Consider the following 56,662-nt stretch of genomic DNA (forward strand, 5'->3'; position numbering starts at 1 on the left):
ACACATAGCGGCGCGGGTGCGTAACGTTTTTAGCGGTATTTTCAGCGGCTGCGCCGCCGCCGGCCGCCGGGGCGTCCACCCGGACAGTTTTCAGCGTGCCCACCTCGTACAGCGTGAAAGTACTGCTGCCCACGATTGCACGGCCGGGCTCGATGGAAATCCGGGGTGCAGTGATCCCAAGTTCGGAGCACTTGGAACGTACGACGGCGGCCATCGCCTGCGCGATGTCGGCTGCGGGCCGGGGCGTGTCCACCGGCGTGTAGGCAATGCCGTAGCCGCCGCCGAGGTCAAGCTCGTGAAGGGTGATGGAATATTTGGCCTGCACGGCAGCCAGGAAGGTCAGGAGTTTCTGGGCGGCCAGCGCAAAGCCGTCCGGCTCGAAGATCTGCGAACCGATGTGGCAGTGCAGGCCCAGCAGCTCGACGCTGTCGTAGGACGTTGCCGCGGCAACGGCTTCCTCGGCGGCTGACAGGCCTGCCTCGTCGGTCGTATCCTCCGCCATGGAGAGGCCGAATTTCTGGTCCTCGTGGGCGGTGGCGATGAACTCGTGGGTGTGGGCGTGCACGCCTGGCGTCAGCCGCAGCATGACCTTGGCGGTCTCGCCGCGGCCGGAGGCGATCTTGGCCACGCGCTCCAGCTCGTCAAGGCTGTCCACAACGATGCGGCCAAGGTTCATGTCCAGCGCCCGGTTGATCTCGGCGTCGGATTTGTTGTTGCCGTGCAGCGAAAGGTGCGCACCGTCGATGCCGGCGCGTGCGGCGACGGCAAGTTCGCCGCCGGAACAGGTGTCCAGCCGCAGGCCTTCTTCGGCCACCCACGCCGCCACTGCGGTGCAAAGGAAGGACTTGCCGGCGTAATAGACATCCACTCCCCCGCAGATGTCGGCGAAAGCGTCGTCGAAGGCATCCTTGAAGGCGCGGGCGCGCGCCCGGAAGTCCGATTCGCTCATGACGAAAAGGGGCGTGCCGAACTGTTCCTTGAGGGTGCTGACCGGAATGCCGTCAACGGCAAGTTCGCCGCCGGCGTTCCGCTCCACGCCGCCGGCCCACACGGGGGTATGGAGGGCGTTGAGGTCCGCGGGGACAGCCAGCCACTCCGGTGCCAGCGGCGAGGCAGCACTGCTGTTGCTGGTTTCCTGCACGTCGATCACATCCGTTCCGGCGCCGAAACGCCCAGCAGTTCGAGTCCGTTGGCCAGCACCTGGCTGGTGGCGTCATTGAGCCACAGCCTGGTGCGGTTGGTGTCCGTGACGGGTTCGTCGCCCATGGGCGCCACCCGGCAGGCGTCATACCAGCGGTGGTAGGCGCCGGCGATGACCTCGAGGTGCCGGGCCACGCGGTGCGGCTCGCGCAGTTCGGCTGCCTTGGCGACGATGGAGGGGTAGCTGCCCAGGTAGGACAGCAGTTCGTTCTCCGTGGCGTGGTCCAGCAGCGAGGCGTCGAAGGCGCTCCGGTCCACTCCGGCAGCCACGGCGTTGCGCGCGGTGCCGCGGGAGCGGGCGTGTGCGTACTGCACGTAGAACACCGGGTTCTCGTTGGAGTGCTTCTTCAGCAGCTCGGGGTCCAGCGTGAGCGGCGAGTCGGCCGGGAAGCGTGCCAGCGAGTAGCGGACCGCGTCCGTTCCCAGCCAGGAGATCAGGTCCTTGAGCTCAATGATGTTGCCTGCACGCTTGGAAAGCTTGGCACCGTTGACGGAGACCAGCTGGCCGATCAGGACCTCGATGTTGACCTCGGGATCGTCGCCGGCCGCGGCGGCGATGGCCTTGAGCCGGTTGATGTAGCCGTGGTGGTCGGCTCCCAGGAGGTAGATCTTTTCCGTGTAGCCGCGGTCCTTCTTGGACAGGTAGTACGCGGCATCAGCGGCGAAGTAGGTCGGTTCGCCGTTGGCGCGGATCATGACACGGTCCTTGTCATCACCGAAGTCGGTGGTGCGCAACCAGACGGCACCGCCGTCGTCGAACACGTGGCCCTGCTCGCGAAGGCGGGCAACGGCACTTTCGATCGCACCGGCGTCGTGAAGTTCCTGCTCGGAGAAGAACACGTCGAAAGCGACCCCAAAGTCGGCCAGGGTGTCCTTGATGTCCTTGAGCTGCGCCTCGTAGGCCGCGGCCCGGATCACGGGCAACGCCGCGGCATCCGTCAGTTCGCGGATGTCCGGGTGCCGGGTCAGGACATCGTGGCCCAGGTCGCGGATGTATTCGCCCGGGTAGCCGCCCTCAGGCACGTCGCGGCCATGCAGGCGGGACAGCACCGAGTTGGCGAAGACGTTCATCTGGGAGCCCGCGTCGTTGATGTAGTACTCGGCGGTGACATCTGCACCGGAGGCGCGAAGCACCCTGGCGATCGAGTCACCCAGCGCAGCCCAGCGCGTGTGGCCGATGTGCAGCGGCCCGGTGGGGTTGGCGGAGACAAACTCCATGTTGACGGTGTGGCCGGCAAGCGCGGCGTTGGTGCCGTACTCGCTGCCCGCTTCGACGATGGCCTTGGCCAGCGCTCCGGCGGCGGCAGCGTCAACCGTGATGTTAAGGAAGCCGGGACCGGCGATTTCCACACCGTCGACGCCGTTGATGTCCTTGAGCCGCGCGCTGAGCAGCGTGGCGAATTCGCGCGGGTTGGTTCCGGCCTTCTTTGCCAGCTGCAGGGCGATGTTGGTGGCCCAGTCGCCGTGCTCCCGGTTCTTCGGTCGCTCCACCAGGACGGAGTCCGGTATCGCCGCCTCGGCAAGGGCGATGTCGCCGGCGGCGACGGCGTCTTTCAGGCAGGCGGATATTGCGAGGGAGAGTTCTTCGGGAGTCACACTCCTAGACTACCGGGGAGCCCGTCGTGGCGCGGAATCCGGCGGGGGCCCGCACGGCTCCCCGGCGTCACAGCAAATAGTAGGGAAATTCACAGGAAAACCCCTTAGCCTTTACTGACCGAAGCAATTGTTGAAACATCAACACTAGAGATCAACACTGTCAGCGCTGTCCCTAAAGTGCCCGCACCACGAAAAGAGACCCCGTGAAGCCTTCAATCCGTAAGACTGTTTTCGCCGGCGTGGCCGGCCTGTCCCTCGCCGGAACGGTGGCCGGTTGCGCGCCGTCGGCCCAGCAGCCTGCCGCGCAGGAGACCGAGCCCCCGGCGGCGTCCGCTTCCGCGGCAGCCGGTTCCTCGGCGGGCGCCGCAGCCGGCTACAAGGACGGGACGTACAGCGCGGACGGCAACTACAAGTCCCCCAACGGCACCGAGACCGTGGGCGTTCAGCTGACGCTGGCCGGCGGGACCGTGTCCGCGGTGGAGATCACTGAGCACCCGTCCAATCCCAATACCCGGAAGTTCCAGGGCCAGTTCGCCGGCGGCATTGCTGACCAGGTGGTGGGCAAGAGCCTGGACGAGATCAAGGTCTCCAAGGTGGCCGGCTCCTCCCTGACCAGCGGCGGCTTCAACCAGGCGGTTGAAGCGATCAAGGCGCAGGCTCTGTAGGCGGCTGCCATGCCGCATCCGGGCTGGCAGAGCTTCCGTTTTGACGGCATCGGCACCAGCTGGGAAATCTCCACTCCCGCCCCGTTGCCCCCGGGGCTGCGCAGTTTAGTGCTGGCCGAAGTAGAGCGCTACGACTTTACGTGGTCCAGGTTCCGCGAGGACTCCCTGGTGACCCGGATCGCCGCGGCGCCCGGACAATTCGAGTTGCCGCCCGAGGCCGCCGGCCTGGCCGCGCTCTACCGGCAGCTTTACACGCTCAGCGGCGGGGGGATGACGCCCCTCATCGGGGAAAGCCTTGAGCGGCTGGGCTACGATCCGCGCTATTCGCTGCAGCCCCGCGGGGAAGCTGCACCTCCCCCTGCCTGGGACGCCGTTATGGAGTGGCACGGGACGTCGCTGCGCACCACTGCCCCGGTGGTGCTGGATATCGGCGCGGCAGGCAAGGGCCAACTCGTGGACCTTCTGGCCGAACAGTTAAGGGGTCACGGTGTTCCGGACTTCTTCATTGACGCCAGCGGGGACCTGCTGAACGGCAGCAATGAGAACGGCAGTCAGGAACCGGTGCAGGTGGCGCTGGAGCATCCCTATGACGCTGCGAAGGCGATAGGAACTGTGCCGCTGGGATCCGGCGCCCTCTGTGCTTCGGCGTCGAACCGGCGGGCCTGGGGAGACGGGCTCCATCATGTCCTGGACGGCACCACCGGGGCGCCCGTCAGGACGGTGGTGGCCACATGGGCCCGGGCGGACACGGCCATGGAGGCTGACGCCCTCGCCACTGCCCTGTTCCTGGTTCCGGCCGAGGACCTGGAACGGCATTTCCGTTTCTCCTGGCTCAAGGTATTTTCCAACGGCAGCGCGGAGTACTCCGCGGAATTCGAAGGAAGGCTGTTCACATGAGTTCAACCACCTCCCTACAGCAGGCCTCACCCGGCACCGCCCTGGACGCGTACCTGGGCCGGTTCACGATGTACAGGCTGGTGTTGCTGGTGCTTGCCGTGCTGGCTGCCTACAGCCTCCTGCTCGACGCCCTCGGCTGGCTGACCTTCGGTATTCCGAACATGCTCGCCCACCTGGCCCTCTGCCTGGGGCTGACGTACATTTCCAACCGCGCCCTGGCCGTGCTGTTCAAGGTTCAGCCGCACGGGGAATCCTCGCTGATTACGGGGCTCCTGCTTTACTTCCTGTTCTGGCCAACCCAGCTCGGCCCGGCCTTTGCGCCGATGGACCTGGCCGGGGTGGCCCTGGCCTGCGTCCTGGCGTCAGCCTCCAAGTACGCCCTCGCCTGGCGCGGCCGCCACGTATTCAACCCCGCAGCGGCCGCAGCCTTCATCACCGGGCTGACTGGCCTCAACATCGCCACGTGGTGGGCCGGCACACCTGCCATGCTCTGGCTTCTGGTCCCGGGCGTCCTGCTGGTGCTCTACCGGACCCGCAAAACGCTCATGGCTGCAGTCTTTGTCCTAGTGGCAACGGGCGTCGTGGCCGCGGTGCAAATGCCTTCCGGCGTCGACCTCGGAAGTGCCGTGTGGCAAACCATGGCGCAGGGCCCCGTGCTGTTTTTTGCCGGATTCATGCTCACCGAGCCGCTCACCCTGCCGCCCCGGCGCTGGCAGCAGCTGGCGATCGCCGCCGTCGTCGGAATCCTGCTGGCTACTCCCTTCAACCTCGGCTACCTGGCCAACTCCCCCGAACTGGCGCTGCTGGCGGGCAACCTGCTGGCGTTCCTGGTGGGCCAGCGCGGCAGCGTCCGGCTGCTGTTCAGCCACTCCCGCAGCCTTACGCCGACGACGACGGAATTTGTGTTCCGCCCCCAGCGCCCGCTCCGCCACTCATCCGGCCAGTACCTGGAACTGGATCTTCCGCACCCCAAGCCGGACGGACGAGGAAGGCGCCGCGTCTTCAGCCTGACCAGCCCGCCCGACGCAAAGCATGTGACAATCGGGGTCGGCACTGCTGACCCGGTCTCCGCTGCCAAGCGTAAGCTGTTGTCCCTCAAACCCGGCGAGGAGCTCATGGCCACCACCGTGGCGGGTGACTTCGTCCTGCCCAAGGGTTCGGACCCGGTGCTGCTCATTGCCGCCGGCATCGGTATCACGCCGTATCTGGCGCACTTGTCCGGCGGGGTGGCCCGCGAGCGCGACACCGTGCTTCTGTACCTCGCCCGGAGCGCGTCGGAACTCGCCTACGCAGCCGAACTGGAGGATTGCGGCGCCCGCGTCGTTGCCCGGCTCGCCGACGGATCGGCGCCGCCGGACTTCATCGAGGACGCCGGCGCGCTGCTTGCCCCGGGCGCGCGGCTTGACGGCCACGCACTGCAGCGGCTGGTGCCGGACATCGGCCAGCGAAGGGTTTTCATCTCGGGTTCACCGGCCAGCGTCGGCTCGCTGCGGCGCGCCGCGCGGCACGCCGGCTCACGCCGTATCCACGTGGATTCATTCGCGGGATACTGATGTAGGGCACGGAAACGGGTTTCGTTTTCCGTTCCGGCCCACCTTCCTGCTAAGCTCTAGGACGTCCGGCCGGGAACGGCAGGATCCCTGGATGCCCTCGTAGCTCAGGGGATAGAGCGTCTGCCTCCGGAGCAGAAGGCCGTAGGTTCGAATCCTATCGAGGGCACAGAAGAAACCCCCGCCGCTTACTGAAAGCGGCGGGGGTTTCTGCGTCTCCAGTGCGCCTGACGCAGAATGTCAGAGGCCGTTCGTAGTGTGAGTGGCATGTTCTGTTCAATTGTTCCGCCGTACATCCTGCGCCGCCTGGCCGCCCAGAGGTCACCCCGGTTCACGGCCGTTGCCCGCGCCGCCAAGGAAGCCCTCCTTCACGTCGGGGCCGTGCATGCGGGCCGCGCGGCGGCCCCCTCGGCCCCTGCCGGCATCAGGCAACTGGAGCCCGGCCCGGTCAACAGGTCCGTCTTCGACGCGAAGTCCGGCGAGTCGCTGCCCGGGCAGGTTGTCCGGAAAGAGGGCGACGCTGCCACGGGCGACCCCGCCGTCGACGAGGCCTACGATGGCCTGGGCCGTACGCACATCCTCTACGCGGACGCCTTCGGGCGGAACTCCATCGACGGCCTGGGAATGCCGCTGAACGCCACGGTCCACTTCGGCAGGATGTACGACAACGCGTTTTGGGACGGCCAGCAGATGGTATTCGGCGACGGCGACGGGGAGGTCTTCGAGCGGTTCACGAGATCGCTCAGCGTGATTGGCCACGAGCTGGCCCACGGTGTGACGCAGTTTTCGGCCGGGCTCGCCTACCGCAACCAGGCCGGGGCCATCAACGAGTCCGTGTCCGACGTTTTCGGCGCACTCGTGGAGCAGTACTTCCGGAAGCAGACCACCGCCGAAGCGTCCTGGCTGATCGGGGAAGGGCTGTTCACCCAGCAGGTTGAAGGGTCCGCTCTGCGCTCCATGAAGGCACCGGGAACCGCGTACGACGACGACGTCCTCGGCAAGGACCCACAGCCGGACTCCATGGACGCCTACGTCCGCACGAGGGCGGACAACGGCGGGGTCCACATTAACTCCGGCATCCCGAACCGGGCGTTCTGCGTCGTCGCCCAGACCCTGGGCGGGAACGCCTGGGAAGCGCCGGGCCAGATCTGGTATGAGACCCTGACAAGCGGCTCGCTGAGCCCGACCAGCACCTTCACAGCCTTCGCCAAAGCCACCACGGCCACGGCGAAGGAACTGTTCGGCGAGGAGTCGGCAGAGCATGACGCCGTGCGCGGGGCGTGGGAGACTGTGAAGGTAAAGCTCTAACCGACGCCGGGACTGTGACATTCCGCTTCCCGGCGGCCGCGGAAACCCGGGAACCTCGCCATGAAAATCACAGTCGAGCGCAGCGGCGGGATAGCCGCCCTCACCCGTGTCTGGACAGTGCTGGCCGTCACGACCAGTGACAAGAGCCGCTGGCAGCCGCTCGTGGAAGCGTGCCCGTGGGACGCCATCGACGACCCACGCCAGGCAGTGGACGGGCAGCCGGACCGCTTCATGTACTCCATCCGTGCCGGCCAACGCCGCGCCACCCTGCCGGAGACGGCTGTGACCGGTCCCTGGCGGGTGCTGGTGGAGTCCACCCGGGCAGCAGCTGAAGAATCGGCCTAGCCGGCCGGGGCCATCTGGCCGCGGAAGGCCCGGCGGTAGGACTGCGGACTGGTGTCCAGCACCTTGGCGAAGTGGTGCCGAAGCAGCACGGGATGGCCGAAGCCTGACTGCCGCGCCACCTCGTCAATGTTCAGTTCCGTGGACTCCAGGAGCTCCTGGGCGCGCAGGACCCGCTGGGAATTGAGCCACGCAGCCGGGGTGGCTCCAGTTTCAGCACGGAACCGCCGGGCAAAGGTGCGCGGCGACATGTGCACGCGGGCGGCCAGCTCCTGGACGGGATGCTCCTCGTCGAGGTTCGCCACCATCCACCGGAGGAGTTCCTCCATGGGCTGGGAGCCGCACTCGGGCATCGGCCGGTCGATGAACTGGGCCTGGCCACCGTCGCGGTGCGGCGGAACCACCATGTCCCTGGCAATGGCGGCAGCCACGGCGGCCCCAAACTCGATCCTCACCAGATGCAGGCAGGCGTCGATGCCCGCCGCGGTACCGGCGCTGGAGATGATCCGCCCGTCCTGGACGTAGAGGACGTTCTCGTCCACCAGGACTTTGGGGTACTGGGCGGCCAGCTCTTCCGAGTAATGCCAGTGCGTGGTGCACCGGCGTCCGTCGAGGATCCCGGCCCGCGCCAGCGCAAACGCGCCGGAGCAGATCGACATCACCCAGGCACCCCGGCTGTGCGCCGCCCGGAGGGCATCGAGCACGGATTCCGGAACATCTTCCTCCCGGCCGTAGGGCGCCATGATCACCAGGTCGGCATCGGCGGCGGCTTCCAGACCGAGGCCGACGTTCATGGTGAGGCCGGATTTCAGCGGAACTTCCCCGGGCACCGGAGTGCAGACGCGGAAGTCGAACTGCGGCACGCCTGTTCCCCGGTCCGAACGGTCGATGCCAAACACCTCAAAAGCGGTACCGAACTCGAAGATCGAGAAGTTGGGAACCGCGATGATTGCCACTGATTTGAGCATGTTTCCAGTATGGCAGAAATTTGTACTTTTTAGGCATTTCTGCCACTTCTTTCGCTACTTCCAGGGGAGAACCATGGAGACATGGAAATCTTCGGAATCGCCCTTCTTGTCCTGGTCCTCGTTGCAGCTGCCGCCACGGTCGGCGCCATTCTGCGGGACGGGCGCGGCCATACCCCTCCCGAACACTCAGTCCGGGACTGGTCCGCACTGGACCTGCCCAGCAGCAACTACACCATGCGCATCTTCTAGCGGCGCATGGCCCCCCGTTCCCTGGCCGCCCACAACTTCCTTCCACACGAAAACATCGCCCACCCAGAACCACAGTCCCCACCAACACCAAGGACCCGGCGTACGCCGGGTCCTTTTACGCGGCAGTAGACTTGTGGGAGCCATGACTTTTCACATCTCCTACCCCGCCGAGCTGCCGGTTTCCGAGCGCCGCGAGGACCTGATGGCCGCGATTGCCGCCAACCAGGTGACCATCATTGCCGGTGAGACCGGCTCCGGAAAGACCACCCAGATTCCCAAGATGTGCTTGGAGCTGGGCCTGGGTGACAACGGCCTGATCGGCCACACCCAGCCGCGGCGGCTGGCAGCCCGCACGGTGGCCGAGCGCATCGCCTCCGAACTCGGCGTCGACATCGGGCAGGAAGTGGGCTTCCAAGTCCGCTTCACCGGCGAGGTGAGCAGGTCCACCAAGGTCAAACTGATGACCGACGGCATCCTGCTGGCCGAAATCCAGCGCGACAAGCTTCTCCGCAAGTACAACGCGATCATCATCGACGAGGCGCACGAACGAAGCCTGAACATCGACTTCATCCTCGGCTACCTCAAGCGGATCCTGCCGCAGCGCCCGGACCTGAAGGTGATCATCACCTCCGCAACCATCGACCCCGAACGCTTTGCGAAGCACTTCGGCTCTGACGAGGAACCGGCACCGATCGTTGAGGTCTCCGGGAGGACGTTCCCGGTGGAGATCCGTTACCGGCCGCTCTCCCAGCCGGCGGGCGGCCCGTCGGGCGACGACGAAGACAACTCGTCCGACGATGAACTCGAGGAAGACCGGGATCCGCTGGACGCGGTGTGCGACGCCGTCGACGAACTCGCCCTCGAAGCCCCGGGCGACATCCTCATCTTCTTCTCCGGCGAGCGCGAGATCCGGGACGCCGCGGACGCCCTGAACGCCAGAATCCAGTCCAACCGGCGGCTGGCCGGCACCGAAGTGCTGCCGCTGTTCGCACGGCTGAGCCTGCAGGAACAGCACCGGGTGTTCAATCCGGGCAGCAAGCGGAGGATCGTGCTGGCCACCAACGTGGCCGAGACCTCCCTCACCGTTCCCGGCATCAAGTACGTCATCGACACCGGCACCGCGCGCATCTCGCGCTATTCGCACCGCACCAAGGTGCAGCGGCTGCCCATCGAACGGGTGTCCCAGGCGTCGGCCAACCAGCGCTCGGGACGCTGTGGCCGCGTGTCGGACGGCATCGCCATCCGGCTCTACTCCGAGGAGGACTTCGAGTCCCGGCCGCTCTACACCGATCCGGAAATCCTGCGCACCAACCTGGCCGCGGTCATCCTGCAGATGACTGCCATGGGTGTCGCCCGCGGGCCCAAGGACATTGAAAACTTCCCGTTCGTGGAGCCGCCGGACTCGCGCGCCATTAACGACGGCGTGACCCTCCTTCGGGAGCTCGGCGCCTTGAGTGCGCCGCAGGCAGCAACTAGTGCGCCGCAGGCAGCCACTGGCGCTCCCCCGGCGGTCAACGCCGAAAACGGCAAAGGTGGCGGCCGCAACGGCGGCGGCGGGCTTACCGCCGTCGGACATAAGCTTGCCCAGCTTCCGGTGGATCCGCGGCTCGGACGCATGATTGTTGAGGCCGGCCAGCGCGGCTGCGTCCGCGAAGTCATGATCCTGGCGGCGGCGCTCACCATTCAGGACCCCCGCGAGCGTCCAACGGACAAGCAGCAGCTGGCGGCCGAGAAGCACGCCCGCTTCCGCGACGAGAACTCAGACTTCACCGGGTACCTGAACCTCTGGAACTACATCCACGAGAAGCAGCAGGAGCTGTCCTCCACCCAGTTCCGCCGCTTGTGCCGCAACGAATTCATCAACTACCTGCGCGTGCGCGAGTGGCAGGACCTGTTTACGCAGCTCCGGCAACTGGCCCGGCCGCTGGGCATCAGCCTGGACAATAGGCGCCAGGCCGATGCTGTGGGCAACCACGAGGGCATCCACATCAGCCTTCTCTCCGGCCTGCTAAGCCATATCGGCATCCTCGACGAACGCAAGCGGGAATATGCCGGCGCCCGCGGAACCCGCTTTGCCATCTTCCCCGGCTCGGCGCTGTTCAAGAAGTCGCCTACGTTTGTCATGGCCGCCGAGCTCGTGGAAACAAGCCGGCTGTGGGCCCGGGTGGCCGCAAAATTCGAGCCGGTGTGGGCCGAGCAGGTGGCGCCGCACCTGATCAAGCGCAGCTACAGCGAACCCCACTGGTCCACCAAGATGGGCGCCGTGATGGCGTATGAAAAGGTCACCCTCTACGGTGTACCCATCATCGCCCAGCGCCGGATCAACTTCGGCAGGGTCGATCCCGTCCTTGCCCGTGAGCTGTTCATCAGGCATGCGCTGGTCCAGGGCGAATGGAAGACACACCACAAGTTCCTCCACCGCAACCGGGCCCTGCTGCAGGAAGTGGAGGAACTCGAAGCGCGGATGCGCCGCCGGGACCTCCTGGTGGACGACGAAACGCTCTTCGAGTTCTATGACGCGCGGGTTGGCAAGGACGTCGTCTCGGAACGGCACTTCGACAAGTGGTGGAAGGACGCCCGGCAGCAGAATCACACGCTTCTGGACTTCGACGAGGCCCTGCTTCTGAGCGAGGACGCCGAGGCGCTGGACGAGTCCGCGTACCCGAAGACGTGGCTGCACAAGGGGTTCGAACTGCCCCTGAGTTATGAATTCCATCCCGTGGCGCCCGGCTCGACGCCCAACCCGTCCGACGGCGTTACGGCGGAAGTTCCGGTCCTCTTCCTGAACCAGCTGGAAGACGCACCCTTCCGCTGGCTGATCCCCGGCCAGCGCGTGGAACTGGTGACTGCGCTGATCAAATCGCTGCCGAAGCAGGTCCGCAAGAGTTTCGTCCCTGCCCCCGACGTCGCCCGGCAGGCAGTGGCGGCGCTGGAAGCCGATTTCGACCCCGCCGAGGACGAGTTGGAGAGCTCGCTTGAGCTTGTCCTGCGCCGCCTCAAGGGACAGGTCATCCCGCCCGGGTCCTGGAACTGGGAGGCCGTTCCGCCGCACCTGCGGGTGAGCTTCAAGGTGGTGGACACCCGCGGCAAAGTCCTGGACGAGGGCAAGGACCTGGAAGCGCTGCAGGAGCGGCTGGCGCCGGCCACCCGCCGGGCCATCGCGGAGTCCCTAGGCGCAACTCCGGCCACCGCCGGCCCGCGGTCCGCGAAGAAGGGCCAGCAGCAGGGGGCCGCGCAGGACGCGCGGGCACAGGACACACGGGCACAGGGCGGCCGTCCGCAGGCGCACGCCGGGTTCACGGAGCAGTCCGGCCTGACCGAGTGGCGGTTCGGCGCCATTCAGCGGGAAGCCAGCGTCACCGTCAAAGGCCATACCGTCACCGGATTTCCCGCGCTGGTGGATGAAGGAAAGTCCGTGGGCCTGCGCGTCTTCCAGACAGCCTCGGAGCAGCAGGAAGCCATGCGGGGCGGTGTCATCCGACTCCTCGCACTGCGCGTGCCAGCGCCTGACCGCTATGTCCTGGAGCACCTGAACAACACCGAGAAGCTGACGTTCAGCCAAAACCCGCACGGGTCCGTCTCGGCCCTGATCGCGGACTGCGTCCTGGCTGCGGTGGACAAGCTGACCCCCGCGGAACTCCCCTGGGACCAGGCAGCGTTCGACGCCCTGTTTGAGCACGTCCGGGCGGAGCTGATAGACACCGTCTTCAGTGTTACCGCTGTGGTGGAGCGCATCCTCGCGAGCACGCGCCGGATCCAAAAGCAGCTCAAGGGCACCACGAGCCTGGCGCTCATCAGCGCACTCAACGATGTCCGCAGCCAGCTTGAACAGCTTGTCTTCCCCGGCTTCGTAGCCCGCACGGGCTACGCCCAGCTGAGCCAGCTCCCCCGCTACCTCACCGCCATCGAAAAACGCCTCGAAAAGCTGCCCGGCAACGTGCAGCGCGATGCGCTCAACATGGCGGCGGTCCAGCAGCTGGAGGACGATTACGACGACGCCGTGTCGGCTCTGCTGCCCGGCCGCCGGGCAGGTGCCGAGCTGACACAGGTGCGCTGGATGATCGAGGAGCTTCGGGTGAGCCTCTTCGCCGTCGAACTCGGCACAGCCTATTCCGTGTCCGAGAAGCGGATCCGGACGGCGTTGAACAAGGTGCTCGCGGCATAGCGTCAGCGGGGTACACCAGCCAGGAATTTCCCGTTCGACGGCGCTGCTGCCGCGGCTTGGGTTGTCCGCTCGCCCCGGCACCCAACTGGGTAGCACTTCAGGGCGTTCCCAAGGCCGGGAACGCCCTGAAGTGCTACCCAGTTTTGTTCTCAGGCATAGCCGAAAAACTGTTTGGATCCCGCCCGCATCCGGCCCCCTATCGGCCCTTTATTGTCGGTCCCCCTTGGCAGACTGTGTCCATGGAAGGGTTCGGGAATTCAGCACTGACAGCAGCGGCGCCGCGCGTCGACGAGCTGCATGCTGCCGCGGTTCCTGACGCCTTTATTGCAGACGCCGTTTCCTCCTGCCCCGTTTCCCTCCCGACGAGGACGTCTTTGACGACCGCTTTTTGGACGACGGCGTTTCTAGGCACAGCGTTCCCTCGAGCGCTGCTGCATCCTCGGGCCGGTTTATCCCGGCAGCTAACCTCACCGCCGACAATGCCGGGCTGATCGACCAAGTCCGAGCCTACGAGAACGTCAAGTGCTGGGCCGCCGGGCAACAGGCACGGCTTTCTGTGACCTTCGAGGCCCGGCTCTGCCAGGAATCCACCGACCGGCCGCCACTGGCCGCCGAGGACCTGGGCAAGGACCGCGGCAAAGACCAGGGCCTGGGCGCGGCCGAGCAGATCGCGCTGGCCCGGGGCGAATCCCCAAACCGCGGGCACCGACTGCTCGGCACCGCAAAAGCCCTGACACAGATGCCCCACGCCCTGGCCGCGCTGGACACCGGGCAGCTGAACGAAGAGCGGGTCATGCACGTCGCGAAAGAGACCGCCTGTCTGAGTCCGGCGGACCGGTCTGCCGTCGACGAGGAACTAGCCGCCGACACCGGCACCTTCGTCGGTGCCGGCACCCGGACCGTCATCGCCGCGGTCCGGACCGCCGCCATCCGCAGGGACCCCCGCTCCGTCGCCCAACGGGCAAGCCATGCCGCCTCGGAGCGCAGGGTCAGCCTGCGCTCCGAGGCGGCATGACGTATCTGACGGCGCTGCTGCCGGTCCACGAGGGCGTCACGGTCCTCGCGGCGCTGACCCGGCACGCCGACTCTCTCCACGCCGCCGGAGACCCGCGCTCCCGCGACCAGATCAAAGCCGACACCCTGGTCGAGTGGACCACCGGCACGCCCGGAGGCATCACCGGCATCCAGCTTAACGTCGTCATGACCGACCACACCCTCTTGCAGGGCGACAGCGAACCCGCCCGGATTCCCGGCTACGGCACCGTTCCCGGAGACTGGGCCCGGAACCTGGTGACCACCGAACAGCCCAAGGGAGTTGAGGAGCTCAAGACCTGGGTCCGGCGGCTCTACACCGCGCCCGGGACCGGCGACCTCGTCGCCATGGACTCGCGGGGGCGTCTCTTCCCGGCACCACTGCGCCGCTTCATCCAAATCCACGACGACACCTGCCGCACACCCTACTGCGACGCCCCAATCCGCCACCACGACCACATCATCCCCTGGCACGACGACGGCCCCACCTCCTTGAGTAACGGCGCCGGACTATGCGAAGCCTGCAACCACACCAAAGAACTCACCGCTGGAAAGCCCAACCTAGACCAGGGCCGCGGCACACGATCGAAATCACCACGTCCACCGGACACAGCTACCAGTCCACGGCACCGCCGCTGCCGGGATCAAGACTGACCCGAGCCGACTTGCGTGAAACGCACGAGTCCGGACATCCCGGCCCGGCCCCGTAACCCGCTGGGCCGGGCGGGCAGGCCATGCCGCAGCTTAGGCCTCCGGCACGAACTCCCCGTAGCCGGCGTCACGCAGGCCTGCGCGCAGCTTCTCGGCGTTCGCGTCCAGCCGCGCCGGATCGGGGTTGTGCTCGGCGGTGGCGAAGTTGTACTCGGCCATGCTGTTGGACGGCCACACGTGCACGTGCATGTGGTTGATCTCGTAACCGGCCACGATGAGTCCTGCCCGGGCTGCCCCGAACGTGTCCACCTGCACCGCGCCGATGCGCCGCGCCACCTCCATGACCCTGGCCAGGGTCTCCGGCGAGGCGTCCGTCCAGCGGTCCACTTCCTCGGTCGGCACAACCAGCGTGTGCCCGTCAGCAAGCGGACCCATGGTCAGGAACGCGGAGACCTCCGGTTCGCGCCAGACAAACCGGCCAGGGATCTCCCCGTTGAGAATCTTGGTGAACAGCGTGCTCATGCGTCAGCCCTTTCCGACGGTTCCTGCAGTGTGGATGCATCAAGGACAAAACGGTACTTCACATCTCCCGCGACCATCCGGTCATAGGCGTCGTTGAGTTGCTCGGCACCGACCAGTTCGATGTCCGCGACCACTCCGTGCTCGGCGCAGAAGTCGAGCATCTCCTGCGTCTCGGCGATGCCCCCGATCAGGGAACCGGCGTACGAGACCCGCCGCCGGATCAGCGCCCCGGGATTGACAGGCGGCATGGCTTCGGAGGGCAGACCGAGCTGGAACAGGGCCCCGTCCCGGCGCAGGGCCCGGAAGAACGGGTTGAGGTCGTGCGGTGCTGCCACCGTATCGATGATGACGTCGATGCTCCGGTTCTCAGCGGCCATCGCTTCCTCATCGCGGGAAAGCACTACGGCGTCAGCGCCGAGTTCCAGCGCCGCCGACACCTTGGATTCAGAGGTGGTGAAGACCTTGACCTCGGCTCCCATCGCTTTGGCCAGCTTGACGGCCATGTGGCCCAGACCGCCCAGGCCCACGACGCCGACCACATGGCCCGCCCGGACACCGAAGCGGCGCAGCGGCGAGAACGTGGTGATCCCTGCACAGAGCAGCGGGGCAGCCGCTGCAGGGTCCAGGCTTTCCGGCACCCGCAGGACGTACCGGCGGTCCACCACCATCGATGTGGAGTAACCGCCCTGGGTGATCGCGTCCCCGTTCCTGGCGTCTTTGGCTCCGTACGTCCCGGTCAGGCCGCGTTCGCAGTACTGCTCCAGCCCTTCGAGGCAGCTCCCGCATTCCCGGCAGGAGTCCACCATGCAGCCCACGCCCACGCGGTCTCCCGGCTGAAAGTCCAACACGCCAGAACCGACGCGGCTGACCCTGCCCACAATCTCGTGGCCGGGAACGAGCGGGTAGTTCTGGGAGCCCCACTCTCCACGGGTGGCGTGAACGTCCGAGTGGCACAGCCCGCAGAACTCGATCGCAATTTCGACGTCGTCGGCATTGGGCGCCCGCCGGGCAACGGTCAGCCCGACCAGGCCGCTGGTGGCGGATGACGCGCCGCGGGCGGCAGCAAGGCGTCCCTCAAGGGGTTCGGCGGCGGTATCTTCCAGCGGAATTCGCAGGTTCAGCGGCGGGGGCACGGGGCGTCCAGGAGTCATAGGGCGACGCTACCGCGGCTCCCCGGCGAGTTCCAATTACCGGTGCACTCCGTATCCGGGCGGGCCCCGATACTCACTTTCCCGGATCGGCGCCCGTCGCCACCTGGCGGGAGGCGTCGTTGGACCATTCTGAGAAGGAACCGGGGAATAGCACGGCACTGAATCCGGCGATTTCCAGGGCCGCTATCTCGTGCGAGGCCGTCACGCCGCTGCCGCAATAGACGGCGGTGGCCGTCTTTGCGTCGACCCCAAGGCCCGCGAAGCGCTGCCGCAGCGTCTCCGCCGGGAGGAAGCGGCCGTCGTCGTCGAGGTTCCCGGTGGTGGGTGCGCTGACTGCGCCGGGAATATGGCCGGCCCGGGGGTCCACCGGTTCGACTTCCCCGCGATACCGTTCCCCGGCGCGCGCATCCAGCAGCACGCCTCCCGCTGCCCAGTCTGCGGCTCCGTCGGCGTCGGTCACCGGCATGCTGCCGTCGGCGAGCGCTACGTCTCCGGTATCCGGCTGCACTGCCCCGCCCTCCACAGGCAAACCTGCCGTACGCCAGGCGGCAAGGCCGCCGTCGAGCAGGTAAACGGTGCGCACGCCGGCATTCCGGAGCATCCACCACGCACGGGCAGCGGAGGTGTTGCCGGCATCGTCGTAGGCGACCACGACGTCGCCGTCGCGAATTCCCCAGGACCGTGCCGCTTCCTGGAAGCGGGCCGGCGAAGGCAACGGGTGGCGCCCGCGGCCGGGATCCGCCGGGTCCGCCAGCTGGGTGGGCAGGTCCACATACACCGCGCCCGGAATGTGCCCCGTCAGGTAATGGCTGTAGCCCTCCGGCTCCCCGAGTGCCCAGCGGACATCGAGCACCACGGTGCGCTGGCCGGAGTCCATCCGGGCATTCAGCCCGGCCACGTCAATGAGGGTGTCCATCTGTCTCCTTGGGTTTGCACCAACTCTAGCCCCGGCTGTCCGCCCCGGTAGGCTGAATCCGTGAGCAGGCGATTCAGTGAACGGGCATGGGCCGATGAGGCTGTCCGCAAGATCAACGCGGAAAACAACCGGTCGGCCGACACCCACCTCTATTCGGTGCCGCTGCCCGAACACTGGGGCGTCCAGCTGTACCTCAAGGATGAATCCACGCACCGCTCCGGCAGCCTGAAGCACCGGCTGGCACGTTCCCTCTTCCTGTTCGGGCTGGTGAACGGGTGGATCCACGAGGGCACCACCATCGTGGAGGCGTCCAGCGGCAGCACCGCGGTCTCCGAAGCGTACTTCGCACAACTCCTGGGCCTGCCGTTCATCGCCGTGATGACGCGCACCACCAGCCCGGAAAAGATCGCCCTGATCGAACAGTTCGGCGGCGCCTGCCTCCTGGTGGACCATGCCTCAGAGGTGTACGCGGCAGCGGCCGAGGTAGCTGCCACGAGCGGCGGCCACTACATGGACCAGTTCACCTACGCCGAACGCGCCACCGACTGGCGGGGCAACAACAACATTGCCGAATCCATCTTTGAGCAGCTGGCGCTGGAGGAGCATCCGGTCCCCCGCTGGATTGTGGTGGGGGCCGGAACGGGCGGGACCAGCGCCACGATCGGCCGGTACCTCCGCTATCACCGCCACGCCACGTCCCTGGCGGTTGTCGATCCGGAAAACTCCGCCTTCTACCCCGGCTGGCGGAGCGGCGCTGCGGACTTCAGCACCGGAATGCCCTCCCGGATCGAGGGGATCGGCCGGCCCCGCATGGAGCCAAGCTTCGTCCCCTCCGTGATCGACCACATGATCCAGGTTCCCGACGCCGCGTCGGTGGCCGCCATGCGGCACCTGCACACACTGGCGGGGCTGCACGCGGGGCCGTCCACGGGCACCAACCTCTGGGGTGTCTGGCAGCTCGTGGCCCAGATGGTGGCGGACGGCGAACGGGGCAGCATCGTGTCACTGATGTGCGACGGCGGTGACCGGTACGCCGGCAGCCACTACAGCCCAGCGTGGCTGGCCGCGCAGGGACTGGATCCGCAGCCGCACGAGGACACGCTGAAGGTGTTCTTCGAGACGGCTATCTGGCAGCCCTAAAGCTCCACGGATTCCCGGCTGGAGAGGTGGGTGTATTCGGTTCCGTACCTGGCCCCGATCCGCTTGACGTGACCCTCCACCAGGCCGAGGCCGGTGTCATTTAGGAGCCCGTCGTGGATGGCGAAGGCCCGCTCCGCGCGGACGCCGATCACAAAGTCCACCACCTCGCTGACCTTGTTCCACGGGGCATGGACCGGGACAAGGAGAGTACGCACGCTGATGCCGTCCGGGATGATGAACGAGTCGCCCGGGTGGTACACGTTCTCGTCCACGAGGTAGCCGATGTTGGCGACCACCGGAATCTGGGGGTGGATCAGCGCGTGCTGCCCGCCGAAGCTGCGGATCGCGAAGCCTGCGGCGTTGAACGCGGTTCCCGGTTCCACGGCGTGCACCCGGCCACCGGCATCCGGCGCTTCCTTGCGCACGCTCTGCGCCACGCCCTCCGGTGCGAAGAGTTCAAGCCCGCCATTGTCCGCAAGCGCGGAGGTCACCGCGGGAACATCGATGTGGTCGGCGTGCTCGTGCGTGATGAGGACGGCGTGTGCGCCGTCCAGCGCCTCGGCGGTTTCGGAGAAGGTCCCCGGGTCCAGGACCAGCACATGGCCATCCTTTTCGAGCCGGACACAGGCGTGCGTGAATTTGGTCAGCTTCATGAAGCAAGCCTAGGGACGGCCCCGATCAGTGTCCACGCGGCTCCGGCTGGTAACGTTAAAGCCTGCCATTACCCGGAAGAAAAGCGAGTTCATTCATGCCACAACGCACCAGCGCTGACGGCAGACCACAGGCACCTTCGACGGCGGCCGGCGGGAAAGAGCAGCGCGTCACCAAGCAGCGGATCGCGGTCAGCGCCGCCCTGGACGAACTCAATGACTTCGTGAGCACCCAGGAGCTGTACCGGATCCTCCAGAACAAGGGTGTCTCGGTCTCCCTGGCCACCGCCTACCGGATCCTGCAGTCACTGGCCGACGAGGAACTCGTGGACGTGCTGCGCAACGGCGACGGCGAGGCCGTCTACCGCCGTTGCGCCGTGACGGTGCACCATCACCATCTCCTCTGCCGCAACTGCGGCAAGGCCGTTGAAGTGGAGGCCCCCGCCGTCGAGACCTGGGCCGCGCGGACCGCGCAGGAGCACGGCTTCACGGAAGTGGCCCACACGGTTGAGATCTACGGCCTCTGCCCCGACTGCTCCGCACGCAAGGCCTCCGCGCAGTAGGAACCGAGCGCACTAGTCAGCGCGCCTACAGAATTCAGGCGGTCCGCATGACCCGGCCGTTGAGGCCGCGCCTGGCGCGGACGGTGCCGATGACCCTGCACACCACGTAGATCAGGAACGACAGCGTGGTGACGTAGGGGCTGATAGGGATGCGGCCCCCAAGGGCGAGCAGGATTCCCCCCACTGTCGCAGAAACGGCGAACACCACGCTGAGCAGGACAACGAGGCGCGGCGAGGACGTCACCCGCAGGGCAGCGGCCGCCGGAGTAATCAGCAGGGCCAGAACCAGCAGGGCACCCACGATCTGGATCGACAGCGCCACGCTGACGCCCAGGAGCACCATGAAAACCAGGGCCAGGGACCGCACGGGAACACCGCGGGCCTCGGCCAGTTCGGGATCAACGCTGGCGAAGCTCAGCGGGCGCCAGATGACGCACAGCGCCGCCATCACGGCCACGGCGGTGCCCGCCAGCACCTGGAGCTGGACGGTGTCCACGGACACAATCTGCCCGGTGAGGAGGCCGAACTTATTGGCGGCCCTGCCCTCGTAGAGCGACAGGAAGAGAATGCCGAGCCCGAGGCCAAAGGGCATGATCACGCCGATGATGGAGTTCTTGTCCCGAGCCCGGACGCCCATGAGCCCGAGCAAGAGCGCGGCCGCCACGGACCCCACCAGGGAGCCGAACACCACGTCGGTGCCGATCAGGAGCGCGAAGGCCGCGCCGGCGAACGACAGTTCGGAGATTCCGTGGACGGCAAACGCCAGGTCGCGCTTCATCACGAAGGTCCCCACGAGGCCGCCGAGGAGCCCAAGCACCGCACCGGCCCACAGCGAGTTCTGCACCAGCACCAGCAATTCGCCGTAGTTCTCGAAGTTGAACACAGACTGCAGGATTGATTCCAGATCCATCAGGAGCCCTCCCCGGCAGCGGCGTGCGCGTCGTCATGATGGTGGGTGGTGGCGTCGGGCAGACCGACGACGACGATCCGGCCGTTGGCATGGATCACTTCCACGTTGCTGTCGTAAAGGTCGGAGAGGACCTCGGTGGTCATGACCTCGTGCGGCGTTCCCACGCTGAACCGGCCGCCTGCCAGGTACAGGATGCGGTCCACGTAATCGATGATCGGATTGATTTCGTGGGTCACGAACACCACGGCGCTCTTCCGGTCATGGCACTGCTTGTTGATGAGTGCGCTGACGGCCTGCTGGTGGTGGAGGTCCAGCGACAGGAGCGGCTCGTCGCAGAGCAGCACCTTCGGGTCGGTGGCAAGGGCCTGGGCCACGCGGAGACGCTGCTGCTCACCGCCGGACAGCTGCCCGACGGGGACCTTGGCATAGTCGCTGGCCCCAACCAGGTCCAGCAGTTCATCGATCCTGCGGTTGGCTTTGGCCGTACCCAGCCGGATTCCCCAGCGGTGCCCGTCGACGCCCAGGCCCACCAGGTCGCGGGCCCGCATGGGGGTGTCAGGCAGGAAGGGCTTCTGCTGCGGGATGTAGCCGATCAGCCGGCTGCCCCGCTCTACAGGATGGCCGCCGAGGCTCGCGTGACCGGAGTGCAGCTCCTGCAGCCCCAGTAGGACCTTGAGGAAGCTGGTCTTGCCACTGCCGTTTGGCCCCAGCACTGCGAAGAACTCCCCCGGATTGATGTCCAGGTTCAGGTCTTCCCAGAGCGCGCGCCGGCCGAACTTCAGGGACGCCTGTTTCAGGCTGATGACTGGGTTCAACGCTGGCTCTTCAGGGCTTTGCTGACGTTTTCCACGTTGTCCGCCATCCATTCCAGGTAGGTCTTGCCGTCCGGAAGTGTTTCAGTGAAGTCCACCACCGGCGTTCCCGCGGCACTGGCGGCGTTTTTGACGGCCTGGGTCTGCGGGCCTTCCGTCTGATCGTTATAGGCGAGGAAACTGGTGTCCCTTGCGGCCACCGCCGAGGTGGCAGCCTTCAGGACGGCCGGCGGAACGTCGGCGCCTTCCTCCACGGCGGCCGTGTACTCGGCAGGAGTGCGGTTCTCAAGTCCCGCCGCTTCCAGCAGGTAGAGGGGCACCGGTTCGGTGACGGCGACGCCGGCACCGCCGTGCGAGGTCTTCATTGCGGAAATCTTACTCTCAAGCTTTGCGAGACCGGACTTGAACTCGGCGGCGTTGGCAGTGAACTGGGAAGCTGACGCGGAGTCGAGCGCGCCGAGCCGGGCCGCCACGGCGTCGGCGAGATGTGTCATGGCATCAAGGCTGTACCAGACGTGCTCGTTGAAGTTGCCGTGGTCATGGGCGTGCCCGTCCTCCGCGTGGGCGGACTCTGAGTGGGCGGAGGCCGGGCCAGCCGATTCCGGGGCCAGCCCGGACACGTCTACGGCACTGATGATGTTCTCATGCGGCACATTGCTGTCATCCGCCAGGGTGTGGATGAAGTCGTCGTAGCCGCCCCCGTTTTCCACCACCAGCTTGGCCTTGGATACGGTCAGCCGGTCCTGGGCGTTGGCCTCGTAGGAGTGCGGGTCCTGGCTCGGACGCGAGATGATGGCCGAGACATTGACCTTGTCCTTGCCGATGGCCTCAACGATGTCCCCGTACACATTCGTGGACGTTACGACGGTAATGCGGCCGCCGGCGTCTGCACTTGGAGTAGAGGCCGCCGGCGAACCACAGCCGGTGAGGAGCAGGCCGAAGCCGGCCACGGCGGCGGTCAGGAAGATGCGGGCGTTGCTGGGCACGGAAATACCTCGGTTCTGGACAGGTCAGGTTGCGGGGAGGGGCAACCCCTCATCGAGTGTACCGCTAAATAGGAATGATTCCTATTTAGAAAACACCACGGCGGACTCGGCCGGAGCACCCTCGCGCCTATTCGCCGTCGGGACTGCCCAGCCGCCGGATGCCCTTGGCCTGGGTCGCATCCCGGATCTCCCCCACGAGCTGCTCGATCACGTCTTCCAGGAACAGCACTCCTTCGGTCTGGCCGCCCGGCCCGATGACGCGCGCCAGGTGCGAGCCGGAGCGCTGCATCACGGACATCGCCTTTTCTATCTCGTCGTCGCGCGAGAGGTTGGCCAGCGACCGGATGCGGCTCTCCGCGATGGGCAGCTCATAACCGGATTCCGGGATGGCAAGCACATCCTTGATGTGGAGGTAGCCGGCCAGCAGGCCGTCGTCATCCAGCATGGGGAAGCGGGAGAAGCCGGTGCGGCTGACAGCTTTTTCAAACTCCAGCGGGGAGGTCGATGACCTCAACATGACCAGCCGTTCCAGCGGGACCATGACACTGCCGGCGGCGTACTCCGAAAATTCGAGGGCCCCGGTGATCAAGCCGGCGTCGTCATCCACCAGGCCATGCCGCGTGGACTCCTGCACGATGGACTGAACCTCCTCCAGCGTGAACGTGGAATTGACCTCGTCCTTGGGCTCGATGCGCATCAGCTTCAGGATGTGGTTGGCGGACCAGTTGAGCGCCGCGATGACCGGGTTCACGATCCGTGCAATGAACATCAGCGGCGGAGCCAGGAGCAGCGCTGCCTTGTCGGCAACGGAGACGGAAATGTTCTTGGGGACCATCTCCCCGAACGTCACATGCAGGAACGTCACCAGCATCAGGGCCACAGCGAACGCCGAGACGTCGGCAATCTCCGTCGGCACCCCCAGCCCGGCAAGAGGCACAGCCAGCAGGTGGTGGATCGCCGGCTCCGCGACCAGCAGGATCAGCAGCGAGCACACGGTGATACCCAGTTGGGCGCATGCCAGCATCAGTGAGACGTTCTCCATGGCCCGCAGCGTGGTCTGCGCACGGAGGACGCCCTCGTCCGCCAGCGGCTCAATCTGGCTGCGGCGTGCGGACATGACCGCGAACTCCGCGGCCACAAAGAAGGCGTTGCCCAGGAGCAGCACCACCAGCCAGATCAGTCCTGCCCAGTCGCTCATCACCGGCCCCCGTTCCCGGACTTGCCGTTGCCGGGCTTGCCGCCGTTCCCGGATTTGCCGTTGGCGGGCTTGCCGCCGTTCCCGGATTTGCCGTGGTTGGCGGCGCTGTCCCTGGGCTCACGGTGGGGCCTGAAACAAATCCGGTCAATGCGCCGGCCGTCCATCCTCGTAACACTGAGCGTTCCGCCGCCCGCTTCCACGGTGTCCCCAACCTCGGGAATCCGTCCCAGCTCGCTCATGACATACCCGCCCACCGTCTCGTAGGCGGCCTCGTCGGGAACGGCGAGGCCCGGAATCTGTTCCGAGAGCTCGTCCGGCCGCATCAGGCCCGGAAAGTACCAGTCACCGGAGGCGCTTTGCAGCAGCCCCGGCCGGACCTTGTCGTGCTCGTCGGCCACTTCGCCCACGATTTCCTCGACCAGGTCCTCCAGCGTGGCGATCCCGGCAGTTCCGCCGTACTCGTCAAGCACCACGGCCAGCTGCAGGTTTCCTTCCCGCAGTTCGGCCAGCAGGGCGTCCAGGTGGATGGTTTCGGGCACCCTGAGGACGTCCGTCATGATGGCGCCGGCCTCGAGCTTCCGCCGCCGGTCCGGAGGAACTGCGATGGCCTTCTTGACGTGCACCAGCCCGCGGATATCGTCCGGAGACTCACCAATGACGGGGAAGCGCGAATACCCGCTGCGGCGGGCCGCGTCAATGATGTCCGAGACCGGCTGGTCGGCGTCGATGGTTTCAACGCGGATGCGCGGTGTCATCACGTCAGCGGCGCTGCGGCCGGAGAAGTTCAGCGTGCGGGCAATGAAGTTCGCGGTCCCCGGATCGAGCGTGCCCATGGCCGCAGACCTGCGCACCAGGGAGGCAAGCTCTGCCGGCGTGCGCGCCCCGGAGATCTCCTCCTTGGCCTCCAGCCCGAAGATGTTCAGGACCTTGTTCGAAAAACCGTTCAGGACCACGATGGCGGGCTTGAAAATGGCGGTGAAGACCAGCTGCGGCCGTGCCAGGGCACGGCCGATGCGGAACGACAGGGCTATGGCCATGTTTTTGGGAACGAGCTCGCCCAGGAGCATCGAGAGCCCCGTTGCTATCACCATCGCGACCACAAGGGAGACGGAACCGGCCACCGGCTCGGGGATCCCGACGGCGGCAATGGGCGCCTCGAGCAGCGCCCCGACGGAGGGCTCCATGACGTAACCCGTCAACAGCGTGGTCATGGTGATGCCGAGCTGGCAGCTGGACAGCTGCGTGGACAGGGATTTCAGGCACCTGAGCAGCGGCACTGCGGCGGCGTCGCCGTCGTCAACGGCACGCTGCACCGTGGGCTGGTCCAGCGCAATAAGGGAAAATTCGACGGCGACGAAGAAGCCTGTTCCGAGGATGAGCAGCAGTCCGGCCGCGACAAGGAGCCACTCCATCATGGGCCGGCCGGAAGTATTCGGCTGCAGTGGCCCGGGCCAGTGGGTTTGCCGGCACTGTGGTCGGGCTGTGCGGCGCTGACCGCGCTCCGCTGAAGGCCCCCAGGCCGGCACCTGGATTTACCGTCCATGGCACCTATATCTGCTGTCCATAAGGATTGCAGTCTACAGGAGCAACGCACGGCCACAGAGGACTGAAGGGGCTCATCCGGCCCGTCCGGAACGGCCGTCCGGGCACGGTGGAAAGGACACTGTTCGGGGCCTCGTTTGAACGCCATTTCGCCATAATTCGGGCGGTACATGATTTGGGTCACCCTTATTGGCAGTTAACCCTGAACGGTCATTAGACTGGCAAAGGTCTGGGTTCATAGGACACAGAAACTGGTTCGATCGTTGTGCCGTGGCACCTTAGGCGACCAGAGGGAAATCAAACTCATGGAAGAGGCGTATTTCAAGTGCCAGAGCAGCCTAGCCACCGTCTGCCAGAGGAATTTGGTGGAAACGAGTGGCTCGTTGACGAACTGTACGAGCGTTACCAGCAGGACAAGAACACGGTTGATGCCAAGTGGTGGCCGCTGTTCGAGTCATTCGACAGCGGCAGCGGTCCATCTTCCAACGGCGTGCCGGCAGTGACGTCACCGGCGGCCAATCCGGCTACCCGCGAACTGCCTGTTGTCACTCCCCCGGCGCCCACAAAGGCACCGGCATCCGCTACTCCCGCGGCCCAGGCGCCTGCGGCAGCTCCGGCATCGGCGCCGGCGGCAGCCCCCGCCCAGCCCGCACCTGCCAAGAAGGCTCCGGCAACGGTAGCCCGCGACGGCGCGAAGAAGACCGAGGCGGGCACCGGCGCCCAGCCTATCCCGGCCCAGCTGCCGAAGAACGTCAAGGCTCCCACTGCCCCCGAGGAAGACGTCGTATCCGTCCTCCGCGGACCGGCCAAGGCCATTGCAACGAACATGGTCACCAGCCTCGAGGTGCCCACGGCCACCAGCGTCAGGGCGGTCCCGGCCAAGCTCCTGATCGACAACCGTGTTGTCATCAACTCCAACCTGGCCCGTGCCCGCGGCGGCAAGGTGTCCTTCACCCACCTCATCGGCTACGCCGTTGTCCGGGCGCTGTCCCAGTTCCCGTCCATGAACGTGTACTACGACGAGGTCGACGGCAAGCCCGTCGCGGTCCAGCCGGCACACGTGAACTTCGGCATCGCCATTGACATGCCCAAGCCGGACGGCACCCGCCTTCTGATGGTTCCCAACATCAAGAAGGCCGAAACCATGAACTTTGCGGAGTTCTGGCACACCTATGAGGACCTCATCAAGCGTGCCCGCAACGGCAAGCTGACGGCCGACGACCACGCAGGCACCACCGTATCGCTGACCAACCCGGGCGGCATCGGCACCGTGCACTCCGTGCCCCGCCTCTCGAAGGGCCAGGCCGCAATCATCGGCGTCGGCGCCCTCGACTACCCGGCCGAATGGCAGGGCGCCAGCGAGAAGATCATTGCCCAGAACGCCATCAGCAAGATCCTCACGCTGACCTCCACGTATGACCACCGCGTCATCCAGGGTGCAGGCAGCGGCGAATTCCTCAAGCTCGTCCACTCCCTGCTCCTCGGCGCGCAGGACTTCTACGACGAAATCTTCGAAGCGCTGCGCATCCCGTATGAGCCTGTGCGCTGGAGCCCGGACCTGCAGGTGGACCCGGCCGACCAGATCAACAAGGTCGCCCGCATCCAGCAGCTGATCCACTCCTACCGCGTGCGCGGCCACCTCATGGCGGACACCGATCCCCTCGAGTATGTCCAGCGCAAGCACCCCGACCTCGACGTGCTCACCTACGGCCTCACGCTGTGGGACCTCGACCGCGAGTGGCCCACTGGCGGCTTCGGCGGCAAGCCGATGCTCAAGTTCCGCGACATCCTCGGCGTGCTCCGGGACGCCTACTGCCGCACCACCGGCATCGAGTACATGCACATCCAGGACCCGGCCGAACGCAAGTGGTTCCAGGACCAGCTGGAGCACCCGTACTCCAAGCCGAGCCGCGACGAGCAGCTGCGCATCGTCTCCAAGCTGAACGCCGCAGAGGCTTTCGAGACCTTCCTGCAGACCAAGTTCGTAGGCCAGAAGAGGTTCTCGCTGGAAGGCGGCGAGTCGCTGATTCCGCTGCTGGACGCAGTCATCTCCGATGCAGCCGACGACGGTCTGGACGAGGTTGCGATTGGCATGGCCCACCGCGGCCGCCTGAACGTACTGACCAACATCGCCGGCAAGACCTACGCCCAGGTGTTCCGCGAGTTCGAAGGCACCCAGGACCCACGCTCCGTGCAGGGTTCCGGCGACGTCAAGTACCACCTCGGCACCGAGGGCACGTTCACGTCGGACAACGGCAAGGAGACCAAGGTCTACCTCGCCGCCAACCCCTCGCACCTCGAGGCGGTGGACTCGGTCCTGGAGGGCATCGTCCGCGCCAAGCAGGACCGGCTGGACCAGGGACAGGCGTTCCCTGTGCTGCCCATCATGGTCCACGGCGACGCGGCCTTCGCCGGCCAGGGTGTTGTGGCGGAAACGCTCAACTTGTCCCAGCTGCGCGGCTACCGCACCGGTGGAACCATCCACATCGTGGTCAACAACCAGGTCGGCTTCACCACCGCACCGTCCTCCTCTCGTTCGTCCACGTACTCCACGGACGTCGCCAAGATGATCCAGGCTCCGGTCTTCCATGTGAACGGCGACGACCCCGAGGCAGTTGTCCGCATCGGCCAGCTCGCCTACGAGTTCCGCCAGCGCTTCCACAAGGACGTTGTCATCGACATGGTGTGCTACCGCCGCCGTGGACACAACGAGGGCGATGACCCCTCGATGACGCAGCCGCTGATGTACAACCTCATCGAAGCCAAGCGTTCCGTCCGGAAGCTTTACACCGAATCGCTGATCGGCCGCGGCGACATCACCGAGGAAGAAGCCGAGCAGCTGCTCCGCGACTACCAGGAACGCCTCGAGCGCGTCTTCGCCGAGACCCACGCCGCCCAGACGTCCCCGATTCCGATCATCACGGCCGATTCGGCTGCGGTTTCGGACATCGAGCGCCCCCAGGCCCAGCAGTCGGACATCGGAACGAACGCCCCGGCGTCCACGGCGATTTCCGCCGACACCCTCGCCCGCATCGGCAAGGCCCACGTGCGGATCCCCGAGGGCTTCACCGTCCACGCGAAGCTGAAGCAGCTGCTGGAGAAGCGTGAGCAGATGTCCCGTGAGGGTGGCATCGACTGGGGCTTCGGCGAGATTGCCGCCTTCGGGTCCCTGATCATGGAAGGCGTGCCCGTACGCCTTGCCGGCCAGGATTCACGCCGCGGCACGTTCGTCCAGCGCCACGCCGTGTTCCACGACCGCGCCAACGGCAACGAGTGGCTGCCCTTGGGCAGCCTGTCGGACAACCAGGCCAAGCTCTGGATTTACGACTCCCTGCTGTCCGAATACGCTGCCATGGGCTTCGAATACGGCTACTCGGTGGAGCGCCCCGACGCCCTGGTCCTGTGGGAGGCGCAGTTCGGTGACTTCGTCAACGGCGCGCAGACCATCATCGATGAGTTCATCTCCTCGGCCGAGCAGAAGTGGGGCCAGCGCTCTTCGCTCGTGCTGATGCTTCCCCACGGCTACGAAGGACAGGGCCCGGACCACTCCTCGGCCCGGATCGAACGCTTCCTGCAGATGTGCGCCGAGGAAAACATGATCGTCGCCAACCCGACGACGGCGGCATCGCACTTCCACCTGCTGCGCCGCCAGGCCTACAGCCGGCCGCGCAAGCCGCTCATCATCTTCACGCCGAAGCAGCTGCTGCGCCTCAAGGCCGCTGCCTCGTCCGTGGAGGATTTCACCACCGGCGGTTTCCGCCCGGTGATCGGTGACCATGAGCAGCTGCCGGCGGACGCCGTCGAACGCGTTCTCCTCGTCTCCGGACGTCTGTACTACGATCTTCTGTCCACCCGGCAGAAGACCGGCGACAAGACGACGGCGATCGTCCGCGTGGAGCAGCTCTACCCGCTGCCGCAGGCGGAGATCGAGGCCGAACTGGCCAAGTACCCGAACGCTGAAGTGGTCTGGGCACAGGACGAACCCGCCAACCAGGGTCCGTGGCCGTTCATGGGCCTGCACCTGCCCACCGCCCTGGACCGGAAGGTGCGCCTGGTTTCACGCCCGGCTTCGGCTTCCACCGCGGCCGGCTCCATGAAGCGCCACGCAGCGGAGCAGGACACGCTCCTGAAGCAGGCATTCGCCCGTAAGTAGCAGAACAGCTGCCCGGCCGGACGGTGACATACCGTTCCAGCCGGGCAGTTCTGTTTAATCGGCGTGAGTTAATGGACCTTTAGGCTGGCATGCAAACGGTCCGTATCCGGGACACGCCCTCCCAACAAGTGAAGAGGTAGTAGTGGAAGACAGGAAGCTGCGGATTGCGGCTGTTGGAGATGAACTGCTGGCCGGGCTCGGCGATCCCCGGGCGCTGGGATGGCTGGGCCGGGTGCTCGCCCGCACTCCGCAGGACGGCATGACGGTGGAGAGCTTTTCCCTTCCGTGCCCCCAGGAAGGAACCGAGGGCCTGGCCGCGCGCTGGCTCGAGGAGGCCGGCCGCCGGTTCGCCGACAACCACGAGAACCGCCTGGTCATCGGGCTCTCCGGCCGGGACATCGAGTTCGGGCTCTCCACTGCCCGGAGCCGGCTCAATCTCGCCAACATCCTGGATTCAGCCACCCAGAAGCGGCTCGAGGTCTTCGTCGTGGGGCCGCCTCCCACCCTGGATCCGGTGCAGAACCGCCGCCTCGGTGAGCTGAACACTGCCTTTGCGGACGTAACCACCCGGCGCAAGCACCTCTACGTCGACACGTTTTCACCGCTGCTGAACCACGAACAGTGGCGCCAGGACCTCGCCGCCAACGGCGGCACGCCCGGGCAGGCGGGCTACGGGCTGATGGCATGGCTCGTCCTCCACCGGGGCTGGTTCCAGTGGCTGGGGATGGACACCCCGGAGTAGGAAAACCCACTCGCGATATATCTTGATCTCCAGACGCTTGCGGACTAGCGTGTCTTTCACAGTCACGATATATCGCAAGTGGAGGCAATGATGGAAGAGAACTCCTGGACCGTCACCGGCCCGCAGACCATGGACGTCGACGGCGTCTCGCACCTTAAGGTGGGCATCGTCCGCGGCAGGCTCGACATCGTCACGCACGATGAGGCAGCCGTCCGGATCGAGGTATCGGACGTTCACGGGGATCCGCTGGCCGTGTCAGTGACCGGCGGCCGCCTTGAAATCCGCCACCAGCTGCATGGGCCGCAGGGCTGGTTCAAGAATCTGATGGATTCGGTCAACAACAGCAGCGACAATTCCGTGGTTATCAGCATCGCTGTCCCAGCCGGCGTCGAGGTCGAGGCAGGCACCGTCAGCGGGGACGGACTGGTCTCGGGCGTCCACGGCCGGACACGGCTGAGCACCGTGACCGGATCCCTGCTGGCAGACGGGACCACTGGTGAACTGCACGTCAACACCGTCAGCGGCGAAGTGATCGCCCGCAACCACAGCGGCGTCCTTACGGCCAAGAGCGTCTCAGGCGAGGTCACGGCGTCCGGCCAGTTCAGCAATATCCGGGCCAACACCGTCAGCGGCGACATGAGCTTTGACCTGCACGGCTTCACCCACGACTTCGGCGCGAACTCGGTGTCCGGGGACCTCACTGTCCGCGTCCCGAACGACGTCGGCGTGGACATCGTTGCCCAGTCGGCCACCGGTCCGGTGGTCATCGACGACCGGAAGTATGGCCACCCTGGCGGCAAGGTGCAGACCATCGCGGGCCCGGACGCCAAACTCATGCTGGTCCGGACCAACTCCGTGTCCGGGAAGACGTCCATTTTCCACGGCCAGGCACCGGCCACGCCGGAACCGGCGCTCTGATGCCTCCCGTCTTTGCCCACGGCGCGCTCCGGCTTTATCTGCTGGCGCTCCTCGAGGCGGGCCCCAAGCACGGATATGAACTCATCAAGGCGCTCAGCGACCGGTTTGGCGGCACCTACTCCCCCAGCGCCGGCACTATCTATCCGCGCCTGGGCAAGCTGGAGGAGGAAGGCCTGGTGTCAACGGAATCCCAGGGGCGCCGCACCAACTACCGCATCACCGCAGCAGGCCTGGCTGAGCTGAACAGCCGGCGCGGGGAGCTGGAGACCGTTGAAAACGACATTGCGGCATCCGTCCGCCGGCTCGCCGATGACCTTCGCGCCGACATCCGCAGCAACATGCGCGGGCTGCGCGCGGACCTCGCGGCCACGGCGGAAGCGGCACGCAGCGCGGCCAGGTCGGCGGATCCGGCCGGCCCGGGCCGCTACACCGCAGAAGGGCAGCGCATGCTCAAGGAAGCGGAGATGCTGCTGCAGGCGTTCCGGGACGACATGCGCGCGGAGCTGCGCCTGCACACCAGCGCCCGACCCTTGACACCGGTGGCCCTGGAAACCGTGCGGACCGTGCTGGATCAGGCCCGGGTCTCGATCCGGAACTCACTGTAGGCGCGGTCCGGGCACCGCGTCCCGGTTCCCTGCCCCCACACCGCCGTCGGTTCGCAGCCGGTCCGCTGATATGGGAGACTGGAGGGCAACTCTTTTGGGTAACGAAATTAAGGAGGCCAGCTATGAGCAAGCGTGCACGTAAGCGTCGTGACCGTAAGCGTGGCGGCGCTAACCACGGGAAGCGCCCCAACACCTAAGCCACGGCTTGAACCGAAGCTTAAACGCGATGCCCCCGCTACCAGCAAGGTAGCGGGGGCATCGCGCTTAAGTTATGCAACCGTCAGGCGTCCACCGGCCGTATCGTGTGAATCCGCTGCAGGATGGCGTTCTTCAGGTTTTCCGGAGCAGCCTCGGTACAGGAGCGCTTCACCACTTTCCGAATGACGCACTCCAGATCGTACTGCTGCGTGCATTCAGGGCACTCGTCCAGGTGCTGCTTGATCTCCGCAAGGTCGCTGCGGGTCAAAGCCCCGTCCAGGTACTCGTAGATGCGCTGCATCCTGGTGTCATCGCAATCGCCCAATCCCTGGCAGTCGCTCATTTCCCGTTCTCCTGTTTGTTGCTTTCCGTTGCCGCCGTGGCGTCTGCAGCAGCTTTGAATCCCCGGTCGGCGGCGTAGTCCGCCAGCTCGTCCCGCAGCATTTTCCGGCCCCGGTGGAGCCGGGACATCACAGTACCGATGGGGGTGTTCATGATGTCCGATATTTCCTTGTACGCGAAGCCCTCCACGTCGGCGAAGTACACGGCCAGCCGGAACTCCTCCGGGATGGCCTGCAGGGCCCGCTTGACATCCGAATCAGGCAGGTGGTCCAGGGCTTCGGCCTCCGCGGACCGCAGACCGCTGGAGGTGTGGGACTCGGCACGTGCAAGCTGCCAGTCCTCGATGGTGTCCGAATTCGACTGCAGGGGTTCCCGCTGCCGCTTCCGGTACAGATTGATGTAGGTGTTCGTCAGGATGCGGTACAGCCAGGCCTTCAGGTTGGTGCCCGGCTTGTACTGGTGGAACGCTGAGAACGCCTTGGTGTACGCCTCCTGCACGAGGTCCTCGGCATCGGCCGGGTTCCGCGCCATGCGCATGGCCGCCGAATAGAGCTGGTCCACGTACTGCATGGCGTCACGCTCAAACCGGGCCCGGCGCGCTTCGGCGCTCTCCGAGCCGACGTCGATATCCTCTGCCGCTTCAGCGGCGGGTGACGTGCCAGTCTTCGGGATGCCGTTGGCGGCGTCCTCCTGTATGCCCTGCAGGGCCGGATCCACGGTGCTCATTGCGCTCAAGTCTACTTTGATCGTGGCTGACCGCTTCTGACGGCGTGCCGTGCCGAAGAGTGCCGTGCCGGAGCGTGCCGCCCCGTAGTCCGGGCCGGCGAAGACGTCCGGGCCCGAGAGGGCATTTCCGCCCTCGAGCGCCTGGGCTTCCGGCACCATAAACGGACGCATCCTGGCGGGACTTCGCACCCCCACAGCTTCCTTCACCAAAGTCAATGCTCCATCTCCACTCCGCTTATTAAGACCGCTTGCTCAGGCCCGCGCTCGTGCGGCGGTCCGTGCTCTTGCCGGTTCCGGCCATTCCCCAGCCGCCGCTGAACACCGGAAACCGCACAGGACACCGCCTGCTGGCTGCTTCCGGCCTGAAGTACACAACGACGCACGGTGGGCAAATATTCCGCAAAGGTGCAAGACTAGAACCGACTCCGCCGCGGCCACCGCGGCTCGGCCATCCAGGAGGAAATTCATGTCCGTTGTCCGCTTTTTTGCCCGGCCGATGCTGGCCTCAAGTTTCATCCTCGCCGGAACGGACAAGCTCAGGAATGCGGACGACACCGCACAGCAACTGTCGCCCCTCCTGCGCCGCGCCTCCGAAGCCCTGCCGTTCCAGACGGACGAGAAGGTCCTGGCACGGGTCATCGGCGGAGCCCAGGTGGGTGCAGGTGTCCTCTTCGCGCTCGGCAAATCTGCGCGCCTGGCAGCCTCGGTGCTGGCCGTCATCTCGGCACTGAACGCCTTCGTTGAATGGCGCAGCGCAGACATCAGCAGCAAGGAGGGCCGGGAAGCCCGCCGCAACCAGCTGCTCAAGAACATCACCCTCACCGGCGGCGTGCTGCTGGCCTCCGTGGACACAGCCGGCAAGCCCGGCCTGGCCTGGCGCGCAGAGCACCTCGCCGCCGACGCACGCAAGACCGCGAGCCACCTTGCCGCGGACGCCCGCAAGACCACCGGCAAGAAGCTGCACAGCGCCGACAAGGCTGTCCGCAACGCCGACAAGGCAGTCCGCCGGGCTGTTGACCACGCGGTGGGGGCATAAGCAGGAATGACGGCTTCACCCATGGTCGCGTCCGCTGAAACCTCCGGCGCAGCTCCGCACTGGCCCGCGCCGTTTGCGGAGCAGCCGGTTGACGCCACCGTCCGCGTGCCGGGCTCAAAGTCGCTGACCAACAGGTACCTGGTGCTCGCCGCGCTGGCCGACGGGCCGTCCCGGCTCCGGGCGCCGCTGCACTCCCGCGACTCAGCGCTGATGATCGAAGCCCTGCGCCAGCTGGGCGCGGACATCCGGGAAGTGCCGGGCGACGGCGCCTTCGGCCCGGACCTGGAGGTGACGCCGATTCCGGCCAACTCCGGCGGTGCCGACGTCGCCATCGACTGCGGCCTGGCCGGAACCGTCATGAGGTTTGTTCCGCCGCTGGCGGCGCTCCGCCGCGGTTCCACCGTTTTCGACGGCGACCCCCACGCCCGGGCCCGGCCGATGGGGACCATCATCGAGGCGCTTGCAGGCCTGGGCGTGGCCGTCAGCGGCGACGACGGCGGCATGCCCGCTTCGCTGCCGTTCCGCGTCGAAGGCACGGGGGAGGTCCGCGGCGGTCACCTCGTCATTGACGCCAGCGCGTCCTCGCAGTTCGTCTCCGCCCTGCTGCTGGTGGGGGCACGCTTCGCGGACGGCCTGCACCTTCAACACGCCGGCAGCACCGTACCCAGCCTGGACCATATCAACATGACCATTGCCGTGCTGCGCGGCGCGGGCGTGGTGGTGGATGACTCCACGCCGAACCACTGGATAGTCAGCCCCGGCCCCGTCCGTGCGTTCGACCAGCGCATCGAGCAGGACCTGTCCAACGCCGGCCCGTTCCTGGCCGCTGCCCTGGCGACGGGCGGCACTGTACGGATTCCGGACTGGCCGGAGCACACCACACAGGTGGGCGACATGTGGCGCAGCATCCTCACCGACATGGGGGCAACGGTGACCCTGCAGGCCGGCACCCTGACGGTCACCGGCGGCAGCGAAATCAAGGGGGCCGACTTCGCCGAAACCAGCGAGCTCGCACCCACCGTCGCCGCACTGTGTGCACTGGCCTCCGGACCCTCCCGGCTGAGCGGCATCGCCCACCTCCGCGGACACGAGACGGACCGGCTCGCCGCGCTCGTCACCGAGATCAACCGCCTCGGCGGCGACGCCGAGGAAACAGAGGACGGACTCATCATCCGGCCCGCGGAGCTCCGCGCCGGCGTCGTGCACAGCTACGCCGACCACCGGATGGCCACCGCGGGGGCCATCCTCGGGCTGGCGGTCAGGGGTGTGGAAGTGCAGGACATCGCCACAACGTCCAAAACCATGCCGGACTTCCCCAAGCTCTGGGCGGAGATGCTCGGACAGCGTGGTGGCGCAGGCGGCAACAGCGCAGGCGCAGACACGGCAGGCGCAGCGACGGCAGGCGCCAACACCGCAGGGACCCCCGGTGGCACGCAGCACTGATTCCTGGGACGAATCCGACGTCCGGATCCGGCCGAACAAAAAAGGTTCCCGGCCCCGAACGAAGGACCGCCCCAGCCACGAGGACGCCGTGACCGGACGGATCATCACCGTTGACCGGGGGCGGTACACAGCTGTCGTCGGCGAGGACTCGGGCAACGAGCGGACGGTCATCGCCGCCCGCGCCCGGGAACTCCGCCGCTCCCCCGTGGTGGCCGGAGACTTCGTGTCCCTCGTTGGCGATGTGTCCGGCGAGCCGGACACGCTTGCCCGGCTCGTGAAAATCCAGGACCGCAAAACCCTGCTGCGCCGCAGCGCCGATGACACCGATCCCGTGGAGCGGGCTGTTGTGGCCAACGCGGACCAGCTGGTGGTGGTAGTCGCTGCTGCCAACCCGGAACCCCGCACCGGGTTCATTGACCGCGCCCTGGTGGCAGCCTACGACGCCGGGATCGAACCGCTGCTGCTGGTCACCAAGGCGGACGTCAAGGACCCCACCGGGCTGCTGGACAACTATCGCCACCTCGACTTTCCGGTCATTATCAGCCGCACCGCCGATTCCGAGGCCGGCGGCATCGACGCCCGGTCCGACGACGGCCTCTCCGCCCGGCTCGACGTTGTCGCCGTGTCCGAGCTCCGCGCCCACCTGGACGGCAAGGTGACCGTGATGCTGGGCCATTCCGGCGTCGGAAAATCCACCATGGTCAACGCCCTGACAGGCGCCGAACGTGCCACCGGCGGCGTCAACGCCGTGACGGGCCGCGGACGGCACACGTCGTCGTCGGCCCTTGCCCTCAAGCTCGCTGACGCCCCGGCGGGGAGCTGGATCATCGACACGCCGGGCATCCGCTCCTTCGGGCTGGCCCACGTCGACCCGGACCGCATCCTGCACTCCTTCCCCGACCTTGAGCCGGGCACCGAGGCCTGCGAACGCGGCTGCAAGCATGACGCCACCGCCGTCAACTGCGGCGTCGATGCATGGGTAGCGGCCGGGCATGCCGGCCCAACCGGAGCAGCCAGGCTCGCGTCCCTGCGCCGCCTGCTGGGCACCGACCCGCGCATGGAGGCTCAGGAAACCAAGGAACTCGGCAGCGTCGGCTAGCCTCCCGCGGCGCAGCCCGGCGGCTGCCTCCCCGCCCCGCCGGGCCTTTGAGGGTAGTTTGGAACCATGACCCAACCCGCTTCAACGTACAACGATGACCTGCGTCTGGCCCATGTGCTGGCCGATTCCGTGGACGACCAGACCATGAGCCGGTTCAAAGCGCTGGACCTCAAGATCGAGACGAAGCCAGATCTGACGCCGGTCACCGATGCGGACAAGGCCGCCGAGGAGTCCATCCGCGGCCAGCTGTCCCGTTCCCGTCCCCGTGACGCCGTCCTCGGTGAGGAGTTCGGAAGTTCCGGCCACGGTTCCCGCCGCTGGATCATCGACCCCATCGACGGCACCAAGAACTTTGTCCGCGGCGTGCCGGTGTGGGCCACGCTGATCGCCCTCGTCGATGAAGGCGAACCGGTCGTCGGCGTGGTCAGCGCCCCTGCGCTGGGCAAGCGCTGGTGGGCGGCCAAGGGCGCCGGCGCCTACTCCGGCCGTTCCCTCGCGGCCGCCACGAGGCTCAAGGTATCCAATGTGTCCAGCCTTGCCGACGCGTCACTGTCCTACTCCAGCCTCGGCGGCTGGAAAGACCGCGGAAACCTCGATGAGTTCCTCCAGCTCACTGAGGAAGTTTGGCGCACCCGGGCCTTTGGCGATTTCTGGTCCTACTGCATGGTGGCCGAAGGGGCCGTGGACATCGCCTGCGAACCTGAGCTGAACCTGTACGACATGGCGGCGCTGGTGCCGATTGTGACCGAGGCAGGCGGCCGTTTCACGTCCCTCGAAGGCACGGACGGCCCGTTCGGCGGCAATGCGCTGGCGACCAACTCGATCCTGCACTCGGAAGTCCTGAAGCGCCTGAACCCGCAGCTGGACGATTTGCTCTAGTTTTGTCCTGCCGCCCTGCGCCTCTTGTGCTGAATATTACGACGGCGGCCGCCCCCTTCCGTGGGCGGCCGCCGTCGTTTATTCGGCCACAGGCCCGATATCCGGGCTACGTAATAATCCGCTTAACATTCCGGACCGGCTTTTTCATCGCCCGTCCGGATGTCCTAGTCTCGTAACAGGTCACGAGTGCCAGCGCTAAACCCCGGTTTGCTGGCCGGCAACCCTCCATTCGCGGTGGGGTGCCCCGGGTGACGACCAGGCCGATCCGGAACGGACCCGGCAAGCGCGGATCCCCGTCACACGGGGTCCTTTCTCAGTGAGGTCCCATGACGACTGCAACCATTTCTTCCACCGTATCTTCCGCCGCGGACGCGGCCCTGCTGGACGGCCGGTTCGCCGCCGCAGGCCGCCCCCTGGCAGCCGTCACCGGCGCAGAAATCCAGGCTCCGCTGATCCAGGGCGGACATGTCCGCTACGCCAACCTCGACTACGGCGCTTCCGCCCCTGCGCTGTCGGTGGTTTCTGCATACCTCAACGAGATCCTGCCGTATTACGCGAGCGTCCACCGCGGTGCAGGCTACGCCTCGCAGATCAGCACGTCCGTGTACGAGAACGCGCGGGACATCGTGCGGGAGTTTGTGGGCGGCCGCGCCGATGATGCCGTCATCTTCACCCGGAACACCACCGACTCCCTCAACCTGCTGGCCGGCTGCCTTCCCGTGCAGGACCACCACCACACCGGCGAGGTGCTGTACCTGGACATCGAGCACCACGCCAACCTGCTGCCATGGCAGGGCGTGCCGCACCGCAGCGTCGTGGCCTCGGAGACGCTGGAAGCCACCATCGGCAGCCTGCGCGCCGAACTGGAGCACGGCGATGTCAGCCTCCTCGCCGTGACCGGCGCCTCCAACGTCACCGGCGAAATCCTTCCCATCCGACGCCTCGCTGGCCTTGCCCATGAATACGGCGCCCGGATCGTGGTGGACGCCGCGCAGCTCGCGCCGCACCGCCGCGTCAACATCGCCGCGGACGACGTCGACTACCTCGCCTTCTCCGGCCACAAGCTCTACGCCCCCTTCGGGGCCGGCGTCCTGATCGGCCGCCCCGACTGGCTCGACGCCGGCACTCCCCACCTCGCCGGCGGCGGCGCCGTGAGCGAGGCCAGGCTCGACGGCGTCAGCTGGGCCACCGGCCCCGCCCGCCACGAGGGCGGCTCACCCAACGTGCTCGGCGCAGCCACCCTGGCCCGGGCAACCCAGGTCATCGCTGCCCTGGATCCGCAGGGGTGGCACGCCCATGAGGCGGCCATCCGGTCCTTCCTCATCGAGGGGCTGGGCAAGATCGACGGTGTCACCGTCCACCAGATCTTCGCCGACAGCGACCCGGACGACGCCATCGGTGTGGTCAACTTCTCCGTGGAGGGCTACGACGCCGGCCTGGTGGCCGCCTACCTGTCGGCCGAACACGGCGTGGGCCTGCGCGATGGCCGCTTCTGCGCGCACCCGCTGCTGAAGCGCCTCGGCCTGCCGTCCGGATCCCTGCGCGCCAGCTTCGGCGTGGGCTCACGGCTCGAGGACGCCCAGCGACTGCTCGCCGGCATCGAGGAACTCCGCCGCTCCGGCCTCGGCTGGGACTACGTGGTGGACGCCGGACGCTGGGTCCCGGCGAACGACACCCGCACCTACCCGGAGTGGGCACCCAACACCCCCGGCACCGCGGGCGCCGCACCCTGCGCGCAGGACTAGCCCCCGCCCCGGACATAGGCGCGCCACCCCGGACTGCTACGGCAGCGGTCCCCGTGCGGTAAATTCGAAAGGTAATTTTCGACGTCGGGCTAAGGAGACTGCGCGTGGCACGGGGCGGTCCCAAACTTCATCACGGGCGGCGGCAGGAGCTTGGGCAGAGCTTCCAGGACGGCGGCGAGCACTACCACCGCGTCCGTCCCGGCTACCCTGCTGATTCCGCGGACTGGCTCATTCCGGCGGGGGCCCGCACGGCCGCAGACATCGGCGCCGGAACCGGCAAATTCACGGCACTGCTGGTGGAACGCGGGCTGAGCGTCAGCGCGGTGGATCCTTCCGTGGACATGCTGGAGCAGCTCAGCCGTGTCTTTGGAAACAGTGCCTACCCCGCGGTGCAGGCTCTGGAAGGGACCGCCGAGGCAACCGGACTGCCCGAGGCGGCGTTCGACGTCGTCAGCGTTGCCCAGGCATGGCACTGGTGCGACCCGCTGCTGGCCAGCACCGAGATTTCCCGGATCCTCAAGCCGCACGGGGTGCTGGGCCTCATCTGGAACCAGCTGGACACATCCGTTCCTTGGGTACACCGGCTGTCCCGCATCATGCACGCGGGCGACGTCCACAAACCCGACTTCCGCCCCAAAATCGGCCCCGAATTCACGTCCCTGGAAAGCCACCTGACGCAGTGGGAGGATCCGGTCACCCCGGACGACATCCTCGAACTGGCCAAGTCCCGCAGCTATTACCTCGCGGCCAACGACGCCACCCGCGCCAAGGTGACCGGCAACCTGACCTGGTACCTGCACGAACACCTCGGGCATGCCGAGGGCGAACTGCTGCAGCTCCCCTACCTCACCCAGACCTGGCGGGCTGTCAGGGCGTAACGCCCCGGTGGCAGCAGGTAGGCTTGAAGCTGTGAAGACCAGTACGCCCTCCTCCTCAATCGAGGACTACGTTAAGGTCATCTATTCCTTCACGGAATGGCAGGACAAGCCCATCACGTCCACCCAGCTTGCACAGCGCCTCGGCGTGGCCAATTCCTCGGTCTCCGAGATGGTTCGCAAGCTCAAGGACCAGGGCCTGGTCCTGCACAAGCCGTACAGCGCCATTACGCTCACGCCCCAGGGAGTCCGGCTTGCCCTCTCCATGGTCCGGCGGCACCGGCTCATTGAGACGTACCTGGTCACGGACCTCGGGTACAGCTGGGACGAAGTCCACGACGAGGCCGAACAGCTGGAACATGCGGTCTCGGACACGTTCATTGAGAGGCTGGCAGCCCGGCTGGGCAACCCGTCCAGGGACCCCCACGGCGATCCCATCCCCTCGGCCGACGGTTCCGTCCGGATGCCGTCCGCCCACCGGATGATCGAGCTCGACGACGGCCACACCGGCAGGATCACCCGGATCAGCGACGAGAACCCGGAGCTGCTGCGCTACCTTGCCGCCGAAAAGATCAACCTCGACGCCGATGTCGAGGTGCGCGGCCGCAAGCCCTTCGGCGGCGCGCTGGTTGTCCGCATCGGCTCCCCCGGGACCAGCCGCGACGTCGACCTCGCCGACGAAGTGGCCTCCGCGCTCTGGATCCACAGCGACTCCGCACATCCCGGCTGCCGCATGGCCGGCCTGTAGGCACTGGTGCGGTCTCCCCTGGCCGGCAGCACCGGCGCCGGCCCCACGACGGGCTACGGGTGGCGGGTCTGGACGGCCGTGGCCGCCGGCGGCCTGCTCGGCACCGAACTCCGGTACGGGCTGGGCCTGCTGTTCCCCGACCAGGCGGGAGAGCTGCCGTGGGCCACGCTGGGCATTAACCTCGTCGGCAGCTTCGTGCTGGCAGCCCTCACCACCATCTGGATCACGCGGCCGCAGACCGCGTTCTGGCTCCGTGCGGCAATCGGGCCGGGCGTGCTGGGCTCCTTCACCACCTTCTCCGCCGTCGTATTTTCCACTGACCAGCTGACCCGCAGCGGGCTGCCCGGCCCGGGCCTTATCTACCTCGGACTCTCCGTCCTGCTGGGGCTGGCGGCGGCTGCCGCCGGATGGCGGACGGGCAGGGTACTCGGCGCGCCCCGCGCCTTCCGCGGCGCTCCTCGTGGTGCTGGACAGTGACGGCGCTCCTCGTGGGTCTTTTCGGTATCGCCGGAGCCCTTCTCCGGTTCGCCGTGGATGGCTGGCTGGCCGGCTTCCCGTCGCCGCGGCGGCACTGGCCCTGGGCTACCCTGCTGGTCAACGTGGCCGGCTCGTTCGTGATCGGGCTGTCCGTGGGCGCCGCAGCGGTGTTCGGCCCCGAATGGCACTCTGCCCTGGCCACCGGGTTCGCCGGCGGCCTGACCACGTTCAGTTCCTGGACCACTGCGACGGTGCGGCTGGCCAGCGAACGGCGCTACCTCGCCGCCGCCGCCAACATCCTCGCCAACTTGGTGCTTGGGCTGGCTGCTGCCGCGGCGGGAATCGCGGTCAACGGCGGCTAGCGGGCACCGGGTTGCGGATTCCGACGGCGGAGCAGGCGGCACCCAGCAACAGCAGCGCCGCGGTGGCCAGCAGCGCGCGGTGCAGGCCCGGCGTCGTCAGATCGGGACCGACGATGAAGCCCGCAAAGGCGATGCAGACCAGGCCTGCGATCCTCGAAACAGCATTGTTGACCGCTGACCCCACCCCGGCCTGCTTCTCAAGGACTGATCCCAGGATGGCCGCCGTCAGGGGTGCCACCGTCATGGATAGGCCGAGGCCAAAGACCACCTGCCCGGGCAGGACCTGGGTCCAGTAATTCAGGGGGCCGCCAACGGACAGCGTCAGCAGGAATCCGGCCGCACACAGCACCGGACCGGCGGTCATGAACCACCGCGGCCCGTACTTGCCGGCCAGGCCGCCAAAGAACGATGCCAGCAGCATCAGGATCACCGTCGAGGGCAGCAGTGCCAGGCCGGCGGTGGTCGCCTTCATGCCGCCGACCTGCTGGATATAGATACCCAGCACAAAGAACCCGAGGGAAAAGCCGCCGTAGATCGCGGCGGTGGCGATGTTGCCCCAGCCGAAGTTCCGGACCGTGAACATGCCCAGGGGCAGGAGCGGCGCGGCCGTCCGGGATTCATGGATGAGGAACAGCACCGTGGCCGCGAGGCCCGCCGCCAGCGGCAGCCAGACCTGCGGACTGCCCCAGCCCGCAGTCCCCTGCTCGATCAGCGCGTACACTGGTCCGCCAAGCGCGATGACGGCCAGGAGCGCCCCGGCAACATCGATGCTGCCGGCCGGGCCCGGGACGGCGTCGGCCTTGCGCAGCCTGGCCAGCACGGGCCAGATGACCGCCGCCGGCAGGACGTTGACGAAGAAGATGACCCGCCACGAGAGCAGGTCCACTGATACGCCGCCGATCAAGGGGGCCACGATGGCGGCGGCGCTGGTCCACGCCGACCATTTGCCGATGGCCGCCCCCTGGGCGCCGCTGTCGAAGTGGCTGACGATCAGGGCGAGCGAACTGGGCACCAAGAGTGCTCCGGCCACTCCCTGAAGACCGCGGCTGACCACCAGCATTTCACCGGTCCATGCTGCCCCGCAGAGGACCGAGGTGAGGGCAAACCCGCCCAGCCCCCACTGCAGGACACGCGCCCGTCCGAAATGGTCCGAGAGCGAGCCGGCCGCCAGAATGAGCGCCCCGAGCGTCAGGAGGTAGGCATCCACTACCCACTGCTGGACGCGGAGGCCGCCGCCGAGTTCCCTGCCGATGGCGGGCAGCGCCAGGCTGACCACGAAGCTGTCGAGGATCGCCATGAAAGACGCCACGATCGCGACAGCCAGCACCTGCCGCTGCAGGCGCGTGGGCGCGGTGGTCTGGCTGGCATCGCTCATGACTTACCGTATCGTGGACTGGATGATCAGCAGACGTGATGCGGCAATTGCCCTGGATGTACCACTGGAAATGGCGCAGCGCCACGGCATTCCCAAGCTTCTGACCGAAGCCCAGCTGGGCGAACTGCTGGACAATCCGCCTGCGTGGCTCGTCCAGTCCCGCGCCAACCGGACAGGGAAGCGGCCGGTGTGGGTGCACCTCGTCTGCGCGGTCTGCGGTTACGAGGAGGCGGCACGGCCAAAGAAGTGGTGGCCGGAGTTCACGTACGTCGTGTGCGACCATCACCGCCCGTCCGAGGTCCCCCCGCCCACGTCCGGATACGTACGGAGCGAGTTCGACGGCGTGGGCACCAGGTTTGTGGGAATCGCCGACGTCACGGGTTGACGGGTGATCCGGGCAGTTACATTCGGGCTGAAACAGGCGTAATTTACGTAGGGAGGGGCACCCTCCTGCCCCTCGGACGAGGGAGCACGCCATGCCGGACAAATCGCCGCACCAGCAACAGCAGAAAAAAGCAGGCAAGACCATCAAGCAGAAACGCGCAGACAAGAAGGCCAAGGCCCCGCATGAGGGAGCAGTGGACCCCGTAGCGCATCTGAAGAAACGCTGATTGCCCAACCACCGCCGGACAGGGGTGGCCAGAATTCCCTGGCCACCCCGTTTAGTGTCCGGCTCCTGAGTCAGTGCCCAGGCTGTGTATCCGCGGCCCGCCTATCCCCAGTCCGCCATCTCGCCGGGGACGGCCGCGACGTCGGTTAAGTGGCCGTCACGAAGCACGGCTATGTTCATCGGGACGCCGATGGCCTCGGCGAAGAGGAGTTTCTGAAGGCTCTCGGCATTGCTGACGGCGCGGGAGCCTACCCGCAGCAGCACATCGCCGGTCTTTAGACCTGCCTGCTCCGCCGGGGAACCGGAGAGCACCTCCACGACGCGCAGCCCGTCCCGCTGCCCTGTGCGGACCACTTCGCTGGCGCCCAGGCGGATCGGGGTGCTGACCACCCCGAGATAGGCGCGCCGGACCCGGCCGTCCGACAGGAGCGCGGAAATGATCCGGCGCGATGTCCTGTTGATGGGAACAGCCAGCCCCAGCCCGGCACCCGCCACCGCTGTGTTGATTCCCACGATCCGGCTTCGGGAGTCCGCCAGTGCCCCGCCGGAACTGCCGGCATTCAAGGCGGCGTCGGTCTGGATAACATCCTCAATGACCCTGCGGTTGCGTCCGGCCCAGACAGGGATGGCGCGTCCCAGTCCGCTGACCACACCTGCCGTCACCGAGCCCGAGAGTCCCAGCGGGTTTCCGACGGCAATCACCAGCTGCCCCACCTGCAGTGACTCGGCGTCCCCGAACTCCGCAGGAGCGACATGCGGGGCGCGGCCCCGGACCACTGCAAGATCGGACAACGGATCCGCGCCCACCACTTCAAGGTCCGTGCCGGAGCCGTCAGCGAAGACGGCGCGGCCCTTCTGGGTGCCGGCCACCACGTGGGCGTTGGTCAGCAGGTAGCCGTCCTCGGTGAACAGGACCGCGGACCCGGCGCCGACCCGGAACCGTCCGTTGCGGCGGTTCCCCGTCATCTCGATGGCGGCCACATGGGGCGTGACGGTCTTGGCCACGCTGATGACCGTGGTTGAGTAAGAGTCCAGGGCCGCGCCGTCGTCGACGGGATCTGGTTCGTTTGCAGCCGCCGTGGACATGGCATGCCTCCCTACCGCTGGTTTGGAATCGCCGGATTCGTGATACCTGTCACAACCCCACAGGGAGGGCGGGTAGTCCCGTACGGGCTACGCCGTGGGTGAACGGCAAGGGGCATAACGCTTTAAACAAGGAATGCCCGGACCGAGGTCCGGGCATTCCCCGTTGGGTAACGGGGTTTGGTGGAGATGGGGGGAATTGAACCCCCGTCCGATGTCGTGTTGTCAGGGCTTCTCCGGGCGCAGTTTGCGTCGGATTTTCTCGGCCCCAGCCGTCCTGCAAACAGGCGGCTGATCCGGGCCCAGTCATCTAAAAGTCCCGTTTACTCCGATGACAGGAGCAAACAGCAGTGGCTATCTAAATGACGCCAGGATCCGGGGCGATAGCAACCTCGGGCTGACGGACTGTCTTACTGCTTAGGCAGCAAGAGCGAAGTCAGTGCGCTTAGATTCGGCACTTATTGGTTTGCAGACAGCGTTTACGAGATAATTCTGCATCCTCGGCCCGCTTCACCTGTCGCGACTAACATCGTCGAAACCGATCATCCCCGTATTTTGTTACCAAACCGGCGGAGCATAGGTTCTGGACCAGATCCCTGCCGGACTATCTAGCATAACGCATCGGGGCGGTTATTGATTCCAGCCGAAGTACCGCGCGTCGGCCTTTCCGTCCTAGCGCCGGTTGCGTTCCCGCATGACGCGGAGGGCCTCGCGCTTGTCCTGCTGCTCGCGCAGAGTCTGGCGCTTGTCGTAATCCTTCTTACCCCGCGCGATGCCGATTTCCACCTTGGCGCGGCCGTCCACGAAGTACAGCTGCAGTGGCACAATGGTGAAGCCGGATTCGCGGATTTTGTGCGAGATCTTGATGAGTTCCTCGCGGTGCAGCAGGAGTTTCCGCCGCCGGCGTGCTGCGTGGTTGGTCCAGCTTCCCTGGTTGTACTCAGGGATGTGGATGCCCTCCATCCAGAGTTCGTCGTTATAGAACGTGCAGAACCCGTCGACCATGGAAGCGTGGCCTTCGCGGAGGGACTTGACCTCGGTCCCCATGAGAGCGATGCCGGCCTCGTAGGTGTCCATGACGTGGTAGTCGTGCCGGGCCTTCCGGTTGGTGGCCACGACTTTTCGGCCACTTTCTTTGGGCACGGTTCAACTCCTCAGTTCTCGGTACTGACTGTCCCGGCGGCACCGGAACAAAGTCTTACTATTCTACGGCAGGTGCACCGGCGGGCCGGCGCCGGCAGGTTGCCGCTTCCCCCACTGCCTGCCCTGGTCAGAGCAGGCGCATCGGGTCGACAGCTTCACCGTTCAGCCAGGTCTCAAAGTGGGAGTGGCAGCCGGTGGAGTTTCCTGTGGTGCCCGAGTATGCGATGAGCTGGCCCTGGCTGACCTGCTGGCCGGGCGAGACCACCACACTGGTGTTGTGGTAGTAGATCGTCGTCAGCGAGTTGCCCTGGACCACGCCGTGCGAGATCTTAACGTTGTTTCCGCCGCCGTCGTCCGCCCAGCCGGCTGAGAACACTTCACCGGCCGCCGCCGCGTAGACCGGGGTGCCGCAAGCGGCACCGAAGTCAATGCCCGTGTGCATGTAGCCGCCGGCACCGTAGAAATCGATGGTGCCGGGCGGCGTCGCCCGCCATCCAAAACCGGAGGTGATGGGTACGCTGCCGGGGAACGGGTGGCGGAGGCCAAAGGCCGACGGCGGGCCGGTCACGGGCGGCACGTAAGGCGGGGGCTGCTCCCCCTTGGCCTTCGCCGCCGCGGCGGCAGCGGCGGCGATCCGCCGCTGTTCGGCGAGCCACGCCTCGCGCAGCCTGCGGTCACGCTCTTTGATTTCGGCGGCGACGGCGTCCTGGCGTGCCTTGACGCCAGCCAGCTTCTTCTGGATTCCGGGCCTGGCCGCCTCGAGTTCGTTGTTCAGGCGGGTGGTGTCGGCGATGAGCTTGTCCACCTTGGCCTTCTTGTCGGCGGCCTCGTCGCGGGCGGCCTTCTCTTTGGCCAGCGCCGCATCGGCCTTGGCCTTCAGGTCCCTGATCTCGGCTTCGACCGCCTGCAGGCGTGCTTGCGAGTTTACGTTGGTGGCGTTCTGCTGCGTGAGCTTGTCCATTGCGGAGTTCTGGCTGCGCAATGCCTGGTCGGCCATGTCCATCGTGTCGGTGAGGCTGCCCGTGTTGTTGGAACCGAAGAACAGGGTGAGGTCAGACGGAACGCCGCCGGACTTGTACGCCTGCGTCGCGATCTGGCCGATCAGCTTCTTCGTGCTGGCGATCTTCTGCTTGTCTGCATCCAGCTGCTGGGTGATCTTGGCCTTGTTCTGCTGGGCCAGATCCACCCTGGCAGCGAGGGCCTCCACTTCCTTGACGGCGCTGGCCACCCGACCCTGGGCCTCGAGCAGCGCCTGCTGCGCGGCCGGAAGCTGGCCCCGGTAGATCACCAGGTCGCCGACAGCTTTGGAAATCTTTGCGTCGACGAATTCGAGCGACTGCTGGACGCGGGCAGCTTCGGCTTTCAGGGCGGCCTGCTGGTCTTCAAGGTCGCCTGCAAAGGCGGCAGGAGCCGACGCCCCCAGGCTCGCGGCCAGCACCAGTGCCACGGCGGCACTAAGAACCCTGCGCTGGCGCCCGCCCGGGCTTCGTCGCACGGGCCTGCCGGAACTGGTCATGGGCATTCCTTCGATGAGCATGGCCTACACCCTCAAGTATCGGCGCAGCGTGAGCAGAGATGAAGTACCCGCCAGGACAACACCCAGCCCGACGAGCGCCGGGGCGAGGAGCAGCGTCTGCGCCGGCGAGATGAACGCCGTATCCGGATACTGCTTGGACAGGTACTCGCCCAGGAAGAAGTGGGCCACGGCCCACAGTGTTCCGGACGCGAGGGCGGCCCCGATCACCGCGGCAATCACGCCCTCCAGGATGAAGGGCAGCTGGATCACTGTCTTTGACGCGCCCACGAGCCGCATGATGCCGGTCTCCCGCCGCCGGCTGAACGCCGAAAGCCGGATTGTGGTGGCGATGAGCAGGATGGCGCACACCGTCATTACGCCGGCGATGATGACTGCGACGAGGGACGCCGCGTTCATCACGGAGAAGAGCCGCTCCAGGACCTGCCGCTGGTCGATGACAGTTTCGACGCCCGGCTGCGAGGAGAACGTCTCGCTGATGATCTGGTACTTTTCCGGGTCCTTCATGTTGATCCGGAATGAGGCGGGAAGCTGGTCCGGAGTGACTGAATCCACGATCGGAGAGTTCGAGAACTGCTCCTTGAAGTGCTTGTAGGCGTCGTCCTTGGATTCGAACTGGAAATCATTGACGTACTGGGCCACCGCCGGCGATTCCAGCAGGGTCCGCACGTTGTCCTGCTGTTCCGCCGTCACCGGTCCCGAGGCGCAGCCGGCCGCCGTCGACCCTTCCCCGCACAGGAAGATGGCCACCTGGACCTTGTCGTACCAGTAGCCTTTCATCTGGTTGATCTGGAGCTGGAGCATACCGGCGGCGCCCACGAAGGTCAGGGACACGAAGGTCACCAGGATGACGGAGACGACCATCGACAGGTTGCGTCGCAGGCCGCCGCCGATCTCGCCGAGGATGAACTGGAGCCTCACAGCCGGCCCTCCCTTGCCTGCTCGCGCGCTGCCTGTTCGCCGGCCGCCTGTTCGCGGGCAGCCTGGCCGCCGGAGTCCGCGGCCTCATCGCGTCCGCTGGCGTCCCTGAGCCTTCGGGACTGGCCGACCACAGGCATCATCGACGTGTAGAGGGCACGGGCTTCGTCGCGGATGACTTTGCCGTTCTTGAGTTCCACGACGCGCTTGCGCATCTCATTGACGATGTCGTCGTCGTGGGTGGCCATGACCACTGTGGTGCCATTCTGGTTGATCTTGTCCAGGACGCCCATGATGCCCATGGACGTCGTGGGGTCCAGGTTGCCGGTGGGCTCGTCGGCCAGCAGAATGCCGGGGCGGTTGACTACGGCGCGGGCAATGGCCACGCGCTGCTGCTCACCGCCGGAGAGCTCGTGCGGCATGCGCTTCTCTTTGCCCTCCAGGCCTACGGTCTTGAGCACCTCAGGGACTGTATCGCGGATGACGCTGCGGCTCTTGCCGATGACCTGCATGGCGAAGGCGACATTGGCGAAGACGTTCTTCTGCGGCAGCAGGCGGAAGTCCTGGAACACCACGCCGATTCCGCGGCGGAGGCGGGGCACGCGCCAGCTGGAAATGTTGGCGACGTTCTGGCCGGCCACGTGGACCGTCCCGGAGGTGGCGCGGTCTTCCTTGAGGACCAGGCGCAGGAACGTGGACTTGCCGGATCCCGACGCGCCGACGAGGAAGGCGAATTCACCACGGTCAATTTCAAGGCTGACAGAATCCAGGGCGGGCCTGGCTTTCTGGTCGTAGACCTTGGTGACATTTTCGAAACGGATCATGACCCTAAAACCCTGCAGGACACGGCTTTATGGGCATGGTCTGCAACCGGCGCGGGGGCTTTCTCTAGGGGGAAGAAGAGCTCCGGCCTCTCGACTATACGCACGGGCCACCGTGCTCAGGCGGGAGTCAGAGGGGCGTGTCGCGGGATTAGGTCCCTTGACCGGGCGGTGCGTCTAGCGTTCGGCGTTGCGGTTGTCGGTGCGCCAGCGGATCCCGGCTTCGATGAAGTCGTCAATGGCGCCGTCCAGCACGGCCGTGGTGTTTCCCACTTCGTGCTCGGTCCGGAGGTCCTTGACCATCTGGTACGGGTTCAAGACGTAGGAACGCATCTGGTCGCCCCAGGATGCCTTGACGTCGCCCGCGAATGCCTTCTTCTCCGCGTCCTCCTGCTCCTTCTTGAGCAGCAGGAGCCTCGACTGGAGCACCCTCATCGCGGCGGCGCGGTTCTGCAGCTGCGACTTCTCGTTCTGCATGGAGACCACGGTCCCGGTGGGGATGTGGGTCAGCCGGACGGCGGAGTCGGTGGTGTTGACGGACTGGCCGCCGGGGCCGGAAGAGCGGAAGACGTCCACGCGGATTTCGTTGTCCGGGATGTCAATGGAGTCTGTCTGTTCGATGAGGGGAATGACCTCCACGGCAGCGAAGGACGTCTGCCGGCGGCCCTGGTTGTCGAACGGGCTGATCCTGACCAGCCGGTGTGTTCCCGCCTCGACGCTCAGCGTGCCGAACGCGTACGGCGCGTTGACCTCGAAGGTGGCGGACTTGAGGCCCGCCTCCTCCGCGTAGGAGGTGTCCATGACGGTGGTCGGGTAGCCGTGGCGCTCCGCCCACCGCAGGTACATGCGCAGCAGCATCTCGGCGAAGTCCGCGGCATCGACGCCGCCGGCGCCGGAGCGGATAGTCACCACGGCCTCGCGCTCGTCGTACTCGCCGGAGAGCAGGGTGACGACCTCGAGGTCCTTCAGCGACTTGCGGATGGACTCAAGCTCCGCCTCAGCCTCCCCCATGGAGTCGGCGTCGTCCTCGTCCTGGCCGAGTTCCACCAGCACCTCAAGGTCGTCGATGCGGGAAACCAGCGTGTTCAGCCGCTCCAGCTCGGATTGGCGGTGCGACAGCCGCGAGGTAATCACCTGGGCTGCCGCGGGGTCATCCCACAGGTCCGGCTCGCCGGCCCGCTCGCTCAGTTCTGCGATCTCTTCCTTGAGCGCCTCGACATCGGTGACCTTTTCGATGGAGGTATAGGTGCCGCGCAGCGCGCGGATTTCTGCAGCAAAATCAATTTGAGCCATGGTTGTTTAAGCGTACGCTATCCGCCCTCACCGGCCTGACGGTGGAACCGGCGGCCTGGGCTACCGGGTCAGCCGCGAGCGCGCGGTGGACGTGGCGGCAATGGTTATGCCATCCGGGATGAGGAAATTGACCACCGGCGGGTGCACGGTGGCGCTGAGGACCACGACGGAGGTGGAACCGTCCGGCGTCCCTGTTCCAGCTGCGACGACCAGTCCGTCGACGCGCCCGAAAGCGCCGCTGCGGCTGAGATAATCGGCGGCGACGTTCCGGACTCTGTCACCGTTCAGAAGCGCCGACGGAGTGCCGCTGGCCGTTTCCACCTGGCCAAGCGTGTAGGAGTCGGCGGCGGCCACGGAGGCGCCGTCCGCGAGCGACAGGAGTTTCTTGTGCTCGATGTAAAGGCTGGACGCCGCCATGACCACGGTGCTGACCAGCAGGGCGAGCATGACGAACCCGATGATGAGGACTGTCATTTGCCCGTCCTCATCGCGGCTGGTTCGCGCTGGCCCGGCGGAGGGGCTACTGGCTGCAGGAGGCGTCAACGGAACCTGCCCACAACCTGGGTGGCCGAAGCGCTGAGCTGGCCGGCGTTGAGGCGCATTGCCTCCCCGAAGGGAGCGAAAGGCAGCGGCACGGTGAGCCGAACGGTGACGGTGACTGCCGACCCCGCCGCCGTGCAGTCACCGCCAGAGTCACAGCGGATCTCGACGCTGGCGTTCCCGGCCGGATGGCCGTAGTCAGCAAGGGCCACCATGGTGGCCTGCTCTGCCGCTGCCCGGCCCGACGGTGCGTCGGGCTGGGCCACGTAGACCTTGGCCGCCTGGTCCGCTGCGCCCACCACGGCGAACGAGCCGCCCTGAAGCTGGCCGACAGTGATGATGAAGTACACGACGGGAACCATGAGGAGCAGTCCGAGGAACGTGAACTCCACGACCGCACTCCCCCGTTGCCCGACGTCGTCCCTCGCGTTGCCGGGGTCAGCGGTGCCTTGGGCGGCGAAGCTGCCGAGCGGAACTGAAGCACCGCCGGGGCCGATGCACAGAGCCTCTCGGAACCTGTCCGCACATTGCTTGGTGAAGTGGCGCCGCCTGCGGTCAGCCGGTGATCGCGGCATGGCCGGTGACCTCCAGCCCTCCGCGCGGACCGATTAGACCGATGACCGGCAGCGGGGCCCTGACGGTCACCTCCAGTGTCCGCAGCCCTTGGAACACGACTTCACGTGTTTCAATGTCGCGGGCAAAGTCGGCATTGAGCGCCGTGCCGATGAGCTCGCCGGTGCGGTGCCGGGCGTCGTCCGCGCTGCGGTCGGCCAAGGTTCCGTGCCGGGCGCCGGACGCCGCAGCGTCGATAAGTGTGTTCCGGACGTGCAGGATGAGCGCGAGCTGAATCATGGAGACAAAAAACATCGTCAGCAGGGCGCCGACGAGCACAAAGTCGACAACGGCAGCACCGCGCTCGCGTCCGGAAGTGGCCGGACCGGTTTCGTTCACGGGCTACTTTCCGACCGTGTCCATCGCCTGGTTGAACATGGCTTCCAGTGCCGGGCCTGCCACGGCCAGCAGCGCGGCAACAAGGACCGCGGACATCAGGGTGATCATGACCCAGCCGGGCACATCCCCACGTTCAGGATGGTCCGCGAAGGTCTTCCGGGACCGCGGGGCCGCGGTCAAGGAGCAGCCGATCAGCGCCGCCACTGCGGCGACAAGTGCAAGTCCGTGCCTGGCCATGAATGTCATGTGCTTCCCTTTTCTCGGAGTTGTTTCGTTTGTTGAATGTGGCTACTGTCGGCGGTTGCCGGAGCAGCGGCGTCAAAAATTCAGGCTGAGTGCGGCTATCCCGGGGAACACGGCAAACACCACTGTCAGGGGCAGCACACCGAAGACAAGCGGCACCATCATCGCGATCTCCTTCTTGCCGGCGGACTCCATCAGCTCACGCTTGGCCGTGTCCCGGACGTCCTGGGCCTGGGCCCTAAGGACTTCGGCCAGTGGTGTTCCGCGTTCCACCGCCACGATGATGCCGTCAACAAAGCGGATGAGCGGCCCCAGGTCGGTGCGTGCAGAAAATTCCTGAAGCGCTTCCACCAGAGGCTTGCCCGCACGGGTTTCGGCCAGGACCCTGCTGAATTCCTTGGAGAGCTCGCCCCGGGCGGTCCTGCACACGCGGTCGAGGGCACCGGTGGCACTCTCCCCGGCGCCCACAGCAAGCGCAATCATTTCTGCCAGGCTGGGGAATTCTGCCAGCATCCGCTCCTCCCGCCGTTTGATCTGCACCCCGAGCCAGTAGTCCCTGAAGAGGAAGCCGCCGATCGCGCTACCGAGGGAGACCGCCACGGCCAGGACAGGGCTGAATCTTCCAGAGAGCGCGGCCAGCACTACCACGCTGACAGCCGCAATGAATGCGCAGAGCCCCCAGAAGAGCTGCTGGGCCCGGAAGTCCAAGGGCGACTTGTCGATGCGTGCCTGCGCAAGTCTTCTGCTGAGGGCGGCGGAGCCGAGGTTGAACCTGGCCAGTTTGGCTGTAGCTTCCCGGATCAGCGGGCGGAGTATGCGTTCGAGGGGACCAAAAGGAGTGAGAACGCGTTCCTCCGCCCGGAGGAGCCTCGATTCGAGGTTTTGGGATCGGAGTTGCGGTTCGATTCGTTCCACGAAACTGATGGACCGCATGAATGGGAGCCTGACAAGGAGGAGCCACAGACCAGCACCCAGGAATGCACCGCAGACCATTGCAGCCGCTGGAACGGTGGTCATCGCAGCACCCTCTCTTCCTCTGGGAGGGCTCCTATCTTCAGCATGACCGAATAGCAGACCAGCGAGACAACCAGGCCTCCCAACAGCACGGCCGCCCCGATGGGCGTGTTGTATGCAGCCACAGCCTCCGGACGGCTGACCAGCAGCAGCATGACGATCCACGGCGCCGCGACGGCCAGCCGGGCAGCGTTGACTGTCCACGACTGCCGCGCTTCGAGCTCGCTCCGGGTCCGTGCACTTTCGCGCAGGAACTCGGCGAGGGTCCCGAGCAGCTTGCCGAGATCGGAGCCGCCCACCTCCCGGGTTAGCCGAAGTGCCTCGATGATGCGGTCAGCTACGGGGTCCGCCAGCCGTTCCTTGAGCCTGTTCAGCGATGCGTCGAACTGGCCGCCCGAGCGGTAGTCCGAGCCGAAGTCACGAAATACGTGCCGGAGCTCCTCCGGCCCCTTTTCGCCCAGCTGTATCAGTGCTTCGGGCAGCGACAAGCCGGCCCGGATGGCCGATCGCAGATGGTCCACGACGTCGGGCCACACCCTCCGTAAGACGGAGCTTCGCCTTTTGACCCGCCATTTCACCACCGCCACCGGAAGCCAGGCTGCGAACAGGCCGAAGCAAACCGAAATGGGCAAGGACCTGCTAACCGCGAAGAAGGCCAGCGTCGCGAAGGCGCCAAGTCCCAGGCAGCTGCCGATGAGACCGGCACCGGTGACCTTTTCAATTCCGGCAGACATCAGCAGGTCATGGAGACGGTTCGTCCGCGGTACCCGCGTGGGACGAGGGGGCTCGTCCCAGGCCGACCACCAGATGAGGAACAGCCCGGCTCCTACCAGGACCCCCAGCAGCGCAGCCATCAGCGCGGGTCCAAGAGGGCCGCGACCTCATAACCTGCTTTTGCGAATTTCTCCTCCGCCGGCATTGTGTTGGCCGTCGGTTCCAGCAGGCCGCCGATGGTCGAGAAAATCATTGAGGACTCGATGATTCCGTTCTCGACCCGCCTGCCCAGGGAGAGAATTTCCGTCACCTGCCTCCGCCCGTTTGCAAGGCGGCTGCAGTGAACCACCAGATCGATACACGAGGCCACCGTGGGTACCACGAACGCGCTGGAAATGTTGTCCCCGGCGAGCAGCGGCAAGGTGCACATCTTGGTCACGGCGTCGTGTGCGGAATTGGCGTGGACGGTGCACATCCCCGGCAGCCCGCTGTTGAGGGCGATCAGCATGTCGAGGCTCTCTGCTTCGCGGACCTCGCCCACCACCAGGCGGTCAGGGCGCATGCGGAGGGCTTCCTTGACGAGCCTGCGGAGCGGTATCTCACCTTCGCCTTCGAGGTTCGGCTGCCGGCATTGCAGCCCGACCACATCGCGCAGCGGAAACTGCAGTTCGAAGATCTCCTCGACCGTAATGACTCGCTCACGGCTGCCGATGCTGGCAGCGAGGCAGTTCAGCAGCGTGGTCTTCCCCGCCTGCGTCGCGCCCGACACCAGGATGTTGAGTCCGCTCGCGACAGCGGCGCCAAGGAAGCGCCCGGACTGGGGGGTCAGTGTGCCCAGTTCCACGAGATGATCCAGCCGGGTCGCCTTCACAACAAACTTACGGATGTTTACTGCCCAGTGGCGTCTGGTGACATCGGGAATGACCACATGTAGGCGCGATCCGTCAGGCAGTGCTGCGTCCACGAAGGGTGACGAGATGTCCAGCCGCCGGCCCGAGCTCTTCAGCATCCGTTCAACGAGGTCCCTGACCTGCTGGTCCGTCAGGCTCAGGGATGTGAGTTCGGATTCGCCGTTCCGGGCCACATAGATTTCGGTGGGCGCGTTGATCCAAATTTCCTCAATGCCCGGATCGTCCAGAAACGGTTGGAGGGCACCGAAGCCGGCCACCGCGTCAAAGACAAACCGGCGTGCTGACTCCAGCGGCCCCAGCGGCGGGAGCGGCCCCATGAGGGCGCGCTCATCATAGTCGGTCACGGCCGCTTCCACGAGCCGCCTAACCTCGGCTGCCTGGTGCAACGGATCGAGACCCCGCCGACGAATCAGCTCCCGCACTTCATCCTCGACAATGCGTACTGCATCCATGAATTCCCCCGAACGACTGCCGCCCCCAGCGGAGGCAGTACATCTGGGTTAAAGCTAAGGTGCGCGCCGGCCCACAACAAGAGCCTTCGTACTGAGTGTGGATAACACGAGCTGCAAAATAACATTGGTACCAACAGAACCACTCGCCCCATTGCTAACACTGGTGTTAGGGTAGTGCGCGTCACAGTCCTACCTTCACAGTTCAGGTCTCAGCCCGGAACTCACTGGAGCTGCAAACCAGATGCGGCGCTCCGATGGCGCCCATTGCTTCGGAGCGGAATATGAAGCGGAACCTTATCCACGTCAATAGCCATCGTGTCCGCATCGTCGGTCTCGCACTGCTCTCTGTCGCGCTGATGGCAGGCCCCGGGCTCGCTGCCCCGGTCTATGCTGTTCCCCCGGCGATGTCCGAGGTCAACGCCGGCAGAACCCAGCAGAATCCCTCGTCGCCGGCGCCGGATACCCCGACTACCGACGACAGGAATGCGGCGATGGCAGCCGCCATCGGAGCCGGCGGAGCTGAGATGGGGCAGCGCTCGCCGCGCGTCACCTCTTCCGCCTCCGCCTCCGGCACCGATGCAAAGCGGCTTTCGGCCGAAGCGCTTTCGACGGAGGGGACATGGAGCCCCACGTTCGGCATCAAGGGCCTGGACGTCAGCGGCCACCAGGCGAGTGTCGATTGGCAGCAACAGTGGAATATGGGTGCGAAGTTCGCCTACGTGAAGGCCACCGAAGGCAATTACTACGTCAATGAGGCTTACAGTTCCCAGTATCAAGGGTCGCGAAATGTGGGGATGGTCCGGGGCGCGTACCACTTTGCCATCCCAAACTGGTCATCAGGTGCCGACCAGGCGCGGTACTTCGTGCGGAACGGCGGAGGATGGACAGCTGACGGCTGGACGATGCCCCCCGTCCTGGATTTCGAGTTCAATCCCTACGCCGGCCGCACCATCAACGGGTTCAATTTCGGGAACACCTGCTACGGAATGTCCCCGGCGCAGCTGACTTCCTGGGTCAGGGACTTCGGCAACACCATGCGTTCCCTCACCGGCAGGTTGCCGGCTATTTACACGAACACCTCCTGGTGGAAACAATGCCTGGGTGATCCGACAGGCTTTGGTGACTATCCCCTATGGGTTGCCGCTTATCCAAGCACCCCCACCAACAATGCGGGATCCATTCCCGCCAGCTGGAGTACCTACAGTATTTGGCAGTACAGCAGCACAGGACCTTTCGCCGGCGACTCCAATGTCTGGAACGGCACGCTGGAACAACTTAAGGCCTTCGCCCGGGCCGGGAGCAGTTCCGGCGGAGCCATCGAGCGCAAGTGGATTGCGATGGGTGGGGCAACTGGTTCCCTCGGCGCCGCAACGACTTCTGTAGACAACTGCAACCTGATAAACGGCGGTTGCTACCGCACGTACGCCAACGGCACCATCTATTGGAATGCAGCCACCGGAGCCTTCCCGGTAACCGGCAGTTTTTGGACGGCCTGGGGTGATGCCGGCTGGCAAAAGGCGATCGGCTACCCCACCGGGGATGTGACCTGCCCCTACGGTGATCCCGCATCAACGACATGCCACCAGGCCTTCGAAGGCGGGATAGCGTACCGCACACCTGGCGTCGGCACGCACGTCGTCACAACTGCGTACCTGGCTGGGTGGAAAGAGGCGGGCTGGCAGGACGGGCTGGGCTACCC

The 56,662-nt window shown here is 66.2% G+C and carries 54 protein-coding genes, 1 tRNA gene, 1 other RNA gene, 1 pseudogene and 1 riboswitch (2 of these 58 running past the window's edge); of the genes and pseudogenes, 28 read left to right on the forward strand and 29 right to left on the reverse strand.

Annotated elements, in window-relative coordinates:
• Both lysA and argS read right to left on the reverse strand, forming a co-directional pair.
• A protein-coding gene (lysA, locus tag LFT45_RS14165) for a diaminopimelate decarboxylase (RefSeq protein ID WP_236803996.1) crosses the window boundary here: on the reverse strand, positions 1-1,141 show its 5' portion. Its footprint begins 347 nt before the window's first position; 1,141 of the gene's 1,488 nt are visible here — the first part of the coding sequence; its start codon is at positions 1,139-1,141; its stop codon lies off the left edge, out of view.
• 5 nt (positions 1,142-1,146) lie between these two features.
• Complete coding sequence (argS, locus tag LFT45_RS14170; RefSeq protein ID WP_190602081.1) at positions 1,147-2,796, reverse strand: arginine--tRNA ligase; 1,650 nt, start codon at positions 2,794-2,796, stop codon at positions 1,147-1,149.
• 203 nt (positions 2,797-2,999) lie between these two features.
• On the opposite strand from argS, the gene LFT45_RS14175 reads away from it, so the two are divergent.
• The 6 genes from LFT45_RS14175 (at position 3,000) to LFT45_RS14200 (ending at position 7,561) form a co-directional block, all read left to right on the forward strand.
• Entirely contained in the window at positions 3,000-3,461 is a 462-nt protein-coding gene (locus LFT45_RS14175) for an FMN-binding protein (protein WP_236803998.1), read from the forward strand.
• Positions 3,462-3,470: 9 nt separating this feature from the next.
• Entirely contained in the window at positions 3,471-4,358 is an 888-nt protein-coding gene (locus LFT45_RS14180; RefSeq protein WP_236804000.1) for an FAD:protein FMN transferase, read from the forward strand.
• Positions 4,355-5,911: a ferredoxin--NADP reductase gene (locus LFT45_RS14185; RefSeq protein ID WP_236804003.1), complete on the forward strand. Its 1,557-nt coding sequence runs from the start codon at positions 4,355-4,357 to the stop codon at positions 5,909-5,911. The genes LFT45_RS14180 and LFT45_RS14185 overlap by 4 nt, the downstream gene beginning before the upstream one ends.
• Positions 5,912-6,004: 93 nt before the next feature.
• A tRNA-Arg gene (locus LFT45_RS14190) sits at positions 6,005-6,077 on the forward strand.
• Positions 6,078-6,175: 98 nt separating this feature from the next.
• Positions 6,176-7,216, forward strand: a complete 1,041-nt coding sequence (locus LFT45_RS14195) for a M4 family metallopeptidase (RefSeq protein ID WP_236804005.1) — start codon at positions 6,176-6,178, stop codon at positions 7,214-7,216.
• A gap of 60 nt (positions 7,217-7,276) precedes the next feature.
• A complete protein-coding gene (locus LFT45_RS14200; RefSeq protein ID WP_236804007.1) occupies positions 7,277-7,561 on the forward strand; it encodes a protealysin inhibitor emfourin in 285 nt (94 codons plus the stop codon).
• On the opposite strand, the gene LFT45_RS14205 is transcribed toward LFT45_RS14200, so the two are convergent.
• The gene (locus tag LFT45_RS14205; protein WP_111905873.1) at positions 7,558-8,526 is read right to left on the reverse strand and encodes a GlxA family transcriptional regulator; all 969 of its coding nucleotides are present in this window, start codon (positions 8,524-8,526) and stop codon (positions 7,558-7,560) included. The two genes, LFT45_RS14200 and LFT45_RS14205, sit on opposite strands and share 4 nt — an antisense overlap.
• Positions 8,527-8,607: 81 nt before the next feature.
• On the opposite strand from LFT45_RS14205, the gene LFT45_RS14210 reads away from it, so the two are divergent.
• The 3 genes and pseudogenes from LFT45_RS14210 to LFT45_RS14220 all read left to right on the forward strand — a co-directional run bounded on the left by LFT45_RS14210 (position 8,608) and on the right by LFT45_RS14220 (position 14,682).
• Positions 8,608-8,775 carry a hypothetical protein gene (locus LFT45_RS14210; protein ID WP_003804817.1) on the forward strand — a complete coding sequence of 56 codons (168 nt, stop codon included), beginning with the start codon at positions 8,608-8,610 and terminating at the stop codon, positions 8,773-8,775.
• A gap of 142 nt (positions 8,776-8,917) precedes the next feature.
• Complete coding sequence (gene hrpA / locus LFT45_RS14215) at positions 8,918-12,940, forward strand: ATP-dependent RNA helicase HrpA (protein WP_236804009.1); 4,023 nt, start codon at positions 8,918-8,920, stop codon at positions 12,938-12,940.
• A gap of 451 nt (positions 12,941-13,391) precedes the next feature.
• Positions 13,392-14,682, forward strand: a pseudogene (locus tag LFT45_RS14220) (HNH endonuclease).
• A 34-nt stretch (positions 14,683-14,716) separates the two neighbouring features.
• Here LFT45_RS14220 and LFT45_RS14225 read toward each other — a convergent pair.
• From LFT45_RS14225 to LFT45_RS14235, 3 genes are all read right to left on the reverse strand, one after another.
• Positions 14,717-15,145, reverse strand: coding sequence for an HIT family protein (locus tag LFT45_RS14225; RefSeq protein WP_236804011.1), 429 nt, complete (start codon positions 15,143-15,145; stop codon positions 14,717-14,719).
• Entirely contained in the window at positions 15,142-16,296 is a 1,155-nt protein-coding gene (locus tag LFT45_RS14230) for an NAD(P)-dependent alcohol dehydrogenase (protein ID WP_236804013.1), read from the reverse strand. The genes LFT45_RS14225 and LFT45_RS14230 overlap by 4 nt, the downstream gene beginning before the upstream one ends.
• A 73-nt stretch (positions 16,297-16,369) precedes the next feature.
• A complete protein-coding gene (locus LFT45_RS14235) occupies positions 16,370-17,212 on the reverse strand; it encodes a sulfurtransferase (protein WP_236804015.1) in 843 nt (280 codons plus the stop codon).
• 60 nt (positions 17,213-17,272) lie between these two features.
• On the opposite strand from LFT45_RS14235, the gene LFT45_RS14240 reads away from it, so the two are divergent.
• Positions 17,273-18,352, forward strand: coding sequence for a PLP-dependent cysteine synthase family protein (locus LFT45_RS14240; protein ID WP_236804017.1), 1,080 nt, complete (start codon positions 17,273-17,275; stop codon positions 18,350-18,352).
• Here LFT45_RS14240 and LFT45_RS14245 read toward each other — a convergent pair.
• Positions 18,349-19,005, reverse strand: a complete 657-nt coding sequence (locus tag LFT45_RS14245) for an MBL fold metallo-hydrolase (RefSeq protein WP_236804019.1) — start codon at positions 19,003-19,005, stop codon at positions 18,349-18,351. The genes LFT45_RS14240 and LFT45_RS14245 overlap by 4 nt on opposite strands.
• 95 nt (positions 19,006-19,100) lie before the next feature.
• Here LFT45_RS14245 and LFT45_RS14250 point away from each other — a divergent pair, with 95 nt between their 5' ends.
• The gene (locus LFT45_RS14250; RefSeq protein WP_236804021.1) at positions 19,101-19,565 is read left to right on the forward strand and encodes a Fur family transcriptional regulator; all 465 of its coding nucleotides are present in this window, start codon (positions 19,101-19,103) and stop codon (positions 19,563-19,565) included.
• A gap of 34 nt (positions 19,566-19,599) precedes the next feature.
• On the opposite strand, the gene LFT45_RS14255 is transcribed toward LFT45_RS14250, so the two are convergent.
• From LFT45_RS14255 to LFT45_RS14275, 5 genes are all read right to left on the reverse strand, one after another.
• A complete protein-coding gene (locus tag LFT45_RS14255) occupies positions 19,600-20,475 on the reverse strand; it encodes a metal ABC transporter permease (RefSeq protein ID WP_236804022.1) in 876 nt (291 codons plus the stop codon).
• Positions 20,475-21,290, reverse strand: a complete 816-nt coding sequence (locus LFT45_RS14260; protein ID WP_180987318.1) for a metal ABC transporter ATP-binding protein — start codon at positions 21,288-21,290, stop codon at positions 20,475-20,477. The genes LFT45_RS14255 and LFT45_RS14260 overlap by 1 nt, the downstream gene beginning before the upstream one ends.
• On the reverse strand, positions 21,287-22,273 hold the full coding sequence (locus tag LFT45_RS14265; protein WP_236804025.1) for a metal ABC transporter solute-binding protein, Zn/Mn family: 987 nt from the start codon (positions 22,271-22,273) through the stop codon (positions 21,287-21,289). The genes LFT45_RS14260 and LFT45_RS14265 overlap by 4 nt, the downstream gene beginning before the upstream one ends.
• 127 nt (positions 22,274-22,400) lie before the next feature.
• The gene (locus LFT45_RS14270) at positions 22,401-23,471 is read right to left on the reverse strand and encodes a hemolysin family protein (protein WP_236804026.1); all 1,071 of its coding nucleotides are present in this window, start codon (positions 23,469-23,471) and stop codon (positions 22,401-22,403) included.
• Entirely contained in the window at positions 23,471-24,883 is a 1,413-nt protein-coding gene (locus LFT45_RS14275) for a hemolysin family protein (protein WP_236809357.1), read from the reverse strand. Before LFT45_RS14275 ends, LFT45_RS14270 begins: the two co-directional genes overlap by 1 nt.
• Positions 24,884-25,338: 455 nt before the next feature.
• Between LFT45_RS14275 and LFT45_RS14280 the strand changes: the two genes are divergently transcribed.
• From LFT45_RS14280 to LFT45_RS23530, 5 genes are all read left to right on the forward strand, one after another.
• Positions 25,339-29,166, forward strand: coding sequence for a multifunctional oxoglutarate decarboxylase/oxoglutarate dehydrogenase thiamine pyrophosphate-binding subunit/dihydrolipoyllysine-residue succinyltransferase subunit (locus tag LFT45_RS14280; protein ID WP_236804028.1), 3,828 nt, complete (start codon positions 25,339-25,341; stop codon positions 29,164-29,166).
• Between the two features lie 142 nt (positions 29,167-29,308).
• Entirely contained in the window at positions 29,309-29,908 is a 600-nt protein-coding gene (locus LFT45_RS14285; RefSeq protein WP_102972034.1) for a GDSL-type esterase/lipase family protein, read from the forward strand.
• Positions 29,909-29,998: 90 nt separating this feature from the next.
• Complete coding sequence (locus tag LFT45_RS14290; RefSeq protein WP_236804030.1) at positions 29,999-30,826, forward strand: DUF4097 family beta strand repeat-containing protein; 828 nt, start codon at positions 29,999-30,001, stop codon at positions 30,824-30,826.
• Positions 30,826-31,431 carry a PadR family transcriptional regulator gene (locus tag LFT45_RS14295; protein WP_236804032.1) on the forward strand — a complete coding sequence of 202 codons (606 nt, stop codon included), beginning with the start codon at positions 30,826-30,828 and terminating at the stop codon, positions 31,429-31,431. The genes LFT45_RS14290 and LFT45_RS14295 overlap by 1 nt, the downstream gene beginning before the upstream one ends.
• 122 nt (positions 31,432-31,553) lie before the next feature.
• Positions 31,554-31,628, forward strand: a complete 75-nt coding sequence (locus LFT45_RS23530) for a 50S ribosomal protein bL37 (RefSeq protein WP_369299106.1) — start codon at positions 31,554-31,556, stop codon at positions 31,626-31,628.
• A gap of 83 nt (positions 31,629-31,711) precedes the next feature.
• On the opposite strand, the gene rsrA is transcribed toward LFT45_RS23530, so the two are convergent.
• Complete coding sequence (gene rsrA / locus LFT45_RS14300; protein WP_102972031.1) at positions 31,712-31,972, reverse strand: mycothiol system anti-sigma-R factor; 261 nt, start codon at positions 31,970-31,972, stop codon at positions 31,712-31,714.
• Entirely contained in the window at positions 31,969-32,697 is a 729-nt protein-coding gene (locus LFT45_RS14305; protein WP_236809358.1) for a sigma-70 family RNA polymerase sigma factor, read from the reverse strand. The genes rsrA and LFT45_RS14305 overlap by 4 nt, the downstream gene beginning before the upstream one ends.
• 466 nt (positions 32,698-33,163) lie before the next feature.
• On the opposite strand from LFT45_RS14305, the gene LFT45_RS14310 reads away from it, so the two are divergent.
• The 9 genes from LFT45_RS14310 to LFT45_RS14350 all read left to right on the forward strand — a co-directional run bounded on the left by LFT45_RS14310 (position 33,164) and on the right by LFT45_RS14350 (position 41,361).
• Complete coding sequence (locus tag LFT45_RS14310; RefSeq protein WP_111905857.1) at positions 33,164-33,733, forward strand: DoxX family protein; 570 nt, start codon at positions 33,164-33,166, stop codon at positions 33,731-33,733.
• Positions 33,734-33,739: 6 nt separating this feature from the next.
• Positions 33,740-35,176 (forward strand): 3-phosphoshikimate 1-carboxyvinyltransferase, encoded by a 1,437-nt coding sequence (aroA, locus tag LFT45_RS14315; RefSeq protein ID WP_236804034.1) that lies wholly within the window; start codon positions 33,740-33,742, stop codon positions 35,174-35,176.
• The gene (gene rsgA, locus LFT45_RS14320) at positions 35,160-36,275 is read left to right on the forward strand and encodes a ribosome small subunit-dependent GTPase A (RefSeq protein ID WP_236804036.1); all 1,116 of its coding nucleotides are present in this window, start codon (positions 35,160-35,162) and stop codon (positions 36,273-36,275) included. The genes aroA and rsgA overlap by 17 nt, the downstream gene beginning before the upstream one ends.
• Before the next feature lie 66 nt (positions 36,276-36,341).
• The gene (gene hisN, locus LFT45_RS14325; protein WP_102972027.1) at positions 36,342-37,154 is read left to right on the forward strand and encodes a histidinol-phosphatase; all 813 of its coding nucleotides are present in this window, start codon (positions 36,342-36,344) and stop codon (positions 37,152-37,154) included.
• Positions 37,155-37,332: 178 nt separating this feature from the next.
• A riboswitch (SAM riboswitch) is annotated at positions 37,333-37,446 on the forward strand.
• Positions 37,447-37,480: 34 nt separating this feature from the next.
• Positions 37,481-38,899, forward strand: a complete 1,419-nt coding sequence (locus LFT45_RS14330) for an aminotransferase class V-fold PLP-dependent enzyme (protein WP_236804039.1) — start codon at positions 37,481-37,483, stop codon at positions 38,897-38,899.
• A 104-nt stretch (positions 38,900-39,003) separates the two neighbouring features.
• Positions 39,004-39,777 (forward strand): class I SAM-dependent methyltransferase, encoded by a 774-nt coding sequence (locus LFT45_RS14335; protein WP_236804041.1) that lies wholly within the window; start codon positions 39,004-39,006, stop codon positions 39,775-39,777.
• 31 nt (positions 39,778-39,808) lie between these two features.
• On the forward strand, positions 39,809-40,522 hold the full coding sequence (locus LFT45_RS14340; RefSeq protein WP_236804043.1) for a metal-dependent transcriptional regulator: 714 nt from the start codon (positions 39,809-39,811) through the stop codon (positions 40,520-40,522).
• Between the two features lie 6 nt (positions 40,523-40,528).
• Complete coding sequence (locus LFT45_RS14345; RefSeq protein WP_236804045.1) at positions 40,529-40,999, forward strand: fluoride efflux transporter FluC; 471 nt, start codon at positions 40,529-40,531, stop codon at positions 40,997-40,999.
• Positions 40,996-41,361, forward strand: coding sequence for a fluoride efflux transporter FluC (locus LFT45_RS14350; protein WP_236804047.1), 366 nt, complete (start codon positions 40,996-40,998; stop codon positions 41,359-41,361). The genes LFT45_RS14345 and LFT45_RS14350 overlap by 4 nt, the downstream gene beginning before the upstream one ends.
• On the opposite strand, the gene LFT45_RS14355 is transcribed toward LFT45_RS14350, so the two are convergent.
• The gene (locus LFT45_RS14355) at positions 41,348-42,736 is read right to left on the reverse strand and encodes an MFS transporter (RefSeq protein WP_236804050.1); all 1,389 of its coding nucleotides are present in this window, start codon (positions 42,734-42,736) and stop codon (positions 41,348-41,350) included. The genes LFT45_RS14350 and LFT45_RS14355 overlap by 14 nt on opposite strands.
• A gap of 22 nt (positions 42,737-42,758) precedes the next feature.
• Here LFT45_RS14355 and LFT45_RS14360 point away from each other — a divergent pair, with 22 nt between their 5' ends.
• Both LFT45_RS14360 and LFT45_RS23290 read left to right on the forward strand, forming a co-directional pair.
• Entirely contained in the window at positions 42,759-43,121 is a 363-nt protein-coding gene (locus LFT45_RS14360) for a hypothetical protein (protein ID WP_236809359.1), read from the forward strand.
• 91 nt (positions 43,122-43,212) lie between these two features.
• Positions 43,213-43,347: a hypothetical protein gene (locus LFT45_RS23290; protein WP_262982881.1), complete on the forward strand. Its 135-nt coding sequence runs from the start codon at positions 43,213-43,215 to the stop codon at positions 43,345-43,347.
• A 101-nt stretch (positions 43,348-43,448) separates the two neighbouring features.
• Here LFT45_RS23290 and LFT45_RS14365 read toward each other — a convergent pair whose 3' ends face one another.
• The 14 genes from LFT45_RS14365 to LFT45_RS14430 all read right to left on the reverse strand — a co-directional run bounded on the left by LFT45_RS14365 (position 43,449) and on the right by LFT45_RS14430 (position 54,963).
• Positions 43,449-44,432, reverse strand: a complete 984-nt coding sequence (locus LFT45_RS14365; RefSeq protein WP_236804052.1) for a S1C family serine protease — start codon at positions 44,430-44,432, stop codon at positions 43,449-43,451.
• Between the two features lie 178 nt (positions 44,433-44,610).
• Positions 44,611-44,979: a transfer-messenger RNA gene (gene ssrA, locus LFT45_RS14370) on the reverse strand.
• A 122-nt stretch (positions 44,980-45,101) separates the two neighbouring features.
• On the reverse strand, positions 45,102-45,572 hold the full coding sequence (smpB, locus tag LFT45_RS14375) for an SsrA-binding protein SmpB (RefSeq protein ID WP_003804881.1): 471 nt from the start codon (positions 45,570-45,572) through the stop codon (positions 45,102-45,104).
• 127 nt (positions 45,573-45,699) lie between these two features.
• A complete protein-coding gene (locus LFT45_RS14380; protein WP_236804053.1) occupies positions 45,700-47,088 on the reverse strand; it encodes a M23 family metallopeptidase in 1,389 nt (462 codons plus the stop codon).
• Positions 47,089-47,112: 24 nt separating this feature from the next.
• Positions 47,113-48,027: a permease-like cell division protein FtsX gene (gene ftsX / locus LFT45_RS14385; protein ID WP_102972019.1), complete on the reverse strand. Its 915-nt coding sequence runs from the start codon at positions 48,025-48,027 to the stop codon at positions 47,113-47,115.
• On the reverse strand, positions 48,024-48,848 hold the full coding sequence (ftsE, locus tag LFT45_RS14390; protein WP_236804055.1) for a cell division ATP-binding protein FtsE: 825 nt from the start codon (positions 48,846-48,848) through the stop codon (positions 48,024-48,026). The genes ftsX and ftsE overlap by 4 nt, the downstream gene beginning before the upstream one ends.
• A 174-nt stretch (positions 48,849-49,022) precedes the next feature.
• A complete protein-coding gene (gene prfB, locus LFT45_RS14395; protein ID WP_236804057.1) occupies positions 49,023-50,138 on the reverse strand; it encodes a peptide chain release factor 2 in 1,116 nt (371 codons plus the stop codon).
• 60 nt (positions 50,139-50,198) lie between these two features.
• Positions 50,199-50,612, reverse strand: a complete 414-nt coding sequence (locus tag LFT45_RS14400; RefSeq protein WP_236804059.1) for a pilus assembly protein TadG-related protein — start codon at positions 50,610-50,612, stop codon at positions 50,199-50,201.
• A gap of 65 nt (positions 50,613-50,677) precedes the next feature.
• Positions 50,678-51,253: a hypothetical protein gene (locus tag LFT45_RS14405; RefSeq protein WP_236804061.1), complete on the reverse strand. Its 576-nt coding sequence runs from the start codon at positions 51,251-51,253 to the stop codon at positions 50,678-50,680.
• A complete protein-coding gene (locus LFT45_RS14410; protein WP_236804063.1) occupies positions 51,234-51,629 on the reverse strand; it encodes a TadE family protein in 396 nt (131 codons plus the stop codon). The genes LFT45_RS14405 and LFT45_RS14410 overlap by 20 nt, the downstream gene beginning before the upstream one ends.
• Before the next feature lie 3 nt (positions 51,630-51,632).
• Positions 51,633-51,866, reverse strand: coding sequence for a hypothetical protein (locus tag LFT45_RS14415; RefSeq protein ID WP_442863629.1), 234 nt, complete (start codon positions 51,864-51,866; stop codon positions 51,633-51,635).
• 81 nt (positions 51,867-51,947) lie between these two features.
• Positions 51,948-52,889, reverse strand: coding sequence for a type II secretion system F family protein (locus tag LFT45_RS14420; protein ID WP_236804066.1), 942 nt, complete (start codon positions 52,887-52,889; stop codon positions 51,948-51,950).
• A complete protein-coding gene (locus LFT45_RS14425; RefSeq protein WP_236804068.1) occupies positions 52,886-53,740 on the reverse strand; it encodes a type II secretion system F family protein in 855 nt (284 codons plus the stop codon). Before LFT45_RS14425 ends, LFT45_RS14420 begins: the two co-directional genes overlap by 4 nt.
• The gene (locus tag LFT45_RS14430) at positions 53,740-54,963 is read right to left on the reverse strand and encodes a CpaF family protein (RefSeq protein ID WP_236804070.1); all 1,224 of its coding nucleotides are present in this window, start codon (positions 54,961-54,963) and stop codon (positions 53,740-53,742) included. Before LFT45_RS14430 ends, LFT45_RS14425 begins: the two co-directional genes overlap by 1 nt.
• Before the next feature lie 281 nt (positions 54,964-55,244).
• Here LFT45_RS14430 and LFT45_RS14435 point away from each other — a divergent pair, with 281 nt between their 5' ends.
• Positions 55,245-56,662, forward strand: the 5' portion of a protein-coding gene (locus LFT45_RS14435; RefSeq protein ID WP_236804072.1) for a GH25 family lysozyme. It continues 1,051 nt past the right edge of the window; only the first 1,418 of its 2,469 coding nucleotides appear in the window; it begins with the start codon at positions 55,245-55,247; its stop codon lies off the right edge, out of view.

Source organism: Arthrobacter sp. FW305-BF8, assembly GCF_021789315.1.
Classification (GTDB): domain Bacteria; phylum Actinomycetota; class Actinomycetes; order Actinomycetales; family Micrococcaceae; genus Arthrobacter.

What these genes read in the sequence shown, in the direction of transcription:
- LFT45_RS14310 (WP_111905857.1), top strand. Translation starts at nt 33,164, where the DNA reads ATGTCCGTTGTCCGCTTTTTTGCCCGGCCGATGCTGGCCTCAAGTTTC.
- LFT45_RS14185 (WP_236804003.1), top strand. Translation starts at nt 4,355, where the DNA reads ATGAGTTCAACCACCTCCCTACAGCAGGCCTCACCCGGCACCGCCCTG.
- LFT45_RS14415 (WP_442863629.1), bottom strand. Translation starts at nt 51,866, where the DNA reads ATGGCCAGGCACGGACTTGCACTTGTCGCCGCAGTGGCGGCGCTGATC.
- LFT45_RS14305 (WP_236809358.1), bottom strand. Translation starts at nt 32,697, where the DNA reads ATGAGCACCGTGGATCCGGCCCTGCAGGGCATACAGGAGGACGCCGCC.
- LFT45_RS14230 (WP_236804013.1), bottom strand. Translation starts at nt 16,296, where the DNA reads ATGACTCCTGGACGCCCCGTGCCCCCGCCGCTGAACCTGCGAATTCCG.
- LFT45_RS14225 (WP_236804011.1), bottom strand. Translation starts at nt 15,145, where the DNA reads ATGAGCACGCTGTTCACCAAGATTCTCAACGGGGAGATCCCTGGCCGG.
- LFT45_RS14295 (WP_236804032.1), top strand. Translation starts at nt 30,826, where the DNA reads ATGCCTCCCGTCTTTGCCCACGGCGCGCTCCGGCTTTATCTGCTGGCG.
- LFT45_RS14255 (WP_236804022.1), bottom strand. Translation starts at nt 20,475, where the DNA reads ATGGATCTGGAATCAATCCTGCAGTCTGTGTTCAACTTCGAGAACTAC.
- LFT45_RS14425 (WP_236804068.1), bottom strand. Translation starts at nt 53,740, where the DNA reads ATGGCTGCGCTGCTGGGGGTCCTGGTAGGAGCCGGGCTGTTCCTCATC.
- rsrA (WP_102972031.1), bottom strand. Translation starts at nt 31,972, where the DNA reads ATGAGCGACTGCCAGGGATTGGGCGATTGCGATGACACCAGGATGCAG.
- aroA (WP_236804034.1), top strand. Translation starts at nt 33,740, where the DNA reads ATGACGGCTTCACCCATGGTCGCGTCCGCTGAAACCTCCGGCGCAGCT.
- LFT45_RS14360 (WP_236809359.1), top strand. Translation starts at nt 42,759, where the DNA reads ATGATCAGCAGACGTGATGCGGCAATTGCCCTGGATGTACCACTGGAA.
- hisN (WP_102972027.1), top strand. Translation starts at nt 36,342, where the DNA reads ATGACCCAACCCGCTTCAACGTACAACGATGACCTGCGTCTGGCCCAT.
- LFT45_RS14355 (WP_236804050.1), bottom strand. Translation starts at nt 42,736, where the DNA reads ATGAGCGATGCCAGCCAGACCACCGCGCCCACGCGCCTGCAGCGGCAG.
- LFT45_RS14235 (WP_236804015.1), bottom strand. Translation starts at nt 17,212, where the DNA reads ATGGACACCCTCATTGACGTGGCCGGGCTGAATGCCCGGATGGACTCC.
- LFT45_RS14270 (WP_236804026.1), bottom strand. Translation starts at nt 23,471, where the DNA reads ATGAGCGACTGGGCAGGACTGATCTGGCTGGTGGTGCTGCTCCTGGGC.
- LFT45_RS23290 (WP_262982881.1), top strand. Translation starts at nt 43,213, where the DNA reads ATGCCGGACAAATCGCCGCACCAGCAACAGCAGAAAAAAGCAGGCAAG.
- LFT45_RS14400 (WP_236804059.1), bottom strand. Translation starts at nt 50,612, where the DNA reads ATGACAGTCCTCATCATCGGGTTCGTCATGCTCGCCCTGCTGGTCAGC.
- LFT45_RS14380 (WP_236804053.1), bottom strand. Translation starts at nt 47,088, where the DNA reads ATGACCAGTTCCGGCAGGCCCGTGCGACGAAGCCCGGGCGGGCGCCAG.
- LFT45_RS14290 (WP_236804030.1), top strand. Translation starts at nt 29,999, where the DNA reads ATGGAAGAGAACTCCTGGACCGTCACCGGCCCGCAGACCATGGACGTC.
- prfB (WP_236804057.1), bottom strand. Translation starts at nt 50,138, where the DNA reads ATGGCTCAAATTGATTTTGCTGCAGAAATCCGCGCGCTGCGCGGCACC.
- LFT45_RS14210 (WP_003804817.1), top strand. Translation starts at nt 8,608, where the DNA reads ATGGAAATCTTCGGAATCGCCCTTCTTGTCCTGGTCCTCGTTGCAGCT.
- LFT45_RS14430 (WP_236804070.1), bottom strand. Translation starts at nt 54,963, where the DNA reads ATGGATGCAGTACGCATTGTCGAGGATGAAGTGCGGGAGCTGATTCGT.
- LFT45_RS14405 (WP_236804061.1), bottom strand. Translation starts at nt 51,253, where the DNA reads ATGCCGCGATCACCGGCTGACCGCAGGCGGCGCCACTTCACCAAGCAA.
- LFT45_RS14200 (WP_236804007.1), top strand. Translation starts at nt 7,277, where the DNA reads ATGAAAATCACAGTCGAGCGCAGCGGCGGGATAGCCGCCCTCACCCGT.
- LFT45_RS14250 (WP_236804021.1), top strand. Translation starts at nt 19,101, where the DNA reads ATGCCACAACGCACCAGCGCTGACGGCAGACCACAGGCACCTTCGACG.
- LFT45_RS14180 (WP_236804000.1), top strand. Translation starts at nt 3,471, where the DNA reads ATGCCGCATCCGGGCTGGCAGAGCTTCCGTTTTGACGGCATCGGCACC.
- LFT45_RS14205 (WP_111905873.1), bottom strand. Translation starts at nt 8,526, where the DNA reads ATGCTCAAATCAGTGGCAATCATCGCGGTTCCCAACTTCTCGATCTTC.
- LFT45_RS14420 (WP_236804066.1), bottom strand. Translation starts at nt 52,889, where the DNA reads ATGACCACCGTTCCAGCGGCTGCAATGGTCTGCGGTGCATTCCTGGGT.
- LFT45_RS14195 (WP_236804005.1), top strand. Translation starts at nt 6,176, where the DNA reads ATGTTCTGTTCAATTGTTCCGCCGTACATCCTGCGCCGCCTGGCCGCC.
- LFT45_RS14275 (WP_236809357.1), bottom strand. Translation starts at nt 24,883, where the DNA reads ATGGAGTGGCTCCTTGTCGCGGCCGGACTGCTGCTCATCCTCGGAACA.
- LFT45_RS14245 (WP_236804019.1), bottom strand. Translation starts at nt 19,005, where the DNA reads ATGAAGCTGACCAAATTCACGCACGCCTGTGTCCGGCTCGAAAAGGAT.
- LFT45_RS14330 (WP_236804039.1), top strand. Translation starts at nt 37,481, where the DNA reads ATGACGACTGCAACCATTTCTTCCACCGTATCTTCCGCCGCGGACGCG.
- LFT45_RS14365 (WP_236804052.1), bottom strand. Translation starts at nt 44,432, where the DNA reads ATGTCCACGGCGGCTGCAAACGAACCAGATCCCGTCGACGACGGCGCG.
- ftsE (WP_236804055.1), bottom strand. Translation starts at nt 48,848, where the DNA reads ATGATCCGTTTCGAAAATGTCACCAAGGTCTACGACCAGAAAGCCAGG.
- hrpA (WP_236804009.1), top strand. Translation starts at nt 8,918, where the DNA reads ATGACTTTTCACATCTCCTACCCCGCCGAGCTGCCGGTTTCCGAGCGC.